General features: G+C 54.3%; 42 protein-coding genes and 5 pseudogenes. 32 read left to right on the top strand and 15 right to left on the bottom strand.

Translation table 11 applies throughout. From position 1 onward, the window contains the following. Window positions 1-527 precede the first annotated feature (527 nt). The 4 genes from F7Q90_RS13530 (at window position 528) to F7Q90_RS13515 (ending at window position 3,721) form a co-directional block, all read left to right on the top strand. On the top strand, window positions 528-1,424 hold the full coding sequence (locus F7Q90_RS13530) for a glutamate/aspartate ABC transporter substrate-binding protein (RefSeq protein WP_006118419.1): 897 nt from the start codon (window positions 528-530) through the stop codon (window positions 1,422-1,424). 153 nt (window positions 1,425-1,577) lie between these two features. Continuing rightward, the gene (locus F7Q90_RS13525; RefSeq protein WP_006118418.1) at window positions 1,578-2,318 is read left to right on the top strand and encodes an amino acid ABC transporter permease; all 741 of its coding nucleotides are present in this window, start codon (window positions 1,578-1,580) and stop codon (window positions 2,316-2,318) included. Beyond that, on the top strand, window positions 2,318-2,995 hold the full coding sequence (gene gltK, locus F7Q90_RS13520) for a glutamate/aspartate ABC transporter permease GltK (protein ID WP_006118417.1): 678 nt from the start codon (window positions 2,318-2,320) through the stop codon (window positions 2,993-2,995). Before F7Q90_RS13525 ends, gltK begins: the two co-directional genes overlap by 1 nt. Continuing rightward, complete coding sequence (locus tag F7Q90_RS13515) at window positions 2,996-3,721, top strand: amino acid ABC transporter ATP-binding protein (RefSeq protein WP_006118416.1); 726 nt, start codon at window positions 2,996-2,998, stop codon at window positions 3,719-3,721. A gap of 33 nt (window positions 3,722-3,754) precedes the next feature. On the opposite strand, the gene F7Q90_RS13510 is transcribed toward F7Q90_RS13515, so the two are convergent. Continuing rightward, the gene (locus F7Q90_RS13510) at window positions 3,755-4,237 is read right to left on the bottom strand and encodes a zinc ribbon-containing protein (protein ID WP_006118415.1); all 483 of its coding nucleotides are present in this window, start codon (window positions 4,235-4,237) and stop codon (window positions 3,755-3,757) included. 222 nt (window positions 4,238-4,459) lie between these two features. Here F7Q90_RS13510 and leuS point away from each other — a divergent pair, with 222 nt between their 5' ends. The 13 genes from leuS (at window position 4,460) to lipA (ending at window position 18,083) form a co-directional block, all read left to right on the top strand. Continuing rightward, window positions 4,460-7,042, top strand: a complete 2,583-nt coding sequence (leuS, locus tag F7Q90_RS13505) for a leucine--tRNA ligase (RefSeq protein WP_006118414.1) — start codon at window positions 4,460-4,462, stop codon at window positions 7,040-7,042. A gap of 14 nt (window positions 7,043-7,056) precedes the next feature. Beyond that, on the top strand, window positions 7,057-7,656 hold the full coding sequence (gene lptE / locus F7Q90_RS13500; RefSeq protein WP_006118413.1) for an LPS assembly lipoprotein LptE: 600 nt from the start codon (window positions 7,057-7,059) through the stop codon (window positions 7,654-7,656). Then, entirely contained in the window at window positions 7,653-8,684 is a 1,032-nt protein-coding gene (holA, locus tag F7Q90_RS13495; protein WP_006118412.1) for a DNA polymerase III subunit delta, read from the top strand. Before lptE ends, holA begins: the two co-directional genes overlap by 4 nt. Beyond that, a complete protein-coding gene (gene nadD / locus F7Q90_RS13490) occupies window positions 8,677-9,318 on the top strand; it encodes a nicotinate-nucleotide adenylyltransferase (RefSeq protein ID WP_006118411.1) in 642 nt (213 codons plus the stop codon). The genes holA and nadD overlap by 8 nt, the downstream gene beginning before the upstream one ends. Window positions 9,319-9,408: 90 nt before the next feature. Then, window positions 9,409-9,726 carry a ribosome silencing factor gene (rsfS, locus tag F7Q90_RS13485; RefSeq protein WP_006118410.1) on the top strand — a complete coding sequence of 106 codons (318 nt, stop codon included), beginning with the start codon at window positions 9,409-9,411 and terminating at the stop codon, window positions 9,724-9,726. 3 nt (window positions 9,727-9,729) lie between these two features. Continuing rightward, entirely contained in the window at window positions 9,730-10,200 is a 471-nt protein-coding gene (gene rlmH, locus F7Q90_RS13480) for a 23S rRNA (pseudouridine(1915)-N(3))-methyltransferase RlmH (RefSeq protein ID WP_006118409.1), read from the top strand. Between the two features lie 34 nt (window positions 10,201-10,234). Beyond that, complete coding sequence (gene mrdA, locus F7Q90_RS13475; protein WP_006118408.1) at window positions 10,235-12,139, top strand: peptidoglycan DD-transpeptidase MrdA; 1,905 nt, start codon at window positions 10,235-10,237, stop codon at window positions 12,137-12,139. An 8-nt stretch (window positions 12,140-12,147) separates the two neighbouring features. Beyond that, entirely contained in the window at window positions 12,148-13,260 is a 1,113-nt protein-coding gene (gene mrdB, locus F7Q90_RS13470; RefSeq protein WP_006118407.1) for a peptidoglycan glycosyltransferase MrdB, read from the top strand. 10 nt (window positions 13,261-13,270) lie between these two features. Continuing rightward, entirely contained in the window at window positions 13,271-14,407 is a 1,137-nt protein-coding gene (gene rlpA, locus F7Q90_RS13465) for an endolytic peptidoglycan transglycosylase RlpA (protein ID WP_006118406.1), read from the top strand. Between the two features lie 132 nt (window positions 14,408-14,539). Beyond that, the gene (gene dacA / locus F7Q90_RS13460; RefSeq protein WP_006118405.1) at window positions 14,540-15,751 is read left to right on the top strand and encodes a D-alanyl-D-alanine carboxypeptidase DacA; all 1,212 of its coding nucleotides are present in this window, start codon (window positions 14,540-14,542) and stop codon (window positions 15,749-15,751) included. Between the two features lie 103 nt (window positions 15,752-15,854). Then, window positions 15,855-16,118 (top strand): DUF493 family protein YbeD, encoded by a 264-nt coding sequence (ybeD, locus tag F7Q90_RS13455; protein ID WP_006118404.1) that lies wholly within the window; start codon window positions 15,855-15,857, stop codon window positions 16,116-16,118. A 173-nt stretch (window positions 16,119-16,291) separates the two neighbouring features. Further along, on the top strand, window positions 16,292-16,948 hold the full coding sequence (gene lipB, locus F7Q90_RS13450; RefSeq protein WP_006118403.1) for a lipoyl(octanoyl) transferase LipB: 657 nt from the start codon (window positions 16,292-16,294) through the stop codon (window positions 16,946-16,948). A 169-nt stretch (window positions 16,949-17,117) separates the two neighbouring features. Further along, window positions 17,118-18,083 carry a lipoyl synthase gene (lipA, locus tag F7Q90_RS13445; protein ID WP_006118402.1) on the top strand — a complete coding sequence of 322 codons (966 nt, stop codon included), beginning with the start codon at window positions 17,118-17,120 and terminating at the stop codon, window positions 18,081-18,083. 111 nt (window positions 18,084-18,194) lie between these two features. Here lipA and tatE read toward each other — a convergent pair whose 3' ends face one another. The 6 genes and pseudogenes from tatE to F7Q90_RS28130 all read right to left on the bottom strand — a co-directional run bounded on the left by tatE (window position 18,195) and on the right by F7Q90_RS28130 (window position 21,628). Then, window positions 18,195-18,398 carry a twin-arginine translocase subunit TatE gene (tatE, locus tag F7Q90_RS13440; protein ID WP_006118401.1) on the bottom strand — a complete coding sequence of 68 codons (204 nt, stop codon included), beginning with the start codon at window positions 18,396-18,398 and terminating at the stop codon, window positions 18,195-18,197. A 145-nt stretch (window positions 18,399-18,543) separates the two neighbouring features. After that, window positions 18,544-19,341: a deaminated glutathione amidase gene (locus tag F7Q90_RS13435; RefSeq protein WP_006118400.1), complete on the bottom strand. Its 798-nt coding sequence runs from the start codon at window positions 19,339-19,341 to the stop codon at window positions 18,544-18,546. Between the two features lie 39 nt (window positions 19,342-19,380). Next, a pseudogene (locus F7Q90_RS13430) lies at window positions 19,381-19,813 on the bottom strand (N-acetyltransferase family protein). A gap of 311 nt (window positions 19,814-20,124) precedes the next feature. Then, window positions 20,125-20,334, bottom strand: coding sequence for a transcription antiterminator/RNA stability regulator CspE (gene cspE, locus F7Q90_RS13425; RefSeq protein ID WP_006118399.1), 210 nt, complete (start codon window positions 20,332-20,334; stop codon window positions 20,125-20,127). 150 nt (window positions 20,335-20,484) lie between these two features. Beyond that, window positions 20,485-21,018: a lipid IV(A) palmitoyltransferase PagP gene (pagP, locus tag F7Q90_RS13420; RefSeq protein WP_167387062.1), complete on the bottom strand. Its 534-nt coding sequence runs from the start codon at window positions 21,016-21,018 to the stop codon at window positions 20,485-20,487. Window positions 21,019-21,544: 526 nt separating this feature from the next. Beyond that, a complete protein-coding gene (locus F7Q90_RS28130; protein ID WP_019105993.1) occupies window positions 21,545-21,628 on the bottom strand; it encodes a small membrane protein YohP in 84 nt (27 codons plus the stop codon). Window positions 21,629-21,881: 253 nt separating this feature from the next. Between F7Q90_RS28130 and F7Q90_RS13415 the strand changes: the two genes are divergently transcribed. After that, a complete protein-coding gene (locus F7Q90_RS13415; RefSeq protein WP_006118397.1) occupies window positions 21,882-22,127 on the top strand; it encodes a hypothetical protein in 246 nt (81 codons plus the stop codon). A gap of 52 nt (window positions 22,128-22,179) precedes the next feature. Here the strand turns inward: F7Q90_RS13415 and gntT are convergent, their stop codons facing one another. Beyond that, window positions 22,180-23,496 carry a gluconate transporter gene (gene gntT, locus F7Q90_RS13410; RefSeq protein WP_006118396.1) on the bottom strand — a complete coding sequence of 439 codons (1,317 nt, stop codon included), beginning with the start codon at window positions 23,494-23,496 and terminating at the stop codon, window positions 22,180-22,182. A gap of 290 nt (window positions 23,497-23,786) precedes the next feature. Here gntT and F7Q90_RS13405 point away from each other — a divergent pair, with 290 nt between their 5' ends. Beyond that, entirely contained in the window at window positions 23,787-24,935 is a 1,149-nt protein-coding gene (locus F7Q90_RS13405) for an iron-containing alcohol dehydrogenase (RefSeq protein WP_006118395.1), read from the top strand. A gap of 37 nt (window positions 24,936-24,972) precedes the next feature. Here the strand turns inward: F7Q90_RS13405 and F7Q90_RS13400 are convergent. The 3 genes and pseudogenes from F7Q90_RS13400 to F7Q90_RS26875 form a co-directional block, all read right to left on the bottom strand. Next, a pseudogene (locus tag F7Q90_RS13400) lies at window positions 24,973-25,819 on the bottom strand (Cof-type HAD-IIB family hydrolase). A 107-nt stretch (window positions 25,820-25,926) separates the two neighbouring features. Next, a complete protein-coding gene (locus F7Q90_RS26880) occupies window positions 25,927-26,166 on the bottom strand; it encodes an RcnB family protein (RefSeq protein ID WP_237166130.1) in 240 nt (79 codons plus the stop codon). Further along, a pseudogene (locus F7Q90_RS26875) lies at window positions 26,143-26,508 on the bottom strand (2-hydroxycarboxylate transporter family protein); the annotation flags it as partial. The pseudogene F7Q90_RS26875 and the gene F7Q90_RS26880, both read right to left, overlap by 24 nt. 305 nt (window positions 26,509-26,813) lie before the next feature. On the opposite strand from F7Q90_RS26875, the gene F7Q90_RS13390 reads away from it, so the two are divergent. The 3 genes from F7Q90_RS13390 to ampH all read left to right on the top strand — a co-directional run bounded on the left by F7Q90_RS13390 (window position 26,814) and on the right by ampH (window position 30,502). Next, entirely contained in the window at window positions 26,814-28,451 is a 1,638-nt protein-coding gene (locus F7Q90_RS13390) for an ATP-binding protein (RefSeq protein WP_006118391.1), read from the top strand. After that, a complete protein-coding gene (locus F7Q90_RS13385; protein ID WP_006118390.1) occupies window positions 28,441-29,127 on the top strand; it encodes a response regulator in 687 nt (228 codons plus the stop codon). The genes F7Q90_RS13390 and F7Q90_RS13385 overlap by 11 nt, the downstream gene beginning before the upstream one ends. Before the next feature lie 211 nt (window positions 29,128-29,338). After that, window positions 29,339-30,502: a D-alanyl-D-alanine-carboxypeptidase/endopeptidase AmpH gene (gene ampH, locus F7Q90_RS13380; RefSeq protein WP_170317965.1), complete on the top strand. Its 1,164-nt coding sequence runs from the start codon at window positions 29,339-29,341 to the stop codon at window positions 30,500-30,502. Here the strand turns inward: ampH and F7Q90_RS13375 are convergent. Further along, window positions 30,499-31,566, bottom strand: coding sequence for a DUF1176 domain-containing protein (locus tag F7Q90_RS13375; RefSeq protein WP_006118388.1), 1,068 nt, complete (start codon window positions 31,564-31,566; stop codon window positions 30,499-30,501). The two genes, ampH and F7Q90_RS13375, sit on opposite strands and share 4 nt — an antisense overlap. Window positions 31,567-32,055: 489 nt before the next feature. On the opposite strand from F7Q90_RS13375, the gene F7Q90_RS13370 reads away from it, so the two are divergent. From F7Q90_RS13370 to F7Q90_RS13335, 8 genes and pseudogenes are all read left to right on the top strand, one after another. Next, complete coding sequence (locus tag F7Q90_RS13370; protein ID WP_006118387.1) at window positions 32,056-32,886, top strand: DeoR/GlpR family DNA-binding transcription regulator; 831 nt, start codon at window positions 32,056-32,058, stop codon at window positions 32,884-32,886. 11 nt (window positions 32,887-32,897) lie between these two features. Then, on the top strand, window positions 32,898-33,878 hold the full coding sequence (locus F7Q90_RS13365; protein WP_006118386.1) for a substrate-binding domain-containing protein: 981 nt from the start codon (window positions 32,898-32,900) through the stop codon (window positions 33,876-33,878). A gap of 2 nt (window positions 33,879-33,880) precedes the next feature. Next, entirely contained in the window at window positions 33,881-35,386 is a 1,506-nt protein-coding gene (locus F7Q90_RS13360; RefSeq protein ID WP_006118385.1) for a sugar ABC transporter ATP-binding protein, read from the top strand. After that, window positions 35,379-36,368, top strand: coding sequence for an ABC transporter permease (locus F7Q90_RS13355; RefSeq protein WP_006118384.1), 990 nt, complete (start codon window positions 35,379-35,381; stop codon window positions 36,366-36,368). The genes F7Q90_RS13360 and F7Q90_RS13355 overlap by 8 nt, the downstream gene beginning before the upstream one ends. A 14-nt stretch (window positions 36,369-36,382) precedes the next feature. Next, entirely contained in the window at window positions 36,383-37,435 is a 1,053-nt protein-coding gene (locus tag F7Q90_RS13350; protein ID WP_006118383.1) for an ABC transporter permease, read from the top strand. Continuing rightward, entirely contained in the window at window positions 37,435-38,127 is a 693-nt protein-coding gene (gene alsE / locus F7Q90_RS13345) for a D-allulose 6-phosphate 3-epimerase (protein WP_006118382.1), read from the top strand. Before F7Q90_RS13350 ends, alsE begins: the two co-directional genes overlap by 1 nt. Continuing rightward, window positions 38,124-39,020: an allose kinase gene (alsK, locus tag F7Q90_RS13340; RefSeq protein WP_006118381.1), complete on the top strand. Its 897-nt coding sequence runs from the start codon at window positions 38,124-38,126 to the stop codon at window positions 39,018-39,020. The genes alsE and alsK overlap by 4 nt, the downstream gene beginning before the upstream one ends. Then, window positions 39,017-39,984 (top strand): annotated as a pseudogene (locus F7Q90_RS13335) (ribokinase). The gene alsK and the pseudogene F7Q90_RS13335 overlap by 4 nt, the downstream one beginning before the upstream one ends. A gap of 46 nt (window positions 39,985-40,030) precedes the next feature. Here the strand turns inward: F7Q90_RS13335 and nudK are convergent. The 3 genes from nudK to F7Q90_RS13320 form a co-directional block, all read right to left on the bottom strand. Further along, the gene (gene nudK / locus F7Q90_RS13330; protein WP_006118380.1) at window positions 40,031-40,609 is read right to left on the bottom strand and encodes a GDP-mannose pyrophosphatase NudK; all 579 of its coding nucleotides are present in this window, start codon (window positions 40,607-40,609) and stop codon (window positions 40,031-40,033) included. Window positions 40,610-40,771: 162 nt separating this feature from the next. Continuing rightward, window positions 40,772-42,244: an L-asparagine permease gene (ansP, locus tag F7Q90_RS13325; protein ID WP_033740834.1), complete on the bottom strand. Its 1,473-nt coding sequence runs from the start codon at window positions 42,242-42,244 to the stop codon at window positions 40,772-40,774. Between the two features lie 272 nt (window positions 42,245-42,516). Next, window positions 42,517-42,789, bottom strand: coding sequence for a YdgH/BhsA/McbA family protein (locus tag F7Q90_RS13320; protein WP_006118378.1), 273 nt, complete (start codon window positions 42,787-42,789; stop codon window positions 42,517-42,519). A gap of 251 nt (window positions 42,790-43,040) precedes the next feature. Between F7Q90_RS13320 and narQ the strand changes: the two genes are divergently transcribed. Both narQ and F7Q90_RS13310 read left to right on the top strand, forming a co-directional pair. Next, window positions 43,041-44,729: a nitrate/nitrite two-component system sensor histidine kinase NarQ gene (gene narQ, locus F7Q90_RS13315; protein ID WP_006118377.1), complete on the top strand. Its 1,689-nt coding sequence runs from the start codon at window positions 43,041-43,043 to the stop codon at window positions 44,727-44,729. 99 nt (window positions 44,730-44,828) lie between these two features. Then, a pseudogene (locus F7Q90_RS13310) lies at window positions 44,829-45,002 on the top strand (IS630 family transposase); the annotation flags it as partial.

Raw genomic sequence — 45,002 nt, 5'->3', positions numbered from 1 at the left:
AATGGAGGCGAAGCGCCTCAAGGAGCCATGTCCGGTGTTTCACGCGATAGTGTCCATTAAAAAATGATGGACACTATTTTCCCGGAACCGGAGCCCGCTGCACAGACGGTTTAAATGTGACGCTTACGCTTCTGCTTCTGCTTCTGCTTCTGCTTCTGCTTCTGCTTCTTCAGTCAAACCGTCCGTTCACCCCACTGTCATTTTATTCTGGCACGATGATTGCTAAATGTTTCTGTATTCCTGCAACGCGGGGCTTGTTAACCACGATGGCATGGGCGTAATGCACCATTAACGCTCAATCTGCGCACCTTCCGCGTGCATGGACGCGCGATTGCCTTTTTTTGGTGCGAATGCCATCGCAAAAAAGAAACTTTTTTGTTTCATTAGGTTAACAATCCGCTATGTTAGTGAATATTCTTAAGCGCAGAAGCGCGAGGGAATAATAAGAAAAGCAGTGCAAAATACACACAACATCACACTCAGTACAGGGTTGATCCTGTGCAATTTCCACACGAAGGAGTTGGAACATGCAATTACGCAAAGTGGCATTATCTCTTTTGCTGTTGAGCGCAGCAGCGGGAGCGGCCCAGGCGGAAGATCTCAGCGTTACCCTGAAAAAAATTAATGACAGTGGCGTCATTGTTATCGGGCATCGCGAATCGTCAGTTCCCTTTTCATATTACGACAACCAACAGAAAGTCGTTGGCTATTCACAGGCTTATTCAAACGCGATTGCTGATGCCATTAAAGCGAAGCTGAATAAACCTGATCTGCAGATCAAAATGATCCCGATTACTTCACAGAACCGTATTCCGCTGCTGCAAAACGGCACCTATGACTACGAATGTGGCTCAACGACCAACAACCTTGAGCGCCAGAAACAGGCGGCCTTTTCCGACACCATTTTTGTTATCGGTACCCGCTTGCTGGTTAAAAAAGGCAGCCCAATTAAGGATTTTGACGTTCTGAAAGGCAAGACTGTCGTGGTGACCTCAGGTACGACGTCAGAAGTGCTGCTGCATAAACTGAACGACGAGAAAAAGATGGATATGCGCATCATCAGCGCCAAAGACCATGGTGATTCGTTCCGTACGCTGGAAACCGGTCGTGCCGTGGCCTTTATGATGGATGACGCCCTGCTGGCTGGCGAACGCGCTAAAGCGAAAAAACCGGATGACTGGGTCATTATCGGTACGCCACAGTCTAAAGAAGCTTATGGCTGTATGCTGCGCAAAGACGATCCGCAGTTCAAAAAGCTGGTTGATGACACCATTGCAAAAGCCCAGACCTCCGGCCAGGCAGAAAAATGGTTCGACACCTGGTTTAAACAGCCTATTCCTCCTAAAAACCTGAACATGAACTTTGAATTGTCTGATGACATGAAAGCCCTGTTCAAAACGCCGAATGATAAAGCGCTGAATTAACAACGATAACAAGGGCGGCGCTGTCGCCCTCTCGATTGCTGAAACCGCGGCGTGGACAGACCGCCTGATCGGGTCGTTCCCCTGACTCAGGCGCATTAAGCCGTTCATCAATCTTCAGGGTAGCTCTGCTACCCTTTTTTACCGGAGTTCGTTATGGGTATCGATTGGAACTGGGGCATTTTTCTCGAACAGGCCCCGTTCGGAAATACCACCTATCTCGGCTGGTTGTGGTCCGGTTTTCAGGTGACAATTGCTGTCTCCTGCTGTGCCTGGATTATCGCTTTCTGCGTAGGTTCATTCTTTGGCATTCTGCGTACCGTGCCTAATCGGCTGCTGGCAACGATTGGCACCTGCTATGTGGAATTGTTTCGTAACATCCCCCTGATCGTGCAGTTCTTCTTCTGGTATCTGGTGGCGCCAGAGCTGGTTGGTCAGAAGCTTGGAATGTGGTTTAAGTCGGAGTTGGATCCCAACCTGCAGTTCTTTATCTCGTCGGTGATCTGTCTGGGCCTGTTTACCGCCGCACGCGTCTGCGAACAGGTGCGCGCGGCGATTCAGTCTTTGCCGCGGGGACAAAAGAATGCCGGGCTGGCAATGGGCCTGACGCTGCCACAAACCTATCGCTATGTGTTGCTTCCTAATGCTTACCGCGTGATTGTGCCGCCAATGACGTCAGAAATGCTTAACCTGGTTAAAAACTCGGCAATTGCGTCGACGATCGGCCTGGTGGACATGGCTGCGCAGGCGGGCAAGCTGCTGGACTATTCCGCACACGCCTATGAATCGTTTACGGCCATTACGCTGGCCTACATTGCCATCAACCTGGTGATTATGTTTTTGATGAGCCTGGTTGAGCGCAAAGTGCGTCTGCCCGGCAATATGGGAGGCAAGTGATGTACGCGTTTGACTGGAGTTCCATTCCTCCCAGCCTGCCTTACCTGCTTAATGGTCTGGTCATTACCTTTAAAATCACGCTTACGGCGGTGGTCTTCGGCATCCTGTGGGGCACGCTGCTGGCGGTGATGCGTTTGTCGACCTTCAGGCCCATCAGCTGGTTTGCCAAACTGTACGTTAACCTGTTCCGTTCGGTACCGCTGGTTATGGTGCTGCTGTGGTTTTATCTGGTGGTGCCGAGTTTCCTGCAGCAGGTGCTGGGTATTTCCCCTAAAACCGACATTCGTTTGATTTCGGCAATGGTCGCCTTTTCGCTGTTCGAAGCGGCGTATTATTCGGAAATCATTCGCGCCGGCATCATCAGTATTGCGCGTGGGCAATCCAGCGCGGCACTGGCGCTGGGCATGACGCAGTGGCAGTCCATGCGCCTGGTGATTCTGCCTCAGGCGTTTCGTGCCATGGTTCCGCTGTTACTGACCCAGGGCATCGTCCTGTTCCAGGATACCTCGTTAGTGTATGTGCTGAGCCTGGCGGACTTCTTCCGCACCGCCTCCACCATCGGTGAGCGTGACGGTACCCAGGTTGAGATGGTGTTGTTTGCCGGTCTGGTCTACTTCGTGATCAGCCTGAGCGCGTCATTGTTGGTCAGCTATCTAAAAAGAAAAAGGACGGTTTAAATGATTAGCCTGAAAAACGTTTCTAAGTGGTATGGTCAATTTCAGGTGCTGACCGACTGCTCTACCGAAGTCAAGACCGGTGAAGTGGTTGTGGTATGCGGGCCGTCAGGCTCGGGCAAATCGACCCTGATCAAAACCGTGAATGGCCTGGAACCTGTGCAACAGGGCAGCATTACGGTAAACGGTACTGAAGTGAACAATAAAAAAACCAATCTGGCCAAACTGCGCAGTAAGGTCGGCATGGTGTTTCAGCACTTCGAACTGTTCCCTCACCTGAGCATTATTGATAACCTGGTGCTGGCGCAGGTCAAAGTCTTAAAGCGCGACAAAACCGTCGCCCGCGAGAAAGGCCTCAAATTGCTGACTCGCGTGGGCCTGTCAGCGCATGCAGATAAATTTCCCGGCCAGCTCTCGGGCGGTCAGCAGCAGCGTGTCGCGATTGCGCGGGCACTCTGTATGGATCCGATTGCCATGCTGTTTGATGAGCCGACCTCCGCACTCGATCCCGAAATGATCAATGAAGTGCTGGACGTTATGGTCGAACTGGCCCAGGAAGGCATGACCATGATGGTCGTGACACATGAAATGGGCTTCGCCCGGAAGGTGGCCAATCGGGTGATCTTTATGGACGAAGGAAAAATTATCGAAGACACCCATAAAGATGACTTCTTTAATAATCCACAGTCTGAGCGGGCAAAGGATTTCCTGGCAAAAATTCTGCACTAAACGTCAGGCGGGCACAAAGCCCGCCTGCTTCTTCTACGGCTCAAAAGGCTGACGATAAAACTGATCGTGATTGCATTCGGGGCAACGTGACAGCGTTTCCGGCGTATAAATGGCGCGAGTGAAGTGGCATTTTTCGCAGACCAGATTGCCCAGGCCCACCACCTCACCACTTTGGTACACACCGTGATGTTGCAAATCCTGGAAAACCTCACGCCACTCTAACTGGCTTTTATCCGTAATATCTGCCAGCTCCTTCCAGATGCTTTCCCGAATCACGCGCATAAAAACGGAGTCGGCGACCGGCTCTTCCGCCTCTGCATAGTTACGGCCAAACTCTGCCAGATCGCGACGCACCGACGTCAGCGCCCGATCGATTTCGTCCGGCGTCAGATCGGAGTGCGCTTGTAAATGACGGCGCCGATCGTCGACTAACGTATCCAGATCGCGATCGCCGTGGCGAAGACGTTCGGTTAATACCGCCAGTGAGGCGTGATATTCCTGGGCCACTTTATTCATTTTATTCTCCTTTTTGCGCTCAGTACCTGTACTAAGTTTAGCTACTTTGTCACATTTGCCCGGCTCGCTGGGTAAGGAAGCGTAAAAGAGTGAAAGCAGGGATGCGTTGACGATAAATCGCCCCCGTAAAAGTGGGAAGTGTTGTTGATGTGCGGCCTTATGGGTATGCTATGCGGATCGTAAAGTCAGCAAAGTGTCATCTATTAAGGACCACAGGCAGCCATGCAAGAGCAATACCGCCCGGAAGAGATTGAATCCCGCGTTCAGCAGCAGTGGGATGAAAACGAAACGTTTAAAGTGACTGAGCAGGAAGGCAAAGAGAAGTACTACTGCCTGTCTATGCTGCCCTATCCTTCTGGCCGCCTGCACATGGGCCACGTTCGTAACTACACCATCGGCGACGTCATTGCGCGTTATCAGCGCATGCTCGGCAAAAACGTGCTGCAGCCAATTGGCTGGGACGCCTTCGGTCTGCCTGCGGAAGGCGCGGCGGTCAAAAACAATACCGCGCCGGCGCCCTGGACTTATGACAACATCGCGTACATGAAAAACCAGCTTAAGCTGCTGGGATTTGGCTATGACTGGAGCCGCGAGCTGGCGACCTGTCAACCGGAGTATTACCGCTGGGAACAGTGGTTCTTCACCAAACTGTATGAAAAAGGCCTGGTGTACAAAAAAACCTCGGCGGTGAACTGGTGCCCGAACGATCAGACCGTACTGGCTAACGAGCAGGTTATCGATGGCTGCTGCTGGCGCTGTGACACCAAAGTCGAGCGCAAAGAGATCCCACAGTGGTTCATTAAAATCACTGATTACGCCGAAGAGCTGTTAAACGATCTGGATACGCTGGAAGAGTGGCCTGAGCAGGTCAAAACCATGCAGCGTAACTGGATCGGCCGTTCTGAAGGGGTGGAAATCACCTTTGACGTGGCAGACAGCAGCGAAAAAGTGACGGTTTATACCACGCGTCCGGACACCTTCTACGGCGCGACCTATGTCGCTGTCGCCGCCGGTCATCCGCTGGCGGCACAGGCGGCGGCCAGCAACCCTGCTCTGGCTGATTTTATCGCAGAATGCCGCAATACCAAGGTAGCCGAAGCCGATATGGCCACCATGGAAAAGAAAGGCATGGCGACAGGCCTGTCTGTCGTGCATCCGTTAACGGGTGAACGTCTTCCTGTGTGGGTCGCGAACTTCGTCCTGATGGAATACGGTACGGGTGCGGTCATGGCCGTGCCGGCGCATGACCAGCGCGACTGGGAATTTGCGACCAAATACGATCTGCCGATCAAACCGGTTATCCTCAATCTGGACGGCAGCGAGCCTGAGGTCAGCGCCGCCGCGATGACCGACAAAGGTACGCTGTTTAACTCTGCCGAGTGCAGCGGCCTGGATCACAGTGCCGGTTTTAACGCCATTGCAGATGCGCTGGCGGCAAAAGGCGTTGGCGAGCGTAAAGTCAACTACCGCCTGCGCGACTGGGGCGTTTCTCGTCAGCGTTACTGGGGCGCGCCGATTCCGATGGTAACCCTGGAAGATGGCACCGTCATGCCGACACCAGAAGACCAGTTACCGGTGATTCTGCCGGAAGATGTGGTCATGGACGGCATTACCAGTCCGATTAAAGCCGATCCGGACTGGGCAAAAACCACCGTGAACGGTCAGCCTGCGCTGCGCGAAACCGATACCTTTGATACCTTTATGGAATCGTCGTGGTACTACGCGCGTTATACCTGTGCAGACTACAAGGACGGTATGCTGGATCCGGCTGCAGCAAACTACTGGCTGCCGGTAGATCAGTATGTCGGCGGCATCGAACACGCCATCATGCACCTGATGTATTTCCGCTTCTTCCATAAACTGCTGCGTGATGCAGGCCTGGTGAATTCGAATGAGCCAGCCAAACGTCTGCTGTGCCAGGGCATGGTGTTAGCGGATGCGTTCTATTATCTGGGCGTTAACGGCGAACGTAACTGGGTTTCGCCGGTTGACGTGACCGTCGAGCGCGATGAGAAAAGCCGTATTGTCAAAGCCGTAGACACTCAGGGCCGCGAGGTGATTTACGCGGGCATGAGCAAAATGTCCAAGTCAAAAAACAACGGCATCGATCCCCAGCTGATGGTTGAGCGCTATGGCGCCGATACCGTCCGTCTGTTCATGATGTTTGCCTCGCCTGCGGATATGACGCTGGAGTGGCAGGAATCCGGTGTGGAAGGGGCAAATCGCTTCCTGAAACGTGTCTGGAAACTGGTCTACGATCATTCACAGAAAGGTGCAACGGTTGCCCTGGACATCGCCAGCCTGAATGACGTTCAGAAAGCGTTGCGCCGCGACCTGCACAAAACCATTGCCAAAGTGTCGGATGATATTGGTCGTCGCCAGACCTTTAACACCGCGATTGCGGCGGTCATGGAGCTGATGAACAAGCTGGCACGTGCGCCGCAGGACAGCGAGCAGGATCGTGCGTTGATGCAGGAGGCCTTACTGGCCGTGACGCGTTTGCTGTATCCGTTCACCCCGCATGCCAGCTACGTGCTGTGGCAGACGCTGGGCGGCGAAGGCACTATCGACAATGCGGAATGGCCAGTGGCAGATGACGCCGCAATGGTCGAAGATTCTCTGCTGGTCGTGGTGCAGGTCAACGGTAAAGTGCGGGGTAAAATTACTGTGGCAGCCGAGGCTACACAGGAGCAGGTTCAGGCGCGCGCTGCTGAGGAGCCCCTGGTGGCGAAATACCTTGATGGTGTGAGCATTCGTAAAGTCATTTATGTACCGGGCAAACTGCTTAACCTGGTTGTGGGTTAAGTTCAGGAGGAACTGTGCGACATCCGATTATCAGGTTGTTTGTCATGCTGGCGGCGGTGATCACCGCTGGCTGTGGTTTTCACCCGCGCGGCACCACTCAGGTGCCGACGGAACTGCGAACGCTGGTCTTAGAAACGGGCGATCCTTACGGGCCGCTGACGCGCGTGGTGCGCCAGCAGTTGCGAATCAACAACGTTAACATCGTTGAAGCGACGCAGAAAAACAGCATGGTCGTACCGACCCTGCGTCTGGGCGGGGAATCTCAGGGTCGAAGCACCGCATCCGTCTTCATCAGCGGCACCACCGCTGAATATCAGATGGCGATGGTGGTTACGGCTCAGGTCTTGATTCCCAACAAAGGGATCTACCCTATCAGCACGACCGTTTATCGCTCGTTTTTTGATAACCCGAACGCGGCCCTGGCGAAAGATGCGGAACAGGACATGATCACCCAGGAGATGCGTCAACGTGCAGCCGAACAACTGGTTCGTAAGCTGTTGGCGGTACATGCGGCCCAGATGGACAGCCCGCAGACATCCTCTTCGTCAACGGTGGCAAAACCGGTTCACTCTGCTGCGGGAACGGCCTCTTCCGCGGCGCCCCTGACGCAATGATCAGGATTTATCCGGAACAACTCAGCGCGCAGCTCCGTGAGGGGCTGCGCGCCTGTTATTTATTAACCGGCAATGAACCTCTGTTGTTGCAGGAAAGTGCGGATGCCATTCGCGCCAGCGCCGTGGCGCAGGGCTTTGAAGAACATGTGAGTTTTACCCTGGATGCACAAACAGACTGGGACAGCCTGTTTGTCAGTTGCCAGTCAATGAGCCTGTTTACTCAGCGACAGACGCTTACATTGCAGTTTCCTGAAAATGGTCCCAATGCCGCCATCGCCGAACATCTGATCACGCTCGCCTCGCTGCTTCATGAGGATATTTTGCTGATTTGCCGGATGGCGAAACTCAGCAAAGCGCAGGAAAACAGCGCCTGGTTTAAAACGCTGTCAGCCCATGCGGTGCTGGTCCCCTGCCAGACGCCGGAGCAGGCTCAACTGCCGCGCTGGGTCACCAGCCGGGCCAAAGCGATGAGGCTCGCGATCGACGATGCGGCGGTCCAGCTACTCTGTTACTGCTACGAAGGTAACCTGCTGGCGCTGGCGCAGGCACTTGAACGTCTGTCTCTTCAGTGGCCCGATGGCAAGCTCACGCTACCGCGCGTTGAAGCCGCAGTCAGTGATGCCGCGCACTTTACGCCTTATCACTGGGTCGACGCGCTACTGGCAGTCAAGAGCCGTCGCGCACTGCATATCCTGCAACAGTTGGAAAGTGAAGACAGCGAAGTGACGATATTGCTGCGGACGCTGCAGCGCGATCTGATGACTCTGCTGCACCTGCAACGTCATCAGACACAGCAACCTCTGCGTACACTGATGGATCAACAGCGCATCTGGCAAAATCGCCGTCCTCTCTTTACTGAGGCGTTGCAGCGCCTTGATGCAGCGCGCTTACAACAGGCAATCCATCTGTTGACGCAAATCGAAATTACGCTGAAACAGGATTATGGACAATCGGTCTGGCCACAGTTGCAAACGCTGTCGATGCTGATTACCAACCGTGCTTTTCCCGCGAGTTTTGCCCATGTCTGATTTACACGCCCTGTTTGGCGGCACCTTCGACCCGATCCATTTCGGCCATTTACGCCCGGCAGAAGCGCTGGCGCAGCAAACTGGCCTGGCCCGGGTTACCCTGTTGCCCAACAATGTGCCGCCGCACCGGCCGCAGCCGGAAGCCAGTCCGCAACAGCGCCTGGCGATGCTGCGGTGCGCTATTCGCGATCTGCCGCTTTTTGATATCGATACGCGCGAACTGCAACGGGACACGCCCTCATGGACTGTCGATACGTTAGAAGCCATACGGGCTGAACGTGGCGATCAGCCGTTAGGGTTTATTATCGGTCAGGACTCATTACTGACGCTTGCAAAATGGCATCGCTGGCAGGATTTACTGAGCCTGTGTCATCTGCTGGTGTGCCAGCGACCAGGCTATCCGACTGAGATGGCGACGCCGGACATGCAGGACTGGCTGGACAGACACGTGATCCACGATCCTCAGGAACTGCAGCAGCGTCCGGCCGGCGGCATCTGGCTGGCAGAAACCCCGCGCTATGCCATTTCAGCTACCGAAATTCGCAAGCGTCGTCATCAGCATCTCGCCTGTGACGATTTACTGCCCGCCTCGGTAATCGACTATATCGACCGCGCCGGCTTATATCGCGACTGATATGGGCGTGATATACTACGCCGCTAAATTTTTCGGCTGTATCCCGGGCGTCAGCCAGCCCGCTCTCACCAGTTTTTAAAGGGGAACCTTTTGCAAGGTAAAGCACTCCAAGAGTTCGTTGTTGATAAGATTGATGATTTGAAAGGTCAGAACATAGTCACCCTCGACGTTCAGGGTAAATCAAGCATTACTGATTTCATGATCATCTGCACCGGCACCTCGACGCGCCACGTTACCTCAATCGCTGAACACGTTGAGCAGGAATCCCGCGCCGCCGGCCTGATGCCGCTGGGCGTTGAAGGCAAGACGGCCGCTGACTGGGTTGTGGTCGACCTCGGTGAAGTCATCGTGCATGTGATGCAGGAAGAGAGCCGTCAGTTATATGAACTGGAAAAGCTCTGGGGTTAAGCGGTGAAATTGCAGCTTGTTGCCGTCGGCACCAAAATGCCTGACTGGGTGCAGACCGGTTTTATGGAATACCTGCGTCGTTTTCCCAAAGACATGCCGTTTGAACTGACGGAAGTTCCGGCGGGCAAACGGGGTAAAAATGCCGACATCAAACGCATCCTGGAAAAGGAAGGTGAAGCGATGCTGGCCGCCACAGGTAAAGGCAACCGGATTGTCACGCTGGATATTCCCGGACAGCCCTGGGAAACCCCACAGTTGGCCCAACAGCTGGAACGCTGGAAACAGGATGGCCGCGATGTCAGCCTGCTGATTGGCGGCCCGGAAGGGTTAGCGCCAGCCTGCAAAGCGGCGGCGGAACAGAGCTGGTCGCTTTCGGCCTTAACGTTGCCTCATCCGCTGGTGCGCGTGCTGGTTGCCGAAAGTCTCTATCGCGCATGGAGCATTACGACAAATCATCCTTATCATCGTGAATAACCGATAAGCTCACTCCAGACATTACAAGTAGCGGATGAAATTACAAAGCAACGCCTTTCGCGATTACAGCGCCGAACAAAAAGTCTTTGTCCGCAGGACTTTTATTGCTTTTGTCGGCGTCTTACTGCTCTCCTCCGTGCTGGTGGTTAATCTCTATCACCTGCAGATTTTACGTTTCGACGATTACAGTACCCGCTCCAACGAAAACCGAATCAAACTGGTGCCGGTCGCGCCCAGCCGCGGCATCATCTATGACCGCACGGGTACGCCGCTGGCCCTGAACCGGACCATTTACCAGGCGGAACTGGTGCCGGAAAAGGTCGATGACCTGAAACAAACCCTGCAAAATTTGCGTCCGGTCCTCGAACTCACCGATGAGGATATCGAGGCGTTTGAAAAAGAGCGTAAACGTTCACGCCGCTTCACGTCGATTCCGGTTAAAACCGGGTTGAATGAGGTGCAGGTGGCGCGCTTTGCGGTAAATCAGTACCGCTTTCCTGGCGTAGAAGTGAAAGGCTACCAGCGCCGCTACTATCCCTATGGCCAGACACTGACTCATGTTGTGGGCTATGTGTCGAAAGTTAACGACCGCGACGTAGCCCGTCTGGATAAAGAGGGAAAATGGCCCAACTATGCGGCGACGCATGATATCGGCAAACTCGGTATCGAAGCCTATTACGAAGACCTGCTGCATGGCAAAACCGGCTATGAAGAGGTCGAAGTTAACAACCGTGGCCGGGTCATACGGCAGTTGCACGAGCAGTCGCCCCAGGCCGGTCGTGATATTTATCTGACTATCGATCTCAAGCTGCAGCAGTATATTGAAACGCTGCTGGCCGGTAGTCGTGCAGCGGTCGTGGTCAGCGATCCGCGCACCGGTGAGATTCTGGCGATGGTGTCGACCCCCAGCTACGATCCCAACCTGTTCGTTGACGGCATTTCCAGCAAAGACTATCGCGGCTTGCTGAACGATGAAAATCGCCCACTCTATAACCGTGCGATTCAGGCCGCTTATCCGCCTGCTTCTACCGTTAAACCCTATGTTGCCGTCTCCGCCCTGAGTGCGGGGGTGATTAACCGCAATACCAGCCTGTTCGATCCGGGCTGGTGGCAACTCCCCGGCTCCGAGAAACGCTACCGTGACTGGAAAAAATGGGGACATGGTCGCCTGAATGTCACCAAATCGCTGGAAGAGTCCGCTGATACCTTCTTTTATCAGGTTGCCTATGACATGGGCATCGATCGTCTGTCGGAGTGGATGACGAAATTTGGCTATGGCATGCGCACCGGCGTTGACCTGCCTCAGGAAAGCGCTGGCAACATGCCGACGCGTGACTGGAAAATGCGTCGATTTAAAAAGCCCTGGTATCAAGGCGATACCATTCCAGTCGGCATCGGTCAGGGTTACTGGACAGCGACACCGTTGCAGATGAACAAAGCGATGATGATTCTTATCAACGACGGCATCATCAAAGTGCCGCATTTGCTGCGCGCGACCCGTGAAGGCCGTACGCTGGTGCCTTATCGTCAGCCGCCTTCCCAGCCGATTGGCGATATCCACTCTGGCTACTGGGAAATTGCCAAAGACGGCATGTACGGCGTCGCCAACCGGCCAAACGGCACGGCCCACAAAAGCTTTGCCGATGCGCCTTACAAAATTGCCGCGAAGTCCGGTACCGCACAGGTCTTCGGTCTGAAAGAGAACGAAACGTATAATGCGCATAAAATCGCTGAACGCTTACGTGACCATAAGCTGATGACCGCTTTCGCGCCTTACGATAAACCACGCGTTGCCGTCACCATGATTCTGGAAAACGGCGGGGCCGGTCCGGCAGTGGGCACGGTCATGCGCCAGATTCTGGATCACATTATGTTAGGCGATAACAATACTGTCCTGCCGGATGCTGCGCCTACACCACCTGGCTATGAAGGTGAATAATCATGTCGATGAATGACAGCCCGCAGAAGCGGACGATCTGGATGCGCATGCACATTGATCCGCTGTTTATGCTGATCATCCTTGCGCTACTGACCTACAGCGCCATTGTTATCTGGAGTGCCAGCGGCCAGGATCCCGGCATGATGGAACGTAAACTGGGCCAGATCGCCATGGGATTAGTGGTGATGCTGGTGCTGGCGCAGGTCCCGCCGCGAGTGTATGAAGGCTGGGCACCTTATCTGTATATTATCTGCGTCATTCTGCTGATCGCGGTGGATGCTTTTGGGCAAATCAGTAAAGGCGCACAGCGCTGGCTGGATTTGGGGTTTGTCCGCTTTCAGCCTTCCGAGATCGCCAAAATTGCGGTGCCGTTAATGGTGGCGCGTTTTATTAACCGCGATGTCTGTCCACCTACCCTGAAGAATACCGCAATTGCGCTGGTGCTGATTTTTCTTCCCACACTGCTGGTGGCCGCACAGCCTGACCTCGGCACCTCGATTCTCATCGCCGCGTCCGGGCTGTTTGTGCTGTTTCTGTCGGGCATGAGCTGGAAACTGATTGGCATTGCCGTCCTGCTGGTCGCAGCCTTTATTCCTATCCTGTGGTTCTTCCTGATGCATGATTATCAGCGAGACCGCGTGATGATGCTGCTTGATCCGGAAAGCGACCCATTGGGCGCGGGCTATCACATCATTCAGTCAAAAATCGCCATTGGCTCCGGCGGCTTGCGCGGTAAAGGCTGGCTGCACGGTACTCAGTCACAGCTGGAATTCTTGCCGGAACGTCATACGGACTTTATTTTTGCCGTGCTGGCCGAAGAGCTGGGTCTGGTCGGCGTGTTGTTACTGCTGGTGCTCTACCTGCTGTTAATCATGCGCGGCCTGATCGTCGCCGCCCGGGCACAGACCACCTTTGGGCGCGTCATGGCGGGCGGATTAATGTTGATTTTATTCGTCTATGTTTTCGTTAACATTGGCATGGTTAGTGGTATCTTACCGGTGGTTGGCGTTCCGCTGCCGCTGGTCAGCTATGGCGGCTCGGCGCTTATTGTGCTTATGGCGGGATTTGGCATCGTAATGTCGATCCACACACACCGAAAAATGTTATCTAAAAGTGTTTAAGAGGTCGCAGATGCGTAAGGACTGGCTTGGCGTTGTATTGGCTTCAATGGTGTTGGCTGCATGTTCTACCCAGGAACCGCAACAGCAGAGTGCTCCACCCCAGCCCGCCTACAATGGCCCGGTGGTGGAAATTCCTGGCGTTGAGCCGCGTTATGAGCCGGTCAATCCGTCGACCAGTCAGGACTACAGCGTCAATGGCAAGACTTATCACATCATCAAAAATCCGGCTAACTACAGTGAAGTCGGATTAGCAGCCTGGTATGGCGACGAAGCCCAGGGCAGCCGTACCGCCATCGGCGAGGCTTTTGATCCGGATGCCCTGACCGCCGCGCATCCGACACTGCCGCTGCCAAGTTATGTGCGCGTCACGAATCTGGCCAACGGACGTCAGATTGTCGTGCGCGTTAACGATCGTGGCCCTTACACGCCAGGACGCATTATCGATCTGTCGCGTGCGGCCGGCGATCGTCTGAACATCTCCAATAACACCCGCGTCCGTGTGGATTACATCAGCGTCGCGCCAGATGGCACGCTCTCGGGTCCGGGTACTATCGGCACTGTTGTGGCAAAACAGAGTTACGCCCTGCCCGCGCGTCCCGATCTGAACGGCCCCGTCATGAGTTCGCCCTCCGTCATGAACGGCGGCGGTCAGACGCAAACGGCACCGGCAATGGAAACGGCACCTGCCGCACAGGACGTGTCGCCCATCAGTAATGCTACTCTGAAAACGGACAATGCCATGGGCGCGCCCGTTCAGAGCAGTGGTTTTCTGGGGGCCCCTCAGCCCTTACCGAGCGGTGTTCTGGAAGGCAGTGAGCCAGAGGCGGCCCCCGCCACTGCCGCTGCCGCACCGGTCGTTGCCAGCGCCGCCGCGCCTCACGCCGCTTCATCCAGCCAGAGCAGCAGCGCTTCGCTGTCCGGCTATGTCGTCCAGGTCAGCGCTATCAATGATGCAGCACGTGCGCGCCAGCTGCTCAGCAGTCTGCGCCAGCGCTTCGGCGTACCCGGCGCAGTGGAAAACGCGGGGAACAACGTTTATCGCGTACAGCTCGGCGGTTACAAAACCCGTGCCGAAGCTGTGGCGCTACAGCAGCGCCTGAGCCGTGAGGGTCAGAGCGCGGCTTTTGTGACCACCGCAGGTCGTTAAACAACAGCTTTACTCATGACTGGTAACGTCTGTTAACAACCCAGTTATCAAGCCGGGTGCCTGTTAATCAGGCATTTGTTATGATGAATGACTTTTTTTAACCCTAAACCCATGGATGTTGTCGTCCCACACATGAACACGCTGAAACCTTCTCGTTTGTTAAAACGCCTGACAGTGGGATCACTGATCGCTTTCTCTCTCAGCCATGCCGCCATTGCTGATGATGTCAATCTTAAGACCATGATTCCGGGCGTTCCGGATATTGATGCGGAAGCCTACGTTCTAATCGACTACAACTCAGGCAAAGTGCTGGCTGAAAAGAACGCCGATGCACGCCGCGATCCTGCCAGTCTGACGAAGATGATGACCAGCTACGTGATCGGTCAGGCAGTGAAAGCCGGGAAAATTCATCAGGACGACATGGTGACTGTTGGTCAGGATGCCTGGGCAACGGGCAATCCGGTCTTTAAAGGATCATCACTGATGTTCCTGAAACCCGGCGATCGCGTACCGGTTTCTCAGTTAACGCGCGGTATCGTCCTGCAGTCTGGTAATGATGCCTGCGTCGCGATGGCGGACTATGTTGCCGGCAGCCAGGATGCTTTCGTAGGGCTGATGAACAACTACGTGAAAGCGCTGGGTCTGCAGAACACGCACTTCCAGACCGTCCATGGCCTGGACGCCGAAGGCCAATACAGCTCCGCCCGTGATATGGCGTTGATTGGTCAGGCGCTTATCCGTGATGTGCCGGAAGAGTATGCGGTTTACAAAGAAAAAGAGTTTACCTTCAACAACATTCGCCAGATGAACCGTAATGGTCTGCTGTGGGATACCAGTCTGTCGGTCGACGGGATCAAAACCGGCCACACCGCAGCGGCGGGCTATAACCTGGTTGCCTCTGCGACAGAAGGTCAGATGCGCCTGATTTCCGCCGTAATGGGTGGACATACCTTTAAGGGCCGTGAAACCGAAAGCAAAAAGCTGCTGACTTGGGGCTTCCGCTTCTTTGAAACGGTTGCACCGTTGAAAGCCGGCAAAGAGTTTGCCTCTGAGCCCGTGTGGTTTGGTAACAGCGATCGCGTACAGCTGGGCGTGGAAAAAGATGCGTATCTGACCATTCCTCGTGGCCGTATGAAAGACCTGAAAGCCAGCTATGTGCTGAGCAATACTGAACTGCATGCGCCGTTGAAGAAAAATCAGGTTGTGGGCAGCATCAACTTCCAGTTAGATGGCAAAACCATCGATCAACGCCCTCTGGTGGTGCTGAACGAAGTCTCTGAAGGCGGCTTCTTTAGCCGTATCGTTGACTACATCAAACTGATGTTCCATCACTGGTTTGGTTAAAGGTGCATGGCGGCGGTTGAAAAACCGCCACCTCGCCCCCATTACAGGTTAATATGATGCTCCCGCTTCGGCGGGAGCCTGTTTTTTAAGTACCGGAGTGATTATGAAAACCAAACTGAATGAACTGCTCGAATTCCCGACCCCGTTTACCTATAAAGTGATGGGGCTGGCACAACCGGAGCTGGTTGATTTGGTGCTTGAAGTGGTGCAGCGCCATGCTCCCGGCGATTACAGCCCTGAGGTGAAACCGAGCAGCAAGGGTAACTATCACTCGGTCAACGTCACCATTAATGCGACACATATCGAACAGGTTGAAACCCTGTATGAAGAACTGGGCAAAATTGAAATCGTGCGCATGGTGTTGTAACACTGTCAGTCATACTGCCAACGGGCCATGTCGGTGCTACCGAATGGCCCGTTTTTGTTTGCAGACCGCGCCGGTGCGGCGGAAAATGTCTCAGCCTTCCTTTTACGCTCATCATTTCACTTCCGCGCGGCCGGCGTTATACTCAGCCTCTGCCCTCTTAACGGATATTCGTTTTGTCAGCTGAAACGCTCCTTATTCGCCAGCCTGGTTTATGTGACTGGCAGTTAACCTCAGACGCGATGCATCGCTACACCGACCAGCGCGACGCCGAAAGCCGTGATGAAGTCTGGCTGGTTGAACACCCGCCGGTCTTTACCCAGGGCCAGGCAGGCAAAGCCGAGCACCTGTTGATGCCCGGCTCGATTCCGGTGGTACAGAGCGATCGCGGCGGCCAGGTGACCTATCACGGTCCGGGCCAGCAGATCATGTATGTGCTGATCGATGTTAAACGTCGCAAAACCGGCGTGCGTCAGCTTGTCACCGCGTTAGAAGAAACGGTGATCGCCGTACTGGACAGCTTTGGTGTGGCGGCTCGGGCGCGCGCCGATGCACCCGGCGTTTATGTCGGAGAAGAAAAAATCTGCTCGCTGGGCCTGCGCATTCGCAAAGGATGCTCGTTTCATGGGCTGGCTCTCAATGTCGATATGGATCTGAGCCCGTTTTTGCGTATCAACCCCTGCGGTTACGCGGGCATGCACATGACGCAGTTAAAACATTTTTGCCCGGAGGTCACGCTGGCGGATGTCCGCCCACGGCTTGCCGAGACCTTCGCCCGCCAGTTAGGTTATCAGCAGGTGGAATGGCATGAGGCGGAACCGGCCTTACCTTGACGGTGCGTGCGTATTTACAAATATGTAACTTATCACGCACGTCTGTGGCTGCTTCCTGGCCGCTGAGATGATATAATTTTTGCACTTTTTTCAAATAAAGTTGAAAGCCGCCTTCTCGGGTTGAGTGAGACAGCTTTCAAATCGCAATCCGACCGGAACCTGCTGATTTATGAGTAAACCAATTCAGATGGAACGCGGCGTCAAATACCGTGACGCAGACAAAATGGCGCTGATCCCGGTGAAAACCGTGGCCGTTGACCGGCAAGAAATCTTACGCAAGCCGGAGTGGATGAAAATCAAACTGCCTGCGGACTCCAGTCGTATTCAGGGCATTAAAGCGGCGATGCGTAAAAACGGTCTGCACTCTGTTTGTGAAGAAGCCTCCTGCCCTAACCTTGCCGAATGCTTTAACCACGGTACCGCCACCTTTATGATTCTGGGTGCAATTTGTACCCGCCGTTGCCCGTTCTGCGATGTGGCACACGGTCGCCCCAACGCGCCCGACGCGAATGAACCCGGTAAGCTGGCACAGACCATTGCCGACATGGCATTGCGCTATGTGGTAATCACCTCCGTGGACCGCGACGATCTGCGCGACGGCGGTGCTCAGCATTTTGCGGACTGTATTACCGCCATCCGCGAAAAAAGCCCTAATATCAAGATCGAAACGCTGGTACCCGACTTCCGTGGTCGCATGGATCGTGCGCTCGAGATTCTGACCGCCACCCCACCGGATGTGTTTAACCACAACCTTGAGAACGTGCCGCGTGTATACCGTCAGGTGCGTCCGGGTGCCAACTATGAATGGTCGCTGAAGCTGCTGGAGCGTTTTAAAGAGGCGCATCCTGATGTACCGACGAAATCCGGTTTAATGGTTGGTCTGGGTGAAACCAATGCTGAAATCATTGAGGTCATGCGCGATCTCCGTCGTCACGGTGTGACAATGCTTACTCTGGGACAGTACTTGCAGCCCAGCCGCCACCATTTACCTGTTCAGCGTTATGTCAGCCCGGCGGAGTTCGATGAAATGAAAGAAGAAGCGCTGGCGATGGGCTTTACCCACGCGGCCTGTGGACCCTTTGTGCGTTCTTCTTATCACGCGGATATGCAGGCAAAAGGGCTGGAAGTGAAATAAGCATTTGCCGTTGTGTCAGGTGCAGAAAAAACAAAAACCAGATTGTCCGCAATCTGGTTTTTTTCTGCAGTCAGAAATAAAAAGTAACACTTCTGTCATTCTGACGCGGTCTTACTCTTTATGAGAAACGCGTTCTGCAGGGGTTTCTTCCGCTGAGGTACGTGCTGCACTGGAATCTTCGTCTTTCATAGCCTTTTTAAAGCCTTTGATTGCGGAGCCCAGATCGCCACCCAGAGAGCGTAACTTGTTGGTGCCAAAAAGCAGTACGATAAGCGCACCGATAATCAGCAGCTTGGCAATACTGATACCTTCCATATTTAACCTTATAATCTGACGAATAACGGTAATGACTATTTAGGCGCAGTTTAGGGGCAACCTCAAGCGGAATCTGTAACAGAGTAAGAAAACGTCCGACGCATTTTATGCGCTACGCTTTGCCCGTTCCCCTGCGCCTCGGGGATCAACGCGCCGGATCCAGCTCTGGCCGGGCAAAGCGACGGTTCTCCAGCACCGGCAGCAGAGCCCTCGCCGCCGCAATGCGCTGTGGGTCCAGATCGGCAACGATCAAAGCAGGCGACTCCGCGGCGCGACTTATGGGTACGCCCAGCGGATCGATCACCATACTGTTGCCAATATTACGTGCGCCGCACTCGCCCACCGCCAATACATAACAGGTATTTTCCAGCGCTCGCGTTCGGGTGAGTAAATCCCAGTGCATCTCTTTTAGCGGTCCTCTGACCCACGCTGATGGCACGACCAGCACGTCAGCACCATCCAGCACCAGACGTCGTGCCATTTCCGGAAACCGCACGTCATAGCAGGTCATCAGCCCAACGTTCATGCCCGCCACGGGCACCAACGGCGGCACGTCCTGACCGGCCTCAACCCGCGCCGATTCCTGCATTGAAAAGGCGTCGTACAGATGCAGCTTGCGGTATTCCGCCAGAATCTTGCCGTCGCGAATGACTACCAGAACGTTAAAGACTTTATGGCTGTCGCCCGGCACATGCATCCCGAACACGGTCGTCAGCGTCTGCCCCTGGCTGGCGGTCAGTAACTGGGTCAGAAACGGGCCGTTCAGCGGTTGGGCCGCTTCCCGTATCCAGTCAGGGTTGGTCATATCTGTGGCCAGCACGGCCTCCGGTAGCACCAGCAGATCGGCGCTGGCTTCCCGGGCTTGTGCCATCATGTTTATACAGGCTTGCGCATTCTCCTGCCATTCCCGTTTAACGACAAACTGACCCAGCGCGACTTTCATTCGTCATCCTCCCTGCCGACAGCAGCCCTGCTGTGGCGCTTATAATGGCTGTAAGGCTTTCACATGGTAGCGTGGTGATTCAACATACCCTTCGCGGCCATAAAACTGGTTGGCTTTAAGGCGTGACGCATGACAATGTACTTCCATGCGATCACAGCCATGTTGCGCCGCCAGCGCTTCAGCCTGCTTAAGCAGGCGTCTGTCCCACCCCTTTGCTGCGCTCACCATCGGCAATACAAAAATAGCTGATGCGGGCAAAATCACCGGCCAGGGCCAGTTGTGGGATGAAGTGCATAGAGAGAAAACCCAGCACCTGATTACCGTGTTCGGCCACCAGCAGCGTTTCACTGGGATCGGTTATCAACTGGGCAAGGCGCTGTTCAATAAACGACTCTGTGCCGCCATAACCTAATTCACTTAACAGCGCGCTCAACACGAAACTGTCCCTGGCCTGGGCGGGGCGAATATTCATCCTGTCACCTCTTCCTCTGCGATGTAGAAAGGTAGTTATAACCCGATCAGCCCGAAAATGCTGCCTCGGGAGGTTGTTATAATTATGTTACAGGAGCTATCTGTGACTGGTAGCGCAATTTATGCGCTGAAATACCGTCCTGACGGCGGATAAGCGGCTGGCTGGATTAAGAAAGGTAGCAGGAAAGCAGCCGTTCGTGAGGTTAAAGTGAGCAGCACCGCAAGCAGGGTTCTCGCCGCAGCTAAAATCAGATTAACGCAGGCATAAAAAAACCCGCCAGAAGGCGGGTTTTTAGAATTCTGACTGTTAACTTACAGACTGATAACGTTAGCAGCAGATGGGCCTTTTGCGCCGTCAGTGATTTCAAACTCTACACGCTGACCTTCAGCCAGAGTTTTGAAGCCATTGCTCTGGATCGCAGAGAAGTGTACGAATACATCTTTGCTGCCATCTTCAGGAGTAATGAAACCGAATCCTTTAGATTCATTAAACCACTTAACGTTACCTTTAATCTTAGACATCTATATTACCTTTACATGAAAAATGGACACTAAACTGTGTCGTCATCTAGTACAGCAATTGCTGAAGGTTTTGTCCAGCCTGATTTGATGAAAAAGTGATAAATATCCATTTTATTTACCCTTCGGTGACTTATTCACTGGCGCGGACAGTTAAAACTGCCAGCGCACCCAGGCAAAATACACGTTCCCGTTGTTATAAGTCCCTGGAATGTAAGTCATTTGAAAGTTCACTGGACCGTAACCTACTGATGCCAGAGGTAATATAGCCGGGATGGGATAATATCCCCAGTTATCCCTTGCCGTTACCCCAACCGTATAGCCCAGTCCATAATGAAATGCCTGATTAGTGAGCGGGCGCCAGGTCGCTTCCCAGCCATAGCCTGTAAAGGGTTCCCAATGATTAAAGGAGTCTTTGAACGCCATCGCATAAAGACCATGCCAGTTCCCTTTTTCGTCGTAACGGGAAACGCCAACGCCCGCTCCCCAGGGACGTTCGTTGTAGCGATCAATATGCTCGCTGTCATAGGTCCAACGGTTGTGCCAGGTGATGGCAGGCACATAAAGATCGATGCTCTGCGGTTGTTCCCAGGTTTGCTGAACATTATCGCTAAAGGTGTTCCAGCCAGATTTGATTTGCTGGGTAAATGTGGCGGCCTGGAGGGAAAAAGAGACAAACAGGGCCAAAAAAGGGCCTGAAAAAAGAGATTTATTCACGTCAATGCTACCTGTATCGTTTCGATTAAATTCAGTATTCCACACTGAAACTCAGTAACGGAAAAACGCCTTCATCCCGGATACGTGTCCCTCTCCGGGTATTTTCAGCATGTAATTATCATTCATGTTACGGAAAAGTGGGGAAATTTTAACGTAAAAAATCTGAACACATCCCAAACGGCAAGGGCAAATAGCCGCTTACCTGCCCTTCAGCTAGCGAAACAGCAACTTACAGGCAACCGGGCTTACTGAGAAACCCGCTAAAATATGGTGTGTCCCTGTTACACTCCTCTATGAAACCGGGCGTTGATCCTGCTTGTGCGGGCGTACGAGGGCCTTGATGAGAAGAACAGCGATTGCGGCCACAACATACCTGGGGATGGCACAGCCGGTCGGGATGACGCAGAGATGCAGGCTGAAATACGAAGGGGAGAGAAACAACACACAGGAAAATTTTAGGCATCAGGCACCCGTCTGGATGCCCGTAAAAACACGATCAGAAGATGAGCTTAAACACGCCTGTCAGCGTCAGCAGTCCGACGATAAAAATGATGGCGATGATCCACAAAATTATTTTCATTTCATATCCCTTACCTAATAAAACAATCCCCTGACAGTATAGGCGAGATTTTGCCGTTTGCTTTTTGCCAGCCGTGATCGCATACCGGAAGGCAATAATCGGTTTTAGCGGTTTCTTTCTGTGAGAAGTATCGCATCGCGTGGCTTTAGTGCGGCCTGCCGTTTCGTTTTGCAGATTATTCCTGGCTAAAATTTATGCCGACAGGAAAGCCCGAGAATGTTGACAGTCCAAATGCAGAGCAGGGAGAGACCTTATGAGCAGTATTAATACCAGTATGGGCCGCTACAGCCTTAAGGCAAAGTACAGCGGCGACAAAATCAAAGGTTTTTTCGCCATCAATGATGAAGGCGGCACGCAACTGACCCGACAAGAGTTTGCGGAGCATTACCTTGATGATGTGGTCAACAATGTGATTTATCCGGTTACAGGCGGTAACCGTGAGATTGCCCGCGCACTGCGAGAAGAAATGGTGAAAGCGGGTTTTGAAGATGCAGATTAACCTTTTGGGCCGCCCGTTCTGTGCGGCCCTTTTGTTTTCTACGCTCTGATTTCTATACCACGTAAGAGAGCAACAAACAGCCCACCAGCCCACACACCGAAATAATGGTTTCCAGCGCAGACCAGGAGCGAAGCGTCTCGCCTATAGTCAGGTTAAAATACTCTTTAAATAACCAGAACCCCGGATCGTTAACGTGTGAAAAAATCACACTGCCCGAGCCCACCGCAATGACCATCAGTTCAGGGCTGGCACCGCTGGTCGCAATCAGTGGTGCCACAATGCCGCCTGCCGTAATGGCCGCAACGGTAGCGGATCCGAGTGCAATACGTAACACAGCAGCGATTGACCATGCCATGAAGAGAGGCGACAGATTAGTTGCATGCATCATACCGGCGATGTATTTATCCACGCAGCTGTCCACCAGGACCTGTTTAAAGGCACCGCCGCCGCCAATGATGAGCAGCATCATGGCGATAATCTTGATGGAGTCGCTCAGGGTATCCATGACCTGTTCCATACTGCGACCACGATTCAGACCGAAGGTGAAGATAGCAATCAGCACAGCAATCAGTGTCGCCATGATGGGATCGCCAAAGAACTCAGCATAAGGGAGCAAGGCATGCCCTTTAGGCAGAACCATTTCGGCCACCGCGCGCAGCGCCATCAGTATTACAGGCACAAGCGATGTCCAGACGCTGACCCCAAAGCCCGGCATTTCCGCTTCCGTGAAAGTTTTGGGGTTGTACAGGCCTTCCGGAATCGGTTTATCAATGCCTTTCAGGAAACGGGCATAAACCGGCCCCGCAAGAATCACCGTTGGAATGCCCAGTAAGGTGCCAAACAGCAGCGTTTTCCCCATATCTGCGTTGAACAGCGTCGCAATGGCGGTCGGGCCCGGATGGGGAGGCAGAAAACCGTGGGTTACGGACAGTGCCGCGGCCATCGGCACGCCCACAAACAGCAGCGGGACACGTGCTGATGCGGCGACGCTAAACACCAGCGGCAGCATTAAGACAAAACCGACTTCATAAAACAACGCAAACCCCACGATGAAGCCGGTCAGCACGAGCGCCCACTGAATATGCCGCGTGCCAAACTTCGCAATCAACGTGGTGGCAATACGCTGCGCACCGCCGCAGTCGGCCAGCAGTTTACCGAGCATCGCGCCAAAACCCATAATCAGCGCCAGACCGCCCAGCGTGCCGCCCACGCCATTTTTAATTGAAATAATCACTTTGTTGACCGGCATGCCCTGCATCACGCCCACCGCCAGCGCAACCAGAATCAACGCGATAAAACCATTAAGTTTAAAGCGAATCATCAGCAGTAACAGTAATGCCACGCCAATCGCCACATAGAGTAATGGCATAATTTTTCTCCACCTGATGCCCTGAATGATGTCAGTGCCGCTTGGTTATCGTGGTCCCGGAGGACGCTTAAAATCAGGGAAATGTCGTGACATTTATGTTTTGACACACCCTGTTACCGATAACATGTTAAGGGTAACATCCCGACTCGCGCATCACCCCGCCAGGGATGAATTTACGTTTTGCGAAGGTGATCAACTTTTTAACCGACCGCTATCAGAAAGTTTCTTGAGGCCTGACGTTGGGTTTTCGTTACACTCAAAGCTTAGCGAAGAGACAAAAGGATGCGCGGGTGAGTGACAATCTGAGTGAGCTGTACAGCAATCAACATACCCTTTTTGGCCGGGGAAGCCTCAGCAAGCTGATTCCTCTGCTGGCTGCCCAACCCCAGGCCACTCTGCTCTTTTGCGGCCGGTCATTTTTGCAGGGGGAAGCTTATGCACGTATCAAAACCACCCTGAACGATCATATTGTGGGTTATGAAATTGTCAGCCATGAGGCTTCCCCGGCGGATATTGATGGCTGGGTCACCCGCTGGCGAGGGCATGTTGATCGGGTCGTCGCGATAGGCGGCGGAAGCGTACTGGATGCGGCTAAAGCCTTTAGCGCCATGATTCAGCATCCACTCTCCACGGCACGTTATCTGGAAAAAGTCGGCGATACGGCGGTCACCCCGGTTACCCTTCCCCTCATCGCCGTTCCGACCACGGCGGGCACCGGCAGCGAAGTTACCCAAAACGCGGTGGTGACCGACCAGCAGGATATCCAGATCAAAGCGTCGCTGCGTCATCCGGTATTTGTGCCGCAGGTCGCCATCCTGGATCCCGACTTACTCAAAGGCGCCCCCGATACTGTGCTGGCGACCTGCGGGATCGATGCCTTCACACATCTGTTTGAAGCCTACCTGTCTGGCAAGGGCAACCACTTTACCCGTCAGATGACCTTGAGTGGGCTGCGTCAGTTTATCCAGGCCTGGCCGGCCTTGAACCAGTTGGATGAAACAGGCGATCGGGCGCGTGAGGCGATGATGATGGCTTCCTGGCTGGGCGGTGTCAGCCTGAGCACTGCCGGTCTGGGCGTGATTCACGGTATTGCGGGCGAGTTGGGGGCGATAAAGCCTTTCCATCATGGCGAAGTCTGCGGCAGGCTGTTATTCACGTTTCTGGACCATCTGGCCGTGAGCCAGCATCCTGAACAACGTCAGTTGATGGCCGACATGCATCAGCAGCTGTTTGGCACGCACACGGACTCTCCGGCACGTGACCTGAAAGCCTGGCTGCAACGTACCGCGATTACCGCATTCTGGCTGGATGGCCCGACGCTGAGCGAAGCGGACGTGGCCTGGATTCTGGCCCGCGCGAACAGTAAAAACAGTCTGATCAGCTACAGTAAAGATGAGATGCACGACATGCTTGTTCGTGCCTGGACCGTCACCGCGTAGCCCACGGGCGGGCGTTTTGCCCGCCCGCATCAGGCCCCTACCTCTGCTGCGCTGCCGCTGTATTGAACGGCGCTTCTTCTGCCAGCATCTGTTCAATCACCTGCAGGACACCTTCCTCATTGTTTCCGGGAGCCAAAAAACGCGCCGTTTGCTTTACCCGTTGCGGCGCATTGCGCATGGCGAAGCTGTACCCGGACTGCTGGAGCATTTCCAGATCGTTACCGCCATCACCAAAGGCCAGCACCTGATCGTGGGAATATGTCCCAGCGCTGTGCCAGCAGGTTCAGGCCATTGGCTTTATGCTGACCGGGCACGATTAAATCTACCGAGCCGTGACCGCTGGATGTGGCTGCTGCCGATCCTGCGTGCAGGCGACCAATATCCGCCATTAAAGGCTCGACGTAATCGTCTGACAGATTCAGCGCAAATTTCAGTATCCGATCGTCAGCCACCTCATCAAGCGTACGTATTGGCTTAAGCCGGTGACAGTAGTGACGCATCTTCACCAGCCACGTTTCATCCATTCCCTCAAAATAATAGGCGCTGTTTCGTCCACAAAGCAGATAACGCAGGTCGGGATAGTGTCCGTTTTTCAATGTATCGAGCACGGCATCAATGTCGCTGCGTGAGAACGCGCCACAGAACAGCTCTTCATCCCTGTCGATAATCAATGCGCCATTTTCAGCGACGAACGCGATCTCGCTGGCGATCTCAGGAAAAAACGACCGCAGTTGGTGGTATTGATTGCCACTGGCGACCACAAACCTGATGTTTCGCTGGCTGAGCTGGTGGTAACAGGCAAGAAAACGGGCGCGGTTGTACTGCTTTTTGTCATCCAGAAAGGTGCCGTCCATATCAACGGCAACCATTTTTACCGTGGTCATCAGAACTCCTTAGCAGGGAAACGTTCAGGATTCACTGTCAGAATAGCCTGATAATGCAGCGCATGTGGCATAAAAAAGGGATGGCATCTGCCATCCCTGTATGGTGATCAATGAAACGCGTTGTTGAGGATGAGTGAGGTGATAATGCCGGTGGCCGCTGCAATCAGCACATAGTTACCATCGATATCCGCCCAGTGCTGCCCTTCCGGTGGCTCTCTCAACCCGCGCTCACGCCAGTCATCGATCCGGTATCTGTCGCCGCAATATTCCCGTGGAACGGGTCGGCCGCGCCGGAATTCATGCCCTTCCCACGCAAACCGATCGTGGAACTGCGTTGTTGAGGTCACCACGATATCGGGAAGTAACCCGTAATAGACCAGCGCAGAGGGAATAAAGGTTGCGCAGATAGCTGCGGCGCCCAGACGGCCCACCACCGGCAGACGTTTGCCAAATTCACCGCAGGCAAAACCAAAAAAGGCCAGCGTGGCGACCATGACGACGATATCGCTGGCCAGTTTCCCGCTCAGGCAGTCCAGTGCAATGAGCACACCGGCCAGCACAAACAGGGGAAGAGGGATAATCCCGACTTTCCAGTTATCCATAATATGCCACCACTGCTCCTTCAGGGTTTTCCTGCGCGGTGAACGGGCCAGCGTATCAGACAGAAAAGAATTATCAGGTGAGCGCATTATTAACCTCTTTGCATCATCGTTTTTTTTCAGAATGCCGTGAAAAAAAGAGGAATTACGTGAAGGAGAAGGTATCTGGCATAAAGTTTTAATGGTGTTATTTCCAGAGCGTGATCCGCATCCTGATAATCGTCGTGGTGTTTATGGTTTTTATTCCCCGCAGCCGTTGTTTGTCCTTTGCTGACGCTTCCCCCTCCTCTGAAAACGATTTAATCCCATTAATATCAAACAGATAAACGCATGTAGTGTCTATTGTTAAAAAGATGATACATTGAAGTTATTATTCCAAAATGCGCGTGACAGTCATGAAATTGTCATTTCAAACGAAGCTGTTTCTTTCGCTCGTTGTTTTTTCGTCTGTCCTGTTCGTGTTACTGGGAAGCTATTACTACGTCAGCATCACCCGGCAGCTTTATCAGGCGATGAGCATGCGCGCGAAGGTGCAGGCAGACGAAATCGCGCTGATTCCGGAACTGAGAAAAGCGGTGGCGGATCGGGATATTCCGGCCATTAATATGCTGATGCGGGCTATTGCCCGGAAAAGCGATGCCAGTTTTATGGTGATTGGCGATAACCGTGGCCTGCACCTTTTTCACTCGGTGACGGCGGACCGGGTTGGCAAACCCCTGGTCGGCGGAGACAACGCGGCAGTGCTGGCAGGGAAAAGTATCACCACCATCCGGACAGGCGGACTGGGAATCTCCCTGCGCAGCAAATCGCCTATCCTGAACGATCGCGGGCAGGTGGTCGGTATCGTATCCGTTGGTTATCTCGCCCGCTATCTGGATGCCATCACGTTCAGCAACATGATCAACCTGCTGATCGTGGCGGCCCTGGTGCTTATCGCCCTGTTTATTTTCTCCTGGTTTTTCACCTGCAATATTAAAAAACAGATTTTCTCGCTGGAACCGCGCGAGATCGGCCTGATGGTCCGTCAGCAAAAAGCTATGATGGAATCGATCTATGAAGGCGTGATTGTCATCAATGAACACCTGCAGATCGAAGTGATCAACCAGGCCGCCCGAAAGCTGTTAGGCCTGTCACAGTCCGCCGAGGCGCTGCGAGGGCAGTCTGTCAGCCAGATCATTTCGCCCGTCCCCTTTTTATCGCAGCCCGTGATGCTGGAAAAAGATACCCACGATGAGATTAGTCAGTTTAATGCGCTCACCGTCATCGCCAGCCGGGTACGTATCATGCTGGAGGACGCGCTGATGGGCTGGGTAATCTCCTTCCGCGATTTTAACGACATCGACTCCCTTAGCGCCCAGCTCAGCCAGGTGAAACGTTATGTCGATAATCTGCGCATTATGCGGCATGAGCAGCTTAACCGTATGAACACGCTTTCAGGGCTGTTGCACATGGGGCGTTTTGAAGACGCGATTGACTACATTGAGGCGCAGTCAGAACACGAGCAGGAGTGGCTGGACTTTGTTTCCGCACGCTTCAGCTCGCCACTGCTGTGCGGCTTGTTACTGGGCAAAGCGGCACGCGCCAGAGAAAAAGGCGTTATCCTCCACTTTGATCCCGCATGTCTGATGGACAAGCCCTTTCCCCCACTGTCAGAGGCTGAACTGATCTCGGTCATTGGCAATTTGCTGGACAACGCGATTGAAGCCACGCAACGCGCCCCGATGCCTCATGAACCTGTTGAAGTGCTGATTAAGCTCAGCGCCCGTGAGCTGATCATCGAAGTGGCGGATCACGGCGTGGGCATTGCACCTGCCATCCGCGAACACATGTTTGAACGTGGCGTCACCACGAAAACCCGGGGCGATCACGGCATCGGGCTGTATTTAACAGAAAGCTATATTACCCGCGCAGGGGGCACCATTGAGGTCAGCGACAATGTGCCACGTGGCGCCATTTTCTCGCTGTTTATCCCCTGCGCGCAAACCCACCGCTGTCACGTAACGGAAACGGAGAAGGTCCGCGATGCAACATGAGCCTGTGACTGTCCTGATTGTGGAAGATGAGCCTGAACTGGCTCAGCTTCATGCCGAACTGATTGGTAAACACCCTGAACTCAGGCTGATCGGTATCGCCGGGTCACTCGCAGAAGCCAGACAGCAGCTTGCCATCAGTGCGCCACAGCTGCTATTGCTGGATAATTATCTGCCCGATGGCAAAGGCATCACCCTGATTGGCGATCCGTTGCTGGCCCACGCAAACTGTTCCATTATTTTTATTACGGCGGCCAGTGATATGGATACCTGTAGCCAGGCCATCCGCAACGGTGCCTTCGATTACGTCCTTAAACCTGTGTCCTGGAAACGGCTTAACCGCTCGCTTGCCAACTTTATCGCTTTCGCAGACCAGCAGCGCACATGGAAGATTGTCGATAAGAAAAATGTCGATGTCCTTTATCAGCTACAGGCGAAGAACTACCCGCACGATAACGGCAGCAAAGGTATTGAGGAAACGACTCTCGCGCGGGTCCAGACACTTTTTACGCCAGCCACCACGCGGCTTTTTTCGGTTGATGAGGTGATGACCGAAACCGGGCTCAGTAAAACAACCGCCCGTCGCTATCTGGAGCACTGCGTGGAAACCGGCTTTCTGACGGTAGAAATGCTGTATGGCAAAGTGGGCCATCCCAGGCGCATGTACAAACGGCCATGAACTGCGGCGCGCCACGCCGCCAGTGCAGCGGCTCGGTCCGGCGGCCTCTGCGGGGCAAAACATATCCCCCGCCCGCTGATGTCCATGGCCGCCATCGCCAGCTGACTGTAATCTGAAATAAAAAAAACTGTGCTTTGCTCTTCCCGTCATCCTTAAACTGATTACTATAGGTTTTCACCCGACTCCTATAGCGAAGCCCTCTCCGTTGAAAATGCGCACTCCTTATTTACTGGCTTTACTGGTTTCTTTGCTTCCCCTTAAAAGCACGGCGCAGGTTGCGCCCGATCCCTTACTGGCCTCCCAGATTGTCGATCGCTATGCAGAGCATATCTTTTATGCCAGTGGTGCCACCGGCATGGCCCTGGTGGCAATAGACGGTAATCAGCGCGTCTTTACCAGCTTTGGTGATACCCGGCCCGGCAACAATATTCGTCCGCAAAAGGATTCGTTAATTCGTATTGCCTCGCTCAGTAAATTAATGACCAGTGAGGTGATGGTAAAAATGGCCGAGCGCGGCGAGATTCGTCTGGACGATCCGCTGAGTAAGTATGCGCCTCCGGGAAAACGGGTCCCTGGTTTCGACGGTCAACCGATTCGGTTGATTAACCTCGCCACTCACACCAGTGGCCTGCCGCGCGAGCAGCCCGGCGGTAAGCCGCATCGTCCGGTTTTTGTCTGGCCTACGCAAAGTGAGCGCTGGAACTGGCTGAACACCGCCAGCCTGAAAGCGGCCCCCGGCACCAATGCGGCCTATTCCAACCTGGGTTACGATCTGTTGGGTGATGCGCTGTCACGTGCGGCGGGTAAACCCTATCCGGCCCTGTTTCAGCAGCTGATCACCCGTCCGCTGGGCATGAAGGACACCACGTTTACCCCGTCACCCGAACAGTGCGCCCGTTTAATGGTGGCGGAAAAAGGAGCCAGTCCGTGTAATAACACGCTGGCGGCTATCGGCAGCGGTGGCGTCTATTCAACGCCGGATGATATGGGACGCTGGATGCAGCAGTTTCTGAACTCCTCCGTAAATCGCCGCACGCCACAGATCGATCGCCTGCAGACATTAATCTACCGTCGCGATCAGCTTCACAAGGTGGATGGAATGGACGTGCCAGGTAAAGCCGACGCTCTCGGCATGGGTTGGGTTTATATGGGACCGTCAAAGGGGCGTCCGGGCATCATTCAGAAAACCGGCGGTGGCGGGGGTTTCATCACCTATATAGCGATGGTGCCGCAGAATAATGTGGGCGTTTTTGTGGTGGTGACCCGATCTCCCCTGACCCGCTTCACGCCAATGAGTGACGGTGTAAATAACCTGCTGGCGGAGTTGGTGGGCAATCAGACCGGTTCCCCCATGATGGTGCAGGCGATTCCTTAACGGCTGCCATCCGCAGAGGCTGACTGGCTTACCCAGAGCGTGGGCCAGTCATCGCTGCTGTGCCAGGCATCGCAGGTTGATTCTTCGGCATATTCCGCTAACACAAAGTGCTCACCGTTAAACTGCCAGCGGGACGCTGTACCGCAGTCGCCCAGTCCCCGCCCTTTACCAAAGGTGTAAAGCTGGCCGGTTGCCGCATCGTAATCCGCATTAATCAGCTCCAGCTGGCGCTCTCCTCCCTCGGGCGGCGTAAAGGGTAAAGTCAGGCTGACACCGCGTGCCACATAGGGCGGCGCGCGCGTCACTTCAAACGCCCGATCGATCACGTTATACGCCCCCATCTCACAGCTCACCAGCAGCAAGGCTTTTTTGTCCGTCAGCGGCGAGACGCTGACTTCGCGTCGCAGTGGATCGAGCGAACAGGTGTCTGAATTAACCCGCCAGGTGCCGTAATCAATCAGGCCACTGGTTTCTTCCCGCGTCAGCGGTACAGGCGCGGCCATGGGAGGTGGCAGCTGCGGAATCGCCGGAGCAGCAGGCACGCCGTTGCGTTCGCCCCGTCGAACCCAGGCGCTCATGCTATTCACCCGCCCCTGCACGTCGTCCATGTACAACAGGGCCGCTTTCATGCCACGCAATGAAACCTGTGGGCTGGCGCTGAACGTCAGCTGCAGATTTTTTGCATCCATGGTGAGTTCAAGAAATTCGTTAATGGCAATCGGGTTGCGGGTGGCAAGATGATGCGGCTCTACGTCCCAGTGCTTGAAATCAGGACGAAGACGACGCTGATCCACCAGCAGATTATCTTTGAGCGCCGGCCCCGGCAGCGCACCACTATAGGCACTGCCGTAATCAATACGTAACAGGGGCTGGTCATCCGCCCCGGCATGTCGCGACAGGGTCATCACCAAACCACGGTCACCCTGAGTGCTGCGCGCAACGCAAAAGGCCGCGTTATTGCAGGTTAACTGCCAGTCAGAAAACAGTTTCTGCACCGGATCAGCCTGGACGGCGGCGACCATGAATAAAGGCAACGCAAACAGCGATTTCATCCTGTACCACATTAAGAAAATCGAGCCCCAACTTCTCTGAGTGGAAGATGATAGCGCAATCACGCACGTCACGTGCGTTCGCATTCTGTGAAGTGCCCAGCAAGCGCAGCTAACTGCCTAAAAAACATCCATTTTGCAACAGCCGTAGCGCCCTGTCGTGCGCAATGCGGTCATCATGCGTATTCGTCAGCGTTCTCTCAATCGGATTCGTCGGACTATCCGGACAGGCAAAGCGGTCAAATACACATAAACGGGCAAAAGCGGGCATGATAGAGTCGCTGCAGAATGCAGGATAAAATGTTCACAGCGGATCCTGAGACCGCTAAATAACCCTTATTTAGTGAGACAAATCACTAAACAATATTATTTCTTTCATTTCGTTTCATTAAAACCCAACACTGATCTCTTTATGCGCGTTGCAAAAACAGGTCCTGCGTACCCACGCTCAGGCCACATTTTTGCCGCGTGCCTTCCAGTACTTTATAGCCATCGGAGGCCATTATGTTGCCGATTGAACGCCAGCAGAGAATTATCGATGAATTAATGTGTAACGGACGGGTTATTGTCGCTGAACTGACCGCGTTATGTCGGGTTTCTCAGGAAACGATTCGCCGCGATTTAGCACAACTGGAAAAGAAAGGTATTTTACAGCGAAGCCATGGTGGTGCGGTTCCGGCTAAACGACACAGTGCAACGCTACAGGTTAATAATCGCGAGATTAATGAATCTGAATCGTCTTTTCGTCAACGCGTAAACGAACATGTTGACGCCAAAATGGCAATCGCGAAACGCGCGCTGGATTTTATTAGTGTGGGCGACTGCTTATTACTCGACAGTAGTACCACGTGTTTTTATCTGGCACGGCAATTACCGGATATTGAATTGACGGTATTAACCAATTCGTTACGCATTGTCCAGACGCTGGCAGCGCGCGGCAGTATTCGCACCATTTGTCTGGGCGGAGAATATTCAGATCGTTATGAAGATTTTCACGGCATTGTTACCGAGCAGCCGTTAAAAGAGTTTCAAATAAATAAGATCTTTTTTTCATGCAGCAGTCTGGGCAATGACGGTTATTTACGCGAAGGAAATGAACGTCATGCACATTTAAAACAACAGCTGATTCTGGCAGCAGAACGAAAACATTTATTACTGGATAGCTCTAAGTTTCTTCGGCCCTCATTCGCGCGTATTTGCCATTACCGTGATGTGGATTTTCTCATTACTGACCAGTTGAAAGATAAAGAGCTGGAACAGGAACTGGCCTGGAACGGCGTCAATATTATTGACTGCTCGCAGCGCCCCCAGTCTGTGCAGCTTATAAATAATTAAATGGAGCCTTTATGAAAAAACAGCTTATCGCCTGTTCGTTGTTCGCATTACTGGCTTTTCAGTCCCATGCGGCGGACAAAATACGCATGGGCATCGTGGTGAAAATCGGTGGTATTCCGTGGTTCAACGCTATGGAAGCCGGAATTAAAAGCGAAGCGGCCAAACGCGGCATTGACGCCTGGATGGTGGGGCCGACCGCAGCCGATCCTGCCCTGCAGGTGCGTGCCATTGAAGATTTGATTGCCCAGAAAGTGGACATTATCGGCGTCGTCCCCAACGACCCCAAAGTGCTTGAGCCCGTCTTGCAGCGCGCCCGTGAAGCCGGCATCAAAGTCATTACCCACGAATCGCCAGGCCAGAAGTTTGCAAACTGGGACTTTGAATTAGTGGATGCCGCAACGCACGGCATCAATCATATGAAAGCGCTGGCGCAATGTATGCATGACGAAGGGAAATACGCCATATACGTGGGGAGCCTGACGGTGCCGCTTCATCAGCAGTGGACCGATGCCGCGCTGGATTATCAAAAGCAGCACTATCCCAACATGCAGTTGGTTACGGACAAATTTGGCGTAGGCGAATCCCTGGACGAGTCCATCCGTACCACCAATGAACTGATGTCTAAGTATCCCGATCTGAAAGGCATTTTAGCCTTCGGTTCGCAGGGCCCTATTGGTGCCGGTCGCGCCGTTATGAACCGCAATAAAACCAATCAGGTCTGTGTCATTGGGGCGTTCAGTCCGGGTCAGGGCGCGCAACTGGTTAACCGCGGGGCGATCAAGGGCGGCTATATCTGGAATCCACATACCGCCGGTGAAGTGTTTATCCGTATTGCCGAGAAGGTGGAGAAGAACGAACCGATTACGGACGGTATGACGATTGACGGCCTGGGCAAGGTGAAAGTGGATCAGACAACGCACACCATTCTGGGCAACAACGCGGAAAGTCTGGATAAAGCTAACCTGCCTAACCTGATCAAGCTGGGGCTGTAATGATGCAATCGGTCGCGCCGCAAAGGCTTATCACCCTGGAAAAACTGTCGAAAACCTTTGGGGGGAATCGTGCTCTGAGCGATATCTCGCTGACCTTGCTGGCGGGCGAAGTGCACTGCCTTGCCGGTACCAATGGTTGTGGCAAAAGTACGCTCATTAAAGTGATATCCGGCGTACATGCGCCGGATCGTGGCAGCGAAATTCGTTTAGGTGACGGAGACTGCTTGCCCCGTCTCTCGACTCAGCAGGCCAGAGACTTTGGTATTCAGGTCATCTATCAGGATCTGTCCCTGTTCCCGAACCTGAGCGTGGCCGAAAACATCGCATTTGAACACAATCTGCGCGGGTTATTTGGCTGGCATCAGCGCAAAACCCTGGTTGACAGTGCCCGGCGTATTGTTGAGGAACTGCAGTTTGACCTCAATCTTGACGAGAGTGTCGCGCACCTTTCCATCGCTCAGCGACAACAGGTCGCCATTTGTCGCGCGCTGGTGGCGGATGCGCGGCTGGTGATCATGGATGAGCCCACCGCTTCCCTCACCCGTACCGAAGTCAATCAACTGCTGCGCACGGTACGCTATCTCAAACAGAAAAAGATTTGTGTGGTCTTTGTCAGCCATCGCCTGGACGAGGTGCTGGAAATATCAGATCGCGTAACCGTCATTCGCGACGGCCGCAAGGTTGGCTGCTGGCCGGCGCAGGCTATGACGCCGCACCATCTCACCGAGCTGATGACCGGGCAAAAACTTGATTATCAGTTAAAAACCCCTACGCGCAACGGTGATCGGGTCATTCTGGAAGTGGAAAACCTGCACCGTGCAGGTCAGTACCACGATGTTAATTTTCGGCTGTACGAAGGTGAGGTGCTGGGGCTGTGTGGTCTGCTGGGATCGGGACGTACTGAGCTGGCTCTTTCCCTGTTCGGCATGACCCGGCCTGACCGCGGCAGGATCTGGCTGGACAGTAAACCGGTGCGCTTTCGCAGTCATGAAGATGCCATCAAAGCCGGGATTGGCTATGTATCTGAGGATCGCCTGACACTGGGGCTGATTCAGCAACAATCGGTGGCCGACAATATGGTGCTGCCCATTCTTAACCAGCTGCAAAACCGCTTCCACCTGATTGATGAATACCGCAAGAACAAGCTGATTCTTCAGTGGATTCAGCAACTGGGCGTGCGCGTTGCCGATCCACAGTTAGCCATCTCAACGCTGTCCGGCGGCAATCAGCAAAAGATTGTGCTGGCGAAATGGGTCCTGACGCAGCCGCGCCTGCTCATCCTCGATTCGCCCACCGTCGGCGTGGATGTGGGGGCAAAAGCGAGTATTTATCAACTTATTCACGAACTGGCACGCGAAGGCCTGTCGATCATTTTGATTTCCGATGAAGTCCCCGAGGTCTGGTACAACTGCGACCGCATTTTGCATTTCCGCGAGGGCACCATCCAGGCCGAATATCAACCAGACCGCATAGCGCAACAGCAACTGGCGGAGGTGATCAATGCCTGATTTTTCCCGTTTACGTCCTCATTCCAGTCAGGGCTGGCTGACGTGGGTATTGTTGCTGTTCATTGTGATTTTCTCCTTCGCCAGCGACCAGTTTCTGACCGTGCAAAACCTGCTGGATCTGGCCGAGAGTTACGCGGTTACCGGCATTTTCGCCCTCGGACTGTTTGTCGTGCTGGTGACCGGCGGCATTGATATTTCCTTTGCGGCCGTCGCCTCTGTGGTGCAGTACCTGATCGCCTCGCTGTTTGTGCATTACCAGTTTGCTAACGCGCCGCTGAGTATTGCACTGGCGATAGCCTGCGGCACGCTGTTTGGTGTCATTAACGCCTGGCTGATCACCTGGCTCCGGGTCGTCTCCATCATCATCACCATTAGTATGCAGTCGCTGCTGTTTGGCCTGCTGATGTGGGTGACCGGTGGACGCAGCCTGTATCAGCTTCCGGACTGGTGGATCACGCTGCGTAACGTGCTGCCGTTCGAATGGCAGGGACAAGCCTTTCAGCTCGGCCTGCCGCTGCTCATCCTGTTGCTCATTGCGGCGCTGACAGCAGTGATCCTCAACAAAACACATTTAGGTCGTCAACTCTATGCCGTGGGCGGCGATGCGGAATCCGCACGGCGTATCGGGATTCGCGTTGGCCTGATCTCCCTCTTTGCCTATGGCTGGCTGGGGGCCATGGCCGCGATTGGCGGACTGGTTCAGGTCTACCGCATGGGTGAAGTCGTCCCCAACGCCCTGGTGGGTGGTGAGCTGGATGTGCTGGCGGCAACCGTACTGGGCGGAGCCAGTCTGATGGGCGGCAAGGGCACCGTCAGTGGCACCTTGATGGGGGTTTTCCTGATCGCGGTTCTGAAGAACGGACTCAACCTGATCGGCGTATCCAACTACTTCATGAACATCGTGGTCGGTACCGTCATCATGGCCGCCATTGCTGTCACCCACTTTAAGAAGCGCAAAGAAACTGACGTCAGCTTTGTCTGAGGAGAGAAACAGATATGAAAAGATTCGCTGCGTTAAAACCGGATGGCACCAATGTTGGCCTGCTGCTTCTGATTGCCTTCTCGCTGGCGCTGTTCGGCATTCTGTTACCCGGCCGCTTTTTTACCGACGCCACTTTCCTCAGCATGGCGTTCCAACTGCCGGAACTGGGCTTACTCACCCTGGCGATGTTTATTGCCATCCTGAGTGGCGGACTCAATCTGGCGATTATCACCACAGCCAATCTGACCAGCCTGTTTATCGCCTGGGTCTTACTAAACAGGGTGCCGGACGGGGCCGGAACCGCTCAGCAACTCGTGTGGTTACTGCTGGCAGTACTGGGTGCGATGCTGATTGCTGCACTCATTGGCCTGATTACCGGCGTCATGGTAACGCGCATTGGCGCACATCCCATCCTGGTGACGCTGGCAACCATGATCACGATTAACGGCATCGGTATCTGGCTGACCAAAGGCGCGGCGGTAAGCGGTATGCCTCCCGTTGTAAGGGCTCTGGGTGCCGATACCTTACTGGGCGTGCCGTTGCCCCTGTGGCTCTTTCTGCTGGCGGCCGCCATGCTGGCCCTGTTTCTGGGCAAAACCCGCGCCGGTAAGTGCATCTATATGGGCGGCAGCAACATCAACGCGACCTGGTTTAGCGGCATCAACACGCACCGCATGGTGATGCTGGTATATATCCTTTCCAGCCTGTTGTGCGTACTGGCGGGGCTGGTGATGATGGCGCGCTTTAACTCCGCCCGCATGGGTTATGGCGATGCCTATCTCTTACTCACCGTGCTGGCCATCATCCTTGGCGGCACCGATCCCAATGGCGGCTTTGGCCGGGTTACCGGCGTCGTGCTGGCGCTGATCGCGCTACAAATTCTTTCCACCGGGTTCAATCTGATGAACATCAGTCCGCACGTCAGCCTGGCAATGTGGGGCGCGGTATTGATTGTGGTGCTGGCCGTTAAACAGGGCAAAGCCCGACTGAATGAGAGCCGGGCCGTAACGCGCAGCAAACGTTTAAGCGCGGCCCTGAATCCCTTGACTGAGAAAAAGGAAGTATGATGCGTATTCAAATCTCGCCGTCATTAATGTGCATGAATCTGATGGAGATTAAACAGCAGTTGGCGGTCCTGAACACCCGCGCTGATTTCCTGCACGTTGATATCATGGACGGGCATTACGTCAAAAACATCACGCTGTCGCCGTTTTTTATTGAGCAAATTCGTCCGCATACGCCCGTAGCGATAGACGTTCACCTGATGGTGGAACAGCCGACCGATTTTATCGAGGCCGTCGCGAAAGCGGGAGCAGACTATATCTGTCCGCATGCGGAGACCATCAACCGCGATGCCTTCCGGGTAATCAACCTGATCCGCAGTCTGGGGAAAAAGCCGGGCGTGGTTTTAAATCCCGCTACGCCCGTGTCGTTTATTCATCACTATATTCATCTGCTGGAGAAGATCACCGTAATGACGGTCGATCCGGGTTATGCCGGGCAGCCATTTATTCCCGAGATGGTGCAGAAGATCCAGCAGCTTAAGGCCCTGAAACAGGCACAGGGCTATGACTTCCTCATCGAAATTGACGGCTCCTGTAATCAACGAACCTACCGCACGCTACTGGAGGCCGGCGCAGACGTGCTGATTGTCGGCACCTCAGGCCTGTTCAACGTGCATGACGATCTCAGCACCGCCTGGGACATGATGCGCAGCAGCATTGATGCCGCACAGGGACTGGCACAGGAGTCTGCATGAAACAACGCTGGCTTGGAATGGATATCGGTGGCACCAGCACCCGACTGCAACTGATGGAAGACGGCCAGCACTGGTGCGGATTCCGTAAAATAGCGACCGCCAGTTGGGCACAGCAAACGGATGCGCTTCACGCCCTGGGCGATGTGATTATTGACACGCTGGCGTCACAAGCGATTAGCGGCGTAATGCTCGGGCTCCCGGGTATTCTCAGCCGCGATCGTCAGCAGGTTATCTCGTTACCCTTTATTCAGGCACTGGATGGGCAACCTGTGGCAGCCCAGTTGAGCAAGCGACTGGGCGTGCCGGTCGCCATGGATAAAGACGTCAACCACCTGATGTTATGGGATCTGCTACAGCTTGATGCCCTGCCCGACAACGCGGTGGGATTGTATCCCGGCACCGGTTTAGGCAACAGCCTGTGGCTGGAAGGCCGCTTTTATCATGGTCATCATGGCGGCGCGGGTGAACTGGGGCATATTCCCCTGCCCGGCAATGACCTGCCCTGCCCGTGCGGCAATCGCGGCTGTGCGGAAACGCTGATCTCCGGTCACTGGCTGAGCCAGTGGGCGGCGACGCATCAGCCGGACACCGCCCTGTCACAACTATTTACGCGACACCGGGATCATCCCGATCTGCAGGCCTTCGTCCAGCGGCTGGCGCACCTGATCGCCAGTGAAATGAATATCCTCGATCCGGAATACCTGATTCTGGGCGGTGGCGTGCTGGCGATGGCCGGTTTTCCGCTGGCGCAGTTACAACACCACATTCAGCGCAGTTTGCGGCCGCCCGTCACGCGCCACGGTTTACGTATCGTGTTCAGTCATGCCACCGATTACACGGGCTGCCGTGGTGCCTGCCTGGCTGCCGAACGCCACTTTGGGGAGCGAAAATGAAAGGCAAAGTCTGTGTGTTTGGTTCATTCAATCTGGATATTGTCGCCGGTATGCGCCGCTTTCCCCTGCCGGGCGAATCGCTGATTGCTCAGCACAGCATGATGGGTCCGGGCGGTAAAGGTGCGAATCAGGCCACCGCCGCACTGCGCGCGGGTGCCCGGGTGCCCGGGTGCACTATATTGGCAAAGTGGGCAAGGACGACTTTGGTGTGTTTGCCCGCCGCCATCTGGAAAAAACCGGGTTTGATGCGATTACACTGTTCACCTGTAAGGAGAAACCCACCGGCAATGCGTTGATCTACGTTGCCGGAAACGACGCCGAAAACATGATTTCCGTCTATCCAGACGCCAACCTTACCGTGACGGCGGCGGAAGTCACGCGCTGCAAACCCACCGTCGCGGCGGCGGACATTCTGCTGGTCCAGCTCGAGAACAACCTGAGCGCGATACAGCGCATGATTGATAATGCGCGGGCCGCCAATACCTTTGTGATTCTTAATCCCGCGCCGTTTAAAAAAATCAGCGATACGTTGCTGGCAAAAGTCGATCTGCTGACCCCGAACAGTACGGAAGCGAGGCTGCTGACCGGCATCAACGTCAACGATATCCGCAGTGCCCGGCAGGCCGCAGAAATTCTGCATCGCAAAGGGGCGCGCCAGATCATTATTACACTGGGGACGGCGGGTGCGTTACTGTCTGACGGCCAGCAGCAACGGCATATTCCCGTGTTTCCTGCCACCCCGCTGGATACGACCGGCGCGGGCGATGCGTTTAACGGCGCGCTGGCGGCCAGGCTCGCGGCGGGCGTTGCGCTGGATCAGGCGGCGCTGTATGCGGCAGCGTTTGCCTCATTATGTGTGGAGCGACCGGGTGCGGCCCATTCGATGCCTTCGTATGCCGAGGCACTGGCGCGTCTGCAGGCGCACCCGGAGTGCGTCGCCGACAGCGTGATGACGTGCGTATAAAGCGGAAAGCCGATGCAGATGGTTTGCGCATCGGCTTCGTGCAGGATTACAGCGTTAGCCAGCCTGCGATCAGGGCGTGCTGCAATAACATGATGGTTTTACCATCACGAATGCGTCCGTCTTTCACCCACGCCATGGCCTGAGGAAAAGGTATTTCCAGCACATCAATGGCCTCATCTTCAACACCGCCACCAGCGTTCTCGCGCAGTGATTCATGATATTCCGCCGCAAAGAAGTGAATCAGTTCAGTGACGCCGCCCGGTGACATATAGACCGAATACAGTTTTTCGACCTCGCCTACCGCATAGCCGGTCTCTTCAATGGCCTCTTTACGGATGCAATCCTCTGGCGAGTCGTCATCCAGTAAGCCCGCGCAGGCCTCAATTAACATTCCGTCTTCATTACCGTTCACGTAGGTCGCCACGCGAAACTGGCGCGTCAGCACCACACTGTTTTTTTCACGGTTATAGAGCAGTATTGTCGCACCGTTGCCGCGATCGTACACCTCGCGTTTGTGACGCACGACGTCGCCATGGCTGTCGGTTAGCTCATAGGTGATGTTACGCAACACAAACCAGTTCTCAGACAGCAGCTTATCTTTGATAATAGTGATTCTGGACGACATAGGCGCTCCGCAAGTGAGAAGGGAGCCAATGATGATAGGTCGTGGAATGCAAGAAAACTATCTGAATTACGTGTCTGCGCACGCAATTATCAAGACCGCCAAAAACACCGAAAAAAAATGCCAGCACGCAGGCTGGCATTGATATCTCAGGCAAGATCACCGTCAGGATGATTTGCCATCGTGCTCGTGATGCTCGTGCTCCGTGGCGGCAATTTCGTTAACGCGCTTACGCACACCAAACCAGCCCAGAACCAGAATCACCGCAATCAGCGGAATAGAGGCAATAGTGTACGTGCCGTTTGGATAGTCAAACGCCATTAAGACCAGCACGCTGAACAGGAACAGCAGCGTCAGCCAGGAAGTGAAAGGCGCGCCCGGCAGCTTAAAGCTGACGTCGTCGGCCTTGCCTTCTTTAATAGCTTTGCGCAGACGCAGCTGGCACAGCACGATAAAGCCCCAGGACGAAATGATCCCCAGTGACGCGACGTTCAGGACAATCTCGAACACCTGTGACGGCACATAGTAGTTGAGTATTACGCCGACAACATAGACGCAAACGGTAACCAGAATTCCGGCATAAGGCACCTGCTGGCTGCTCATTTTTGACATGAATTTCGGTGCTGAGCCGCCCATCGACATGGAGCGCAGAATACGGCCTGTCGAGTACAGACCGGAGTTCAGACTGGACAGCGCGGCGCTGAGGACCACGATATTCATGATGCTGCCGATATACGGCACGCCCAGTTTAGAGAAGAAGGTCACAAACGGACTTTGCCCGGCCTGATAGGCATTCCACGGCAGTAACAGCACCAGCAGCACCACGGAACCGACATAGAACAAACCGATACGCCAGATTACGCTGTTGATCGCTTTCGGCAGCATGGTTTCCGGATCTTTACACTCACCTGCGGCCGTGCCCACCAGTTCGATCGAAGCGAAGGCAAAGACCACCCCCTGCACCAGCACCAGCGCCGGTAACAGGCCGTGCGGGAACAGGCCGCCGTTATCCGTGACCAGGTGGAAACCTGTTGCATTGCCGTCCAGCGGTTTACCGCTGCCCAGGAACACCACGCCGACCACCAGAAATATCACTATCGCCAGCACCTTGACTAACGCGAACCAGAACTCCATTTCGGCAAACCACTTTACGCCGATCATGTTCATGGTACCGACAATCGCCAGCGCGCCCAGGGCAAACACCCATTGTGGGACATCGCCAAACGCGCCCCAGTAGTGCATATACAGTGCCACGGCGGTGATATCGACAATCCCGGTCATGGCCCAGTTAACAAAATACATCCAGCCTGCCACATAGGAGGCTTTTTCACCCATAAACTCGCGTGCATAGGAAACAAAGCTTCCACTGCTGGGACGGTGTAAAACCAGTTCGCCCAGCGCGCGCAGAATGAAGAAGGAGAAAATGCCACAGACCAGATAGATTACCGCCAGAGCGGGACCCGCAGCCTGTAAGCGGGCACCTGCGCCCAGGAACAGACCTGTACCAATTGCGCCACCGATAGCGATCATCTGTACGTGACGATTACCCATGGCTTTCTTATAGCCGGAGTCGTGGGAATTGAGCCAGCGTCGTTTCGCAGCGCGCATGTCTGCTGCGGTTTTCTTCGTAGATTTCATAGCCTTCCTGTTTGTCCTGACCATAAGTCATCGCGCATCCAAACGATTGCGTTTAGCAGTGCGAAATGGGTTTTCTTCCTCTGTGCGTTTGCCTGTGAGTTAACGAAAAGCAGCGCGGGAATTTACGGCGATGAATCCTAACCGTTATGCAACATCGAAGCAAAATATACCGAGGAGATAAGCCGGACGATTTGTAAAAAACTTTTCTGAGATCACAAAAAAACCGGCCGACAGGCGACCGGTAAAGGCTACAGGGAAGGTAACAGAGGGGTTTAGCGGTAAATTTCGGCAGTGCCGGTCCACAGGCTGGAGTCGCCGGGGTTATCAACCCCGATGACACGGAAATGGCGGGCACCTTCTGATTTGGCCTCCTGCGAAAGCTGGCGGGTGACATCATCCAGAGAGCCGTTCACATTTGTCACCGAGACGCTGCCGATACGTTGCAGCCCCTGGGCTTCCTGCCGGTCCACTGCCGTGGCAGCAAGAGTAGAGAATGAAGCAGTGGCCAACAGAGCAGCGCTAAGGTACACAGGTAATCGTTTCATACTTCCTCCTGAACTTGCGTGGGTCACTGAGTAAAACATGGTGTTGAGTATTAGCGAGGCAATGAAAGCCAACATGGGCAAGGTGTAAAGCTATGGCAGCAATGTTCATTCGTAAGTGGACATTCCTGGGAAACGTCAACGGGGGGTGAGTTTGCGTACACAGCGCCGCTGTTTTCGGGCATTTTGTAATAAGTCGTCGGGTGTCTCTGGCACCGCTCTTATGATTCCCTGTCAGTAAAGGTGTTATTGTCGTGATTGTTAAACGCTCTGTTACCAGAAGTATCGCGCTGTCGTTAACGTGGATTGTCTTGCTGGCGTTACTGACGACCGGCCTGGCGCTGCTGACGCTTTCCAGTAGCCTGCGCGATGCGGAAGCCATTAATCTGGCCGGATCGCTGCGAATGCAAAGTTACCGCCTGGCCTGGGATGCCAGAGCAGATCCGCATCTGCTGACGGCGCACCTGGCGCAATATCAACAAACGCTTGATGCCGCCGTGTTACAGGAACTCGATCGCCCCTGGGTGCCGCGCAAGGTTATTAATCACTATCAGCGTTTACGCGAAGGCTGGCCCGGTCTGGCACAGCATCTGCAGGCGAACGCGTCAGATGCCTGGCGGCAACAAATGCCCAACTACGTTGACGAAATTAACCGCTTCGTACTGGCGCTACAGCGCTACGCCGAACTGAAAATGCGCGTCGTGGCCATCAGCAGCCTGACGGGCGTGATCGCCATTGTTGCGCTCGCTCTGATGACGATCCGCTTTACCCGCCAGCAGGTCGTTAAACCCCTCAATGCACTGGTCAGAGCCAGCCGCTATGTGGAAAGCGGCAATTTTGCCTTTCCGCCCCTGCATGTGCAGCAGCAGAACGAGCTGAAAGTCCTGTCACAGACTTTCAGCAGCATGGCTGCACAATTACAGTGCCATTATCAGCAACTGGAACAACGGGTCCGCGACAAAACCCGGGACTTAACCCAGGCGAATCATACGCTCTCCTTACTCTATGAAAGCTCACAAATCCTGACCAGCCGTTCGCTGCAACCGGCGCTTTTCGATGATGTGCTGAACCGCATCGTCGGCAAAGAGAATATTGCCTTCATTCAGCTTCAGGGCGAGCAGTTTACCTGTGAGGCGGGCCAGCACGATCCCGCGCTGGCCTGGCAGCATTTACCGCTGAAACAGGACGATCAACGTGTTGGCACGCTGCGCTGGCAAACCGGCGGCATGGCCTCTTCCGCCGCGTTAATGGGCAGCCTGGCCGCGATGCTGGGACGGTCGATCTGGATCTGGCAAACCCAGAAGCAGTACCAGCAAATGCTGCTGATTGAGGAGCGCGCCACGATTGCACGTGAACTGCACGACTCGCTGGCGCAGTCACTGACTTACCTACGGATACAGCTGATGCAGCTTCGGCGCAGCCTGTCCGCCTCCGATCAGTCGGCACAGGCGATCATTGCAGATTTTGATCGCGAACTGGCAGAGGCTTACCGCCAGCTACGCGAACTGCTGGCGACCTTTCGTCTGACGATCGAAAAGGCCGATCTGGAGGCTGCTCTGCACGTGATGATTGCGCCGCTTCAGTCTCAGACTGTCGCTGATATCCGGTTGACCTGCCAGCCAGGCCTGCAGCAACTGGATGCCCGGCAACAGGTCCACGTCCTGCAAATTGCCCGGGAAGCCGTACTGAATGCCATTCGCCATGCGAATGCCCGTTTGATTACCGTCGACTACCAGATCACGGATACAGGTGAGCATTCACTGACAATCACTGATGACGGCACGGGCATGATCAGCACAGAAGAACCTCCGGGGCATTATGGTTTCATCACCATGACCGAGCGCGCAGCATGCTTGTCTGGCCAGTTAGACATTCGTTCGCAGCCGTGTGGAACACAGATTGTGTTGCGCTTTCCACCGCGTCCGGCATCAGAGATTGACTAAATAACTGCTCGGAATAGTAGATCCCTTAGAGGGAACTCAGTCCGGTTTATGCGATCTGATCAATCGCTGAATATCCCAAATCACCAGCCGGACTGAGCAATGTCGATCATTGCACCAATACCCAGAACCGAACGACGCCTGATGCAGAAAACTATCCATAAAACAAAGGACAAAAACCACGCCCGGCGGCTCACCGCCATGCTGATGCTGCATCGTGGTGACACCGTCAGTCATGTTGCCAGAACACTCTGCTGTGCCCGCTCATCGATTGGT

Source organism: Pantoea stewartii subsp. stewartii, from assembly GCF_008801695.1.
Taxonomy (GTDB): Bacteria; Pseudomonadota; Gammaproteobacteria; order Enterobacterales; family Enterobacteriaceae; genus Pantoea; species Pantoea stewartii.
The sequence above is the reverse complement of the archived record's forward strand: the minus strand, read 5'-3'. Positions and strand labels throughout refer to the sequence as shown.

Excerpts from the sequence above, each read along its gene's own strand:
- F7Q90_RS13530 (WP_006118419.1), top strand. The coding sequence starts at position 528 with ATGCAATTACGCAAAGTGGCATTATCTCTTTTGCTGTTGAGCGCAGCA.
- F7Q90_RS13525 (WP_006118418.1), top strand. The coding sequence starts at position 1,578 with ATGGGTATCGATTGGAACTGGGGCATTTTTCTCGAACAGGCCCCGTTC.
- gltK (WP_006118417.1), top strand. The coding sequence starts at position 2,318 with ATGTACGCGTTTGACTGGAGTTCCATTCCTCCCAGCCTGCCTTACCTG.
- F7Q90_RS13515 (WP_006118416.1), top strand. The coding sequence starts at position 2,996 with ATGATTAGCCTGAAAAACGTTTCTAAGTGGTATGGTCAATTTCAGGTG.
- F7Q90_RS13510 (WP_006118415.1), bottom strand. The coding sequence starts at position 4,237 with ATGAATAAAGTGGCCCAGGAATATCACGCCTCACTGGCGGTATTAACC.
- leuS (WP_006118414.1), top strand. The coding sequence starts at position 4,460 with ATGCAAGAGCAATACCGCCCGGAAGAGATTGAATCCCGCGTTCAGCAG.
- holA (WP_006118412.1), top strand. The coding sequence starts at position 7,653 with ATGATCAGGATTTATCCGGAACAACTCAGCGCGCAGCTCCGTGAGGGG.
- nadD (WP_006118411.1), top strand. The coding sequence starts at position 8,677 with ATGTCTGATTTACACGCCCTGTTTGGCGGCACCTTCGACCCGATCCAT.
- mrdA (WP_006118408.1), top strand. The coding sequence starts at position 10,235 with ATGAAATTACAAAGCAACGCCTTTCGCGATTACAGCGCCGAACAAAAA.
- mrdB (WP_006118407.1), top strand. The coding sequence starts at position 12,148 with ATGAATGACAGCCCGCAGAAGCGGACGATCTGGATGCGCATGCACATT.
- rlpA (WP_006118406.1), top strand. The coding sequence starts at position 13,271 with ATGCGTAAGGACTGGCTTGGCGTTGTATTGGCTTCAATGGTGTTGGCT.
- dacA (WP_006118405.1), top strand. The coding sequence starts at position 14,540 with ATGAACACGCTGAAACCTTCTCGTTTGTTAAAACGCCTGACAGTGGGA.
- ybeD (WP_006118404.1), top strand. The coding sequence starts at position 15,855 with ATGAAAACCAAACTGAATGAACTGCTCGAATTCCCGACCCCGTTTACC.
- lipA (WP_006118402.1), top strand. The coding sequence starts at position 17,118 with ATGAGTAAACCAATTCAGATGGAACGCGGCGTCAAATACCGTGACGCA.
- tatE (WP_006118401.1), bottom strand. The coding sequence starts at position 18,398 with ATGGAAGGTATCAGTATTGCCAAGCTGCTGATTATCGGTGCGCTTATC.
- F7Q90_RS13435 (WP_006118400.1), bottom strand. The coding sequence starts at position 19,341 with ATGAAAGTCGCGCTGGGTCAGTTTGTCGTTAAACGGGAATGGCAGGAG.
- cspE (WP_006118399.1), bottom strand. The coding sequence starts at position 20,334 with ATGTCTAAGATTAAAGGTAACGTTAAGTGGTTTAATGAATCTAAAGGA.
- F7Q90_RS28130 (WP_019105993.1), bottom strand. The coding sequence starts at position 21,628 with ATGAAAATAATTTTGTGGATCATCGCCATCATTTTTATCGTCGGACTG.
- F7Q90_RS13415 (WP_006118397.1), top strand. The coding sequence starts at position 21,882 with ATGAGCAGTATTAATACCAGTATGGGCCGCTACAGCCTTAAGGCAAAG.
- gntT (WP_006118396.1), bottom strand. The coding sequence starts at position 23,496 with ATGCCATTACTCTATGTGGCGATTGGCGTGGCATTACTGTTACTGCTG.
- F7Q90_RS13390 (WP_006118391.1), top strand. The coding sequence starts at position 26,814 with ATGAAATTGTCATTTCAAACGAAGCTGTTTCTTTCGCTCGTTGTTTTT.
- F7Q90_RS13385 (WP_006118390.1), top strand. The coding sequence starts at position 28,441 with ATGCAACATGAGCCTGTGACTGTCCTGATTGTGGAAGATGAGCCTGAA.
- ampH (WP_170317965.1), top strand. The coding sequence starts at position 29,339 with ATGCGCACTCCTTATTTACTGGCTTTACTGGTTTCTTTGCTTCCCCTT.
- F7Q90_RS13375 (WP_006118388.1), bottom strand. The coding sequence starts at position 31,566 with ATGTGGTACAGGATGAAATCGCTGTTTGCGTTGCCTTTATTCATGGTC.
- F7Q90_RS13370 (WP_006118387.1), top strand. The coding sequence starts at position 32,056 with ATGTTGCCGATTGAACGCCAGCAGAGAATTATCGATGAATTAATGTGT.
- F7Q90_RS13365 (WP_006118386.1), top strand. The coding sequence starts at position 32,898 with ATGAAAAAACAGCTTATCGCCTGTTCGTTGTTCGCATTACTGGCTTTT.
- F7Q90_RS13360 (WP_006118385.1), top strand. The coding sequence starts at position 33,881 with ATGCAATCGGTCGCGCCGCAAAGGCTTATCACCCTGGAAAAACTGTCG.
- F7Q90_RS13355 (WP_006118384.1), top strand. The coding sequence starts at position 35,379 with ATGCCTGATTTTTCCCGTTTACGTCCTCATTCCAGTCAGGGCTGGCTG.
- F7Q90_RS13350 (WP_006118383.1), top strand. The coding sequence starts at position 36,383 with ATGAAAAGATTCGCTGCGTTAAAACCGGATGGCACCAATGTTGGCCTG.
- alsE (WP_006118382.1), top strand. The coding sequence starts at position 37,435 with ATGCGTATTCAAATCTCGCCGTCATTAATGTGCATGAATCTGATGGAG.
- alsK (WP_006118381.1), top strand. The coding sequence starts at position 38,124 with ATGAAACAACGCTGGCTTGGAATGGATATCGGTGGCACCAGCACCCGA.
- nudK (WP_006118380.1), bottom strand. The coding sequence starts at position 40,609 with ATGTCGTCCAGAATCACTATTATCAAAGATAAGCTGCTGTCTGAGAAC.
- ansP (WP_033740834.1), bottom strand. The coding sequence starts at position 42,244 with ATGAAATCTACGAAGAAAACCGCAGCAGACATGCGCGCTGCGAAACGA.
- F7Q90_RS13320 (WP_006118378.1), bottom strand. The coding sequence starts at position 42,789 with ATGAAACGATTACCTGTGTACCTTAGCGCTGCTCTGTTGGCCACTGCT.